60 protein-coding genes, 1 tRNA gene and 1 pseudogene (2 of these 62 running past the window's edge) are annotated in these 52,774 nt (G+C 66.8%); 32 read left to right on the top strand and 30 right to left on the bottom strand.

The window, feature by feature from the left end; translation table 11 throughout:
- A protein-coding gene (locus BMX43_RS02620; RefSeq protein WP_091296337.1) for a PAS-domain containing protein crosses the window boundary here: on the bottom strand, positions 1 to 673 show its 5' portion. Its footprint begins 1,244 nt before the window's first position; 673 of the gene's 1,917 nt are visible here — the first part of the coding sequence; it begins with the start codon at positions 671 to 673; its stop codon lies beyond the left edge, outside the window.
- 195 nt (positions 674 to 868) lie between these two features.
- On the opposite strand from BMX43_RS02620, the gene BMX43_RS02615 reads away from it, so the two are divergent.
- The 8 genes from BMX43_RS02615 to BMX43_RS02580 all read left to right on the top strand — a co-directional run bounded on the left by BMX43_RS02615 (position 869) and on the right by BMX43_RS02580 (position 9,728).
- A complete protein-coding gene (locus BMX43_RS02615) occupies positions 869 to 2,839 on the top strand; it encodes a long-chain fatty acid--CoA ligase (protein WP_091296335.1) in 1,971 nt (656 codons plus the stop codon).
- Positions 2,836 to 3,657 carry an ABC transporter ATP-binding protein gene (locus BMX43_RS02610; RefSeq protein WP_091296332.1) on the top strand — a complete coding sequence of 274 codons (822 nt, stop codon included), beginning with the start codon at positions 2,836 to 2,838 and terminating at the stop codon, positions 3,655 to 3,657. The genes BMX43_RS02615 and BMX43_RS02610 overlap by 4 nt, the downstream gene beginning before the upstream one ends.
- 89 nt (positions 3,658 to 3,746) lie before the next feature.
- The gene (locus BMX43_RS02605; protein WP_091296329.1) at positions 3,747 to 4,733 is read left to right on the top strand and encodes a branched-chain amino acid ABC transporter permease; all 987 of its coding nucleotides are present in this window, start codon (positions 3,747 to 3,749) and stop codon (positions 4,731 to 4,733) included.
- A gap of 133 nt (positions 4,734 to 4,866) precedes the next feature.
- On the top strand, positions 4,867 to 5,943 hold the full coding sequence (locus BMX43_RS02600) for a branched-chain amino acid ABC transporter permease (RefSeq protein ID WP_091296326.1): 1,077 nt from the start codon (positions 4,867 to 4,869) through the stop codon (positions 5,941 to 5,943).
- A gap of 79 nt (positions 5,944 to 6,022) precedes the next feature.
- Entirely contained in the window at positions 6,023 to 7,312 is a 1,290-nt protein-coding gene (locus tag BMX43_RS02595; RefSeq protein ID WP_091296323.1) for an ABC transporter substrate-binding protein, read from the top strand.
- A gap of 58 nt (positions 7,313 to 7,370) precedes the next feature.
- Positions 7,371 to 8,207, top strand: a complete 837-nt coding sequence (locus BMX43_RS02590; protein WP_091296320.1) for an ABC transporter ATP-binding protein — start codon at positions 7,371 to 7,373, stop codon at positions 8,205 to 8,207.
- 14 nt (positions 8,208 to 8,221) lie between these two features.
- The gene (locus BMX43_RS02585) at positions 8,222 to 9,436 is read left to right on the top strand and encodes a phenylacetate--CoA ligase family protein (protein ID WP_091296317.1); all 1,215 of its coding nucleotides are present in this window, start codon (positions 8,222 to 8,224) and stop codon (positions 9,434 to 9,436) included.
- 94 nt (positions 9,437 to 9,530) lie between these two features.
- A complete protein-coding gene (locus BMX43_RS02580; RefSeq protein ID WP_139201514.1) occupies positions 9,531 to 9,728 on the top strand; it encodes a hypothetical protein in 198 nt (65 codons plus the stop codon).
- 124 nt (positions 9,729 to 9,852) lie between these two features.
- Here the strand turns inward: BMX43_RS02580 and BMX43_RS02575 are convergent, their stop codons facing one another.
- Positions 9,853 to 11,793 (bottom strand): lytic transglycosylase domain-containing protein, encoded by a 1,941-nt coding sequence (locus BMX43_RS02575; RefSeq protein ID WP_091296311.1) that lies wholly within the window; start codon positions 11,791 to 11,793, stop codon positions 9,853 to 9,855.
- 152 nt (positions 11,794 to 11,945) lie between these two features.
- On the opposite strand from BMX43_RS02575, the gene dapA reads away from it, so the two are divergent.
- Complete coding sequence (gene dapA / locus BMX43_RS02570; protein WP_091296308.1) at positions 11,946 to 12,818, top strand: 4-hydroxy-tetrahydrodipicolinate synthase; 873 nt, start codon at positions 11,946 to 11,948, stop codon at positions 12,816 to 12,818.
- A gap of 116 nt (positions 12,819 to 12,934) precedes the next feature.
- Positions 12,935 to 13,822 carry a DMT family transporter gene (locus tag BMX43_RS02565; RefSeq protein ID WP_091297115.1) on the top strand — a complete coding sequence of 296 codons (888 nt, stop codon included), beginning with the start codon at positions 12,935 to 12,937 and terminating at the stop codon, positions 13,820 to 13,822.
- A 3-nt stretch (positions 13,823 to 13,825) separates the two neighbouring features.
- On the opposite strand, the gene BMX43_RS02560 is transcribed toward BMX43_RS02565, so the two are convergent.
- Positions 13,826 to 14,266: an ion channel gene (locus BMX43_RS02560; RefSeq protein ID WP_091296305.1), complete on the bottom strand. Its 441-nt coding sequence runs from the start codon at positions 14,264 to 14,266 to the stop codon at positions 13,826 to 13,828.
- Positions 14,267 to 14,363: 97 nt separating this feature from the next.
- On the opposite strand from BMX43_RS02560, the gene smpB reads away from it, so the two are divergent.
- The 3 genes from smpB (at position 14,364) to BMX43_RS02545 (ending at position 16,960) form a co-directional block, all read left to right on the top strand.
- Entirely contained in the window at positions 14,364 to 14,837 is a 474-nt protein-coding gene (smpB, locus tag BMX43_RS02555; RefSeq protein WP_091297111.1) for an SsrA-binding protein SmpB, read from the top strand.
- A gap of 80 nt (positions 14,838 to 14,917) precedes the next feature.
- Positions 14,918 to 15,775: a 3-mercaptopyruvate sulfurtransferase gene (gene sseA / locus BMX43_RS02550; RefSeq protein WP_091296302.1), complete on the top strand. Its 858-nt coding sequence runs from the start codon at positions 14,918 to 14,920 to the stop codon at positions 15,773 to 15,775.
- A 3-nt stretch (positions 15,776 to 15,778) separates the two neighbouring features.
- Positions 15,779 to 16,960 (top strand): amino acid aminotransferase, encoded by a 1,182-nt coding sequence (locus BMX43_RS02545; protein WP_091296299.1) that lies wholly within the window; start codon positions 15,779 to 15,781, stop codon positions 16,958 to 16,960.
- Between the two features lie 127 nt (positions 16,961 to 17,087).
- Here BMX43_RS02545 and BMX43_RS02540 read toward each other — a convergent pair whose 3' ends face one another.
- Positions 17,088 to 18,575: an ammonium transporter gene (locus BMX43_RS02540; RefSeq protein ID WP_091296297.1), complete on the bottom strand. Its 1,488-nt coding sequence runs from the start codon at positions 18,573 to 18,575 to the stop codon at positions 17,088 to 17,090.
- Positions 18,576 to 18,603: 28 nt separating this feature from the next.
- Positions 18,604 to 18,942: a P-II family nitrogen regulator gene (locus BMX43_RS02535; protein ID WP_091296293.1), complete on the bottom strand. Its 339-nt coding sequence runs from the start codon at positions 18,940 to 18,942 to the stop codon at positions 18,604 to 18,606.
- Positions 18,943 to 19,205: 263 nt separating this feature from the next.
- Between BMX43_RS02535 and BMX43_RS02530 the strand changes: the two genes are divergently transcribed.
- Entirely contained in the window at positions 19,206 to 21,491 is a 2,286-nt protein-coding gene (locus BMX43_RS02530; RefSeq protein WP_091296291.1) for a transglycosylase domain-containing protein, read from the top strand.
- Between the two features lie 4 nt (positions 21,492 to 21,495).
- On the opposite strand, the gene BMX43_RS02525 is transcribed toward BMX43_RS02530, so the two are convergent.
- The 4 genes and pseudogenes from BMX43_RS02525 to BMX43_RS20350 form a co-directional block, all read right to left on the bottom strand.
- A complete protein-coding gene (locus BMX43_RS02525; protein WP_091296288.1) occupies positions 21,496 to 22,212 on the bottom strand; it encodes an LrgB family protein in 717 nt (238 codons plus the stop codon).
- The gene (locus tag BMX43_RS02520; protein WP_091296284.1) at positions 22,209 to 22,568 is read right to left on the bottom strand and encodes a CidA/LrgA family protein; all 360 of its coding nucleotides are present in this window, start codon (positions 22,566 to 22,568) and stop codon (positions 22,209 to 22,211) included. The genes BMX43_RS02525 and BMX43_RS02520 overlap by 4 nt, the downstream gene beginning before the upstream one ends.
- Before the next feature lie 158 nt (positions 22,569 to 22,726).
- On the bottom strand, positions 22,727 to 23,113 hold the full coding sequence (locus BMX43_RS20110; protein WP_245749366.1) for a GNAT family N-acetyltransferase: 387 nt from the start codon (positions 23,111 to 23,113) through the stop codon (positions 22,727 to 22,729).
- Between the two features lie 117 nt (positions 23,114 to 23,230).
- A pseudogene (locus tag BMX43_RS20350) lies at positions 23,231 to 23,563 on the bottom strand (GFA family protein); the annotation flags it as partial.
- Positions 23,564 to 23,663: 100 nt separating this feature from the next.
- Here BMX43_RS20350 and smc point away from each other — a divergent pair.
- Both smc and BMX43_RS02505 read left to right on the top strand, forming a co-directional pair.
- The gene (gene smc / locus BMX43_RS02510; protein ID WP_091297105.1) at positions 23,664 to 27,119 is read left to right on the top strand and encodes a chromosome segregation protein SMC; all 3,456 of its coding nucleotides are present in this window, start codon (positions 23,664 to 23,666) and stop codon (positions 27,117 to 27,119) included.
- Positions 27,116 to 27,472, top strand: a complete 357-nt coding sequence (locus BMX43_RS02505) for a hypothetical protein (RefSeq protein ID WP_091296278.1) — start codon at positions 27,116 to 27,118, stop codon at positions 27,470 to 27,472. The genes smc and BMX43_RS02505 overlap by 4 nt, the downstream gene beginning before the upstream one ends.
- Positions 27,473 to 27,609: 137 nt before the next feature.
- Here BMX43_RS02505 and BMX43_RS19430 read toward each other — a convergent pair whose 3' ends face one another.
- The 4 genes from BMX43_RS19430 to BMX43_RS02490 all read right to left on the bottom strand — a co-directional run bounded on the left by BMX43_RS19430 (position 27,610) and on the right by BMX43_RS02490 (position 30,808).
- Positions 27,610 to 28,200, bottom strand: a complete 591-nt coding sequence (locus BMX43_RS19430; protein WP_139201513.1) for a hypothetical protein — start codon at positions 28,198 to 28,200, stop codon at positions 27,610 to 27,612.
- A gap of 189 nt (positions 28,201 to 28,389) precedes the next feature.
- A complete protein-coding gene (locus BMX43_RS02500) occupies positions 28,390 to 28,923 on the bottom strand; it encodes an MOSC domain-containing protein (protein ID WP_425431771.1) in 534 nt (177 codons plus the stop codon).
- An 11-nt stretch (positions 28,924 to 28,934) separates the two neighbouring features.
- The gene (gene cbiB, locus BMX43_RS02495; RefSeq protein ID WP_091296277.1) at positions 28,935 to 29,846 is read right to left on the bottom strand and encodes an adenosylcobinamide-phosphate synthase CbiB; all 912 of its coding nucleotides are present in this window, start codon (positions 29,844 to 29,846) and stop codon (positions 28,935 to 28,937) included.
- A complete protein-coding gene (locus BMX43_RS02490) occupies positions 29,843 to 30,808 on the bottom strand; it encodes an aminotransferase class I/II-fold pyridoxal phosphate-dependent enzyme (protein ID WP_091296274.1) in 966 nt (321 codons plus the stop codon). Before BMX43_RS02490 ends, cbiB begins: the two co-directional genes overlap by 4 nt.
- A gap of 188 nt (positions 30,809 to 30,996) precedes the next feature.
- Here BMX43_RS02490 and BMX43_RS02485 point away from each other — a divergent pair, with 188 nt between their 5' ends.
- Positions 30,997 to 31,344, top strand: coding sequence for a hypothetical protein (locus BMX43_RS02485; RefSeq protein ID WP_091296271.1), 348 nt, complete (start codon positions 30,997 to 30,999; stop codon positions 31,342 to 31,344).
- Here BMX43_RS02485 and BMX43_RS02480 read toward each other — a convergent pair.
- On the bottom strand, positions 31,341 to 31,889 hold the full coding sequence (locus BMX43_RS02480; RefSeq protein ID WP_091296268.1) for a L,D-transpeptidase family protein: 549 nt from the start codon (positions 31,887 to 31,889) through the stop codon (positions 31,341 to 31,343). The genes BMX43_RS02485 and BMX43_RS02480 overlap by 4 nt on opposite strands.
- 10 nt (positions 31,890 to 31,899) lie before the next feature.
- Positions 31,900 to 33,072 carry a MalY/PatB family protein gene (locus BMX43_RS02475; protein WP_091296265.1) on the bottom strand — a complete coding sequence of 391 codons (1,173 nt, stop codon included), beginning with the start codon at positions 33,070 to 33,072 and terminating at the stop codon, positions 31,900 to 31,902.
- Between the two features lie 275 nt (positions 33,073 to 33,347).
- Here BMX43_RS02475 and def (BMX43_RS02470) point away from each other — a divergent pair, with 275 nt between their 5' ends.
- From def (BMX43_RS02470) to BMX43_RS02450, 5 genes are read left to right on the top strand one after another with little or no spacing between them, the layout of a single operon-like run.
- The gene (gene def, locus BMX43_RS02470; RefSeq protein WP_091296262.1) at positions 33,348 to 33,866 is read left to right on the top strand and encodes a peptide deformylase; all 519 of its coding nucleotides are present in this window, start codon (positions 33,348 to 33,350) and stop codon (positions 33,864 to 33,866) included.
- On the top strand, positions 33,867 to 34,361 hold the full coding sequence (gene def, locus BMX43_RS02465; RefSeq protein ID WP_091296260.1) for a peptide deformylase: 495 nt from the start codon (positions 33,867 to 33,869) through the stop codon (positions 34,359 to 34,361).
- Positions 34,358 to 34,861 carry a peptide deformylase gene (def, locus tag BMX43_RS02460; protein ID WP_091296257.1) on the top strand — a complete coding sequence of 168 codons (504 nt, stop codon included), beginning with the start codon at positions 34,358 to 34,360 and terminating at the stop codon, positions 34,859 to 34,861. Before def (BMX43_RS02465) ends, def (BMX43_RS02460) begins: the two co-directional genes overlap by 4 nt.
- The gene (gene fmt / locus BMX43_RS02455) at positions 34,858 to 35,754 is read left to right on the top strand and encodes a methionyl-tRNA formyltransferase (protein WP_091296254.1); all 897 of its coding nucleotides are present in this window, start codon (positions 34,858 to 34,860) and stop codon (positions 35,752 to 35,754) included. The genes def (BMX43_RS02460) and fmt overlap by 4 nt, the downstream gene beginning before the upstream one ends.
- Before the next feature lie 42 nt (positions 35,755 to 35,796).
- Positions 35,797 to 36,036 (top strand): GlsB/YeaQ/YmgE family stress response membrane protein, encoded by a 240-nt coding sequence (locus tag BMX43_RS02450; protein ID WP_091296250.1) that lies wholly within the window; start codon positions 35,797 to 35,799, stop codon positions 36,034 to 36,036.
- On the opposite strand, the gene BMX43_RS02445 is transcribed toward BMX43_RS02450, so the two are convergent.
- Positions 36,026 to 36,550, bottom strand: coding sequence for a TetR/AcrR family transcriptional regulator (locus tag BMX43_RS02445; RefSeq protein ID WP_091296247.1), 525 nt, complete (start codon positions 36,548 to 36,550; stop codon positions 36,026 to 36,028). The genes BMX43_RS02450 and BMX43_RS02445 overlap by 11 nt on opposite strands.
- Before the next feature lie 41 nt (positions 36,551 to 36,591).
- On the opposite strand from BMX43_RS02445, the gene BMX43_RS02440 reads away from it, so the two are divergent.
- On the top strand, positions 36,592 to 37,107 hold the full coding sequence (locus BMX43_RS02440; RefSeq protein WP_091296244.1) for a dihydrofolate reductase family protein: 516 nt from the start codon (positions 36,592 to 36,594) through the stop codon (positions 37,105 to 37,107).
- A gap of 8 nt (positions 37,108 to 37,115) precedes the next feature.
- Here the strand turns inward: BMX43_RS02440 and BMX43_RS02435 are convergent, their stop codons facing one another.
- The 6 genes from BMX43_RS02435 to mobA all read right to left on the bottom strand — a co-directional run bounded on the left by BMX43_RS02435 (position 37,116) and on the right by mobA (position 40,990).
- The gene (locus BMX43_RS02435; protein ID WP_091296242.1) at positions 37,116 to 37,739 is read right to left on the bottom strand and encodes a trimeric intracellular cation channel family protein; all 624 of its coding nucleotides are present in this window, start codon (positions 37,737 to 37,739) and stop codon (positions 37,116 to 37,118) included.
- Positions 37,736 to 38,203 carry a ribonuclease HI gene (gene rnhA, locus BMX43_RS02430; RefSeq protein ID WP_091296239.1) on the bottom strand — a complete coding sequence of 156 codons (468 nt, stop codon included), beginning with the start codon at positions 38,201 to 38,203 and terminating at the stop codon, positions 37,736 to 37,738. Before rnhA ends, BMX43_RS02435 begins: the two co-directional genes overlap by 4 nt.
- 119 nt (positions 38,204 to 38,322) lie before the next feature.
- Entirely contained in the window at positions 38,323 to 38,931 is a 609-nt protein-coding gene (locus tag BMX43_RS02425; RefSeq protein WP_091296236.1) for a LysE family translocator, read from the bottom strand.
- A gap of 60 nt (positions 38,932 to 38,991) precedes the next feature.
- Positions 38,992 to 39,576 carry a GNAT family N-acetyltransferase gene (locus BMX43_RS02420; protein ID WP_091296233.1) on the bottom strand — a complete coding sequence of 195 codons (585 nt, stop codon included), beginning with the start codon at positions 39,574 to 39,576 and terminating at the stop codon, positions 38,992 to 38,994.
- On the bottom strand, positions 39,573 to 40,412 hold the full coding sequence (locus tag BMX43_RS19695; RefSeq protein WP_091296230.1) for a hypothetical protein: 840 nt from the start codon (positions 40,410 to 40,412) through the stop codon (positions 39,573 to 39,575). Before BMX43_RS19695 ends, BMX43_RS02420 begins: the two co-directional genes overlap by 4 nt.
- A complete protein-coding gene (gene mobA / locus BMX43_RS02410) occupies positions 40,409 to 40,990 on the bottom strand; it encodes a molybdenum cofactor guanylyltransferase MobA (protein ID WP_091296228.1) in 582 nt (193 codons plus the stop codon). The genes BMX43_RS19695 and mobA overlap by 4 nt, the downstream gene beginning before the upstream one ends.
- Positions 40,991 to 41,064: 74 nt before the next feature.
- Here mobA and BMX43_RS02405 point away from each other — a divergent pair, with 74 nt between their 5' ends.
- Complete coding sequence (locus tag BMX43_RS02405) at positions 41,065 to 41,799, top strand: AzlC family ABC transporter permease (protein ID WP_091296225.1); 735 nt, start codon at positions 41,065 to 41,067, stop codon at positions 41,797 to 41,799.
- A 3-nt stretch (positions 41,800 to 41,802) separates the two neighbouring features.
- Positions 41,803 to 42,153, top strand: coding sequence for an AzlD domain-containing protein (locus BMX43_RS02400; RefSeq protein ID WP_245749348.1), 351 nt, complete (start codon positions 41,803 to 41,805; stop codon positions 42,151 to 42,153).
- 3 nt (positions 42,154 to 42,156) lie between these two features.
- On the opposite strand, the gene BMX43_RS02395 is transcribed toward BMX43_RS02400, so the two are convergent.
- From BMX43_RS02395 to BMX43_RS02380, 4 genes are all read right to left on the bottom strand, one after another.
- Positions 42,157 to 42,801, bottom strand: coding sequence for a sortase family protein (locus BMX43_RS02395; RefSeq protein ID WP_091296222.1), 645 nt, complete (start codon positions 42,799 to 42,801; stop codon positions 42,157 to 42,159).
- Between the two features lie 27 nt (positions 42,802 to 42,828).
- Positions 42,829 to 42,963, bottom strand: coding sequence for an aa3-type cytochrome c oxidase subunit IV (locus BMX43_RS02390; RefSeq protein WP_091296220.1), 135 nt, complete (start codon positions 42,961 to 42,963; stop codon positions 42,829 to 42,831).
- A gap of 118 nt (positions 42,964 to 43,081) precedes the next feature.
- Positions 43,082 to 44,110 carry an MBL fold metallo-hydrolase gene (locus tag BMX43_RS02385; RefSeq protein ID WP_245749347.1) on the bottom strand — a complete coding sequence of 343 codons (1,029 nt, stop codon included), beginning with the start codon at positions 44,108 to 44,110 and terminating at the stop codon, positions 43,082 to 43,084.
- Positions 44,107 to 45,807: an acyl-CoA dehydrogenase gene (locus BMX43_RS02380; protein WP_091296218.1), complete on the bottom strand. Its 1,701-nt coding sequence runs from the start codon at positions 45,805 to 45,807 to the stop codon at positions 44,107 to 44,109. The genes BMX43_RS02385 and BMX43_RS02380 overlap by 4 nt, the downstream gene beginning before the upstream one ends.
- Positions 45,808 to 45,924: 117 nt before the next feature.
- On the opposite strand from BMX43_RS02380, the gene BMX43_RS02375 reads away from it, so the two are divergent.
- Complete coding sequence (locus BMX43_RS02375) at positions 45,925 to 46,872, top strand: L-threonylcarbamoyladenylate synthase (RefSeq protein WP_091296216.1); 948 nt, start codon at positions 45,925 to 45,927, stop codon at positions 46,870 to 46,872.
- A gap of 30 nt (positions 46,873 to 46,902) precedes the next feature.
- On the opposite strand, the gene yidD is transcribed toward BMX43_RS02375, so the two are convergent.
- From yidD to rpmH, 3 genes are read right to left on the bottom strand one after another with little or no spacing between them, the layout of a single operon-like run.
- Positions 46,903 to 47,151, bottom strand: coding sequence for a membrane protein insertion efficiency factor YidD (yidD, locus tag BMX43_RS02370; RefSeq protein ID WP_091296213.1), 249 nt, complete (start codon positions 47,149 to 47,151; stop codon positions 46,903 to 46,905).
- The gene (gene rnpA / locus BMX43_RS02365) at positions 47,148 to 47,582 is read right to left on the bottom strand and encodes a ribonuclease P protein component (RefSeq protein ID WP_091296210.1); all 435 of its coding nucleotides are present in this window, start codon (positions 47,580 to 47,582) and stop codon (positions 47,148 to 47,150) included. Before rnpA ends, yidD begins: the two co-directional genes overlap by 4 nt.
- 41 nt (positions 47,583 to 47,623) lie before the next feature.
- On the bottom strand, positions 47,624 to 47,758 hold the full coding sequence (gene rpmH, locus BMX43_RS02360) for a 50S ribosomal protein L34 (protein WP_091296207.1): 135 nt from the start codon (positions 47,756 to 47,758) through the stop codon (positions 47,624 to 47,626).
- A 291-nt stretch (positions 47,759 to 48,049) separates the two neighbouring features.
- On the opposite strand from rpmH, the gene BMX43_RS02355 reads away from it, so the two are divergent.
- The 6 genes from BMX43_RS02355 (at position 48,050) to BMX43_RS02330 (ending at position 52,616) form a co-directional block, all read left to right on the top strand.
- Positions 48,050 to 48,766, top strand: a complete 717-nt coding sequence (locus BMX43_RS02355) for a TVP38/TMEM64 family protein (protein ID WP_245749346.1) — start codon at positions 48,050 to 48,052, stop codon at positions 48,764 to 48,766.
- Complete coding sequence (locus tag BMX43_RS02350; protein WP_091296204.1) at positions 48,763 to 50,178, top strand: dihydrolipoyl dehydrogenase family protein; 1,416 nt, start codon at positions 48,763 to 48,765, stop codon at positions 50,176 to 50,178. The genes BMX43_RS02355 and BMX43_RS02350 overlap by 4 nt, the downstream gene beginning before the upstream one ends.
- A 167-nt stretch (positions 50,179 to 50,345) precedes the next feature.
- Positions 50,346 to 51,698 (top strand): sensor histidine kinase, encoded by a 1,353-nt coding sequence (locus tag BMX43_RS02345; protein WP_245749365.1) that lies wholly within the window; start codon positions 50,346 to 50,348, stop codon positions 51,696 to 51,698.
- Between the two features lie 145 nt (positions 51,699 to 51,843).
- Positions 51,844 to 51,920 (top strand) — tRNA-Arg (locus tag BMX43_RS02340).
- 146 nt (positions 51,921 to 52,066) lie between these two features.
- The gene (locus BMX43_RS02335) at positions 52,067 to 52,246 is read left to right on the top strand and encodes a hypothetical protein (RefSeq protein WP_139201512.1); all 180 of its coding nucleotides are present in this window, start codon (positions 52,067 to 52,069) and stop codon (positions 52,244 to 52,246) included.
- A 172-nt stretch (positions 52,247 to 52,418) separates the two neighbouring features.
- Complete coding sequence (locus BMX43_RS02330) at positions 52,419 to 52,616, top strand: hypothetical protein (RefSeq protein WP_091296198.1); 198 nt, start codon at positions 52,419 to 52,421, stop codon at positions 52,614 to 52,616.
- Positions 52,617 to 52,634: 18 nt separating this feature from the next.
- On the opposite strand, the gene BMX43_RS02325 is transcribed toward BMX43_RS02330, so the two are convergent.
- Positions 52,635 to 52,774, bottom strand: partial view of an LLM class flavin-dependent oxidoreductase gene (locus BMX43_RS02325; RefSeq protein ID WP_091296195.1) — the 3' end only. Its footprint extends 883 nt past the window's final position; only the last 140 of its 1,023 coding nucleotides appear in the window; the start codon falls outside the window, past its right edge; its stop codon occupies positions 52,635 to 52,637.

The following is a 52,774-nucleotide window of genomic DNA, read 5'->3' as shown; positions in this document are numbered from 1 at the left end:
GCGCCTCGCGTCCGGTCAAGCCAAGGATCGCCGTCGGCTTGCCCGGCATGACAGAGCCGAGGCGCCGGTTGGAATAGGTATAGCGCAGATCGCGCCCGACATGGGCGATATGGGCGGGCATCATCTCGGTGGTCAGCCGGGTGCGCGCCTCCATCTCGGTCAATTCGCGCTGCGTCTCTTCCAGGGCCGAGATGGTGGCGGCCAGCTTGCGGTTGGCCTGGGCCAGCCGTTCGGAATTATCCAGCACCTCGACCGACAGTTCGGCGGACCGGGCGCGCAGCATCCGTTCCTGCAGCTTCACCTCGGTGATGTCGGTATAGACGGTGACCCAGCCGCCCTGCGGCAGCGGTGCGCCTTCAACCGAAATCCAGTGGCCGCCGGGGCGTTCGCGCTCCATATAATGGGGCTGAAAGGCGCGGGCGGCCTGCACGCGGGCGGCGACAGCGGCTTCGGTATCTTCCACCACGCCATATTCGCCCCGTTCCACCAGATAGCGGATCGTGTCGTCAAAGCGGGCGCCGACCGTGGCCAGATGGTCGGGCAGGGCGAAGATCTCGACGAAGCGGCGGTTCCACAGGGCCAGTTTCAGATCGCTGTCATAGATCGACAGTGCCTGCTGAATCAGGTTCAGCCCGGCCCGCGTCAGCCCCGCCTGCATCTCTTCGCCTGTCATGCCTGTCCCCCCGACCCATCGCTAGCACCCTGTGGCGCCAGCGGGAAAGCGGAAAAGCGGGCGGTAACAATTCGCAAGGATTGGGCAAAAGTCGCGCAAGCATTGGGCGTCATCCCTAGGCGTGCAGATGATGGTCGTGGGGAGAATCGACCCCGTCTGCGCGACGCCCCGAAGTGGGTGCAGGGAGGAACACTGATGGCAGCAACCGACGGTGAGGTGGGGCATCCCACCTCTATTCCGGCGCTTTTGGCCCGCAATGCAAGGGTTTACGCCGCGCAGCCGGCTTGGCGCGAAAAGGAATTCGGCATCTGGCAGGTCTGGACCTGGGCCGAAGGTGCCGCGGAAATCCGCGCGATTGCCCTGGGCCTGATGGCGCTGGGGCTGGAGCGGGGCGACCATGTGGCGGTGATCGGCCGCAACCGGCCCGCGCTGTACTGGTCGATGATCGCGGCGCAGATGTGCGGCGCGGTGCCGGTGCCGCTGTATCAGGACGCGACCGGCGACGAGATGACCTATGTGCTGGATCATTGCGGCGCGCGCTTCGTGGTCTGCGGTGATCAGGAACAGGCCGACAAGGTGATCGAGGTGCAGGAGCGCCTGCATCACATCGACCAGGTGGTCTATGTGGACAAGCGCGGGATGCGCAAATACGACCATTCCCGCATGAACGCGCTGGCAGATGTTGTGGCCGAGGGCAAGGCTGCCCACAACCGCTTTGATGCCGAACTGGATGCGCGGATTGCCGAGCTGAATTACGACAGCACCTGCGTGATGCTGTATACATCGGGCACGACCGGCAAGCCGAAAGGCGTTGTGCTGTCGAACCGCAATATCATCGAAACCTCCAAAAGCTCTGCCGGCTTCGACAAGCTGCGCGCGGGCGATGACGTGCTGGCCTATCTGCCGATGGCCTGGGTGGGGGATTTCATCTTTTCGGTCGGGCAGGCGATCTGGACGGGGTTCTGCGTGAACTGCCCCGAAAGTGCTGCCACGATGATGACCGACCTGCGCGAGATCGGGCCGACCTATTTCTTCGCCCCGCCGCGGGTGTTTGAAGGGCAGTTGACCCAGGTGATGATCCGTATGGAGGATGCCGGGCGCGTCAAGAAGGCGATGTTCGATCATTACATGAAGGTTGCCCGCCGCGTGGGCCCTGACATTCTGGACGGCAAGCAGGTGAGCCTTGGCGACAGGCTGGCTTACTGGATCGGCGACAAGCTGGTTTACGGGCCGCTGAAGAACACGCTGGGGTTCAGCCGGGTGCGGGTGGGCTATACGGCGGGCGAAGCGATCGGGCCGGAAATCTTTGATTTCTATCGCTCTTTGGGCATCAACCTGAAACAGCTTTACGGCCAGACCGAGGCGAGCGTCTTTATCACCCAGCAGCCTGACGGGCAGGTGCGCAGCGATACCGTGGGCGTGCCAAGCCCGGGGGTGGAGGTGCGGATCGCCGAGAATGGCGAGGTGTTCTATCGTGGGCCGGGCACGTTCGTGGCCTATTACAAGAACGCCGAAAGCACCGCCTCGACCAAGGATGCCGAGGGCTGGGTGGCGACCGGCGATGCCGGGTTCTTTGAGGAAAAGACCGGGCATCTGCGCATCATCGACCGGGCCAAGGACGTGGGCAAGATGGCCGACGGGCGGCTGTTTGCGCCCAAGTATGTTGAAAACAAACTGAAATTCTACCCCTCGATCCTGGAGGCGGTGGTGTTTGGCAATGGCCGCGACCGCTGCACCGCCTTTATCAACATCGACCTGACGGCGGTGGGCAACTGGGCGGAGCGCAACAACATCGCCTATTCCAGCTATCAGGAACTGGCCGGGCATCCGCGCGTCTATGACATGATCAAGGCGCATGTGGAGGAGGTGAACCGCTCGGTCGCCGAAGACCCGATGCTCGCGGGCTGTCAGATCCACAGATTCCTTATTCTTCACAAGGAGTTGGATGCGGATGACGGCGAGATGACCCGCACCCGCAAGGTGCGCCGCAAGGTGATCGAGGACAAGTTCGCGGATCTGATTGCCGCGCTCTATGACGGGCGGGACAGCGTGTATACAGAAACCGAAGTGACCTATGAAGACGGCCGCAAGGGCGCGATCAAGGCGACGCTGAAGCTGATGGATGTGGCCGTGGCGCCGGATGCAAGCCGGAGGGTGGCAGCATGAATGCCATGAATTCAGAGGGTTACACCACCGCGGACGGTCGCAAGATCGGCGGCGTGATGATGGAGATGAAGAACATCACCCTGCGGTTCGGGGGGGTGAAGGCGATCACCGACATCTCGTTCGACATCCGCGAGGGGGAGATCCGGGCGATCATCGGGCCGAATGGCGCGGGAAAATCGTCGATGCTCAACGTGATCAGTGGCTTCTATGTGCCGCAGGAGGGCGAGGTCTGGTTTCACGGGCAGCGCCGGGCGCCGATGAAACCCTATGAGGTGGCGCAGCAGGGCATTGCCCGCACCTTCCAGAACATCGCGCTGTTCGAGGGCATGTCGGTGCTGGACAACATCATGACCGGGCGGCTGACGCTGATGAAAACCGGGCTTTTTCAGCAGGCGATGTGGTGGGGCCGGGCGCAGAAAGAAGAGACGGCGCACCGCGAGAAGGTTGAGAAAGTCATTGATTTTCTTGAGATTCAGGACATCCGCAAGACCCCGGTGGGGCGTCTGCCCTATGGGTTGAAAAAGCGGGTGGAGCTGGCGCGCGCGCTGGCCGCCGAGCCGAAGCTGCTGCTGCTGGACGAGCCGATGGCGGGGATGAACGTCGAGGAGAAAGAGGACATGTGCCGCTTCATCCTGGATGTGAACGACGAATTCGGAACCACGATTGCCCTGATCGAACATGACATGGGCGTGGTGATGGACCTGAGCGACCGGGTGGTGGTGATGGATTACGGCAAGAAGATCGGCGACGGCACGCCGGACGAGGTGCGCAACAATCAGGACGTGATCAACGCCTATCTGGGGGTGGCCCATGACTGATCTATGGCCAGAAATGCCCCGGTGCCAGACGTGCACCCCCCGTACACCCCCCGTACACCCCCTGTCGTGCAAATTCCGGGAGGCGGATCATGCCTGAACAACTGCTTTACGCGATGGAGGTCTCGCTCAACGGCCTCATGGCGGGGATCATGTATGCGCTGGTCGCGCTGGGTTTCGTGCTGATCTTCAAGGCGAGCGGCATCTTCAACTATGCGCAGGGCGTGCTGGCGCTGTTCGCCGCGCTGACGCTGGTCGGGCTGCAACAGGGGCAGGTGCCGTTTGCCCATGTGATCAACGCGATCTTCGGCACCGACCTGCACCACTTCGGCTGGCAACTGCCGGGGCTGGTGGCGATTGCGCTGACGGCGCTGGTGATGGTGGGGCTGGCGATCCTGATCGAGCGGCTGATCCTGAAACATCTGGTCAATCAGGCGCCGATCATCCTGTTCATGGCGACCATTGGTCTGGCCTATTTCCTGGAGGGTCTGGGCGATGTGATGTGGGGCGCCGACATCAAGAAGCTGGATGTCGGGCTGCCGCAGGGCATTTCGGAAATGATCGACACCTTCACCTTCAACCTGTTCGGCTATGGCTTCTTCATCGACCGGCTGGACATCGTGGCCGCCGTGGTGGCGACGGCGCTGGTGGCGGCCCTGACGGCCTTTTCGCAATATACCAAATACGGCCGGGCGCTGCGGGCGGTGGCGGATGACCATCAGGCGGCGCTGTCGGTCGGCATCTCGCTGCGCTTTGTCTGGGTGCTGGTCTGGTCGATTGCCGGGTTCGTGGCGCTGGTGGCCGGGATCATGTGGGGGTCGAAATCCGGCGTGCAGTTCAGCCTGAGCCTGATCGCGCTGAAGGCGCTGCCGGTGCTGATGCTGGGCGGCTTCACCTCGATCCCCGGCGCGATTGTCGGCGGGCTGATCATCGGCATGGGCGAGAAGCTGTTCGAGTTCTTCGCCGGCCCGATGATCGGCGGCGCGACCGAGAACTGGTTTGCCTATGTGCTGGCGCTGGTCTTCCTCGTCTTCCGGCCGCAGGGGCTGTTTGGCGAGCGCATCATCGAGAGGGTTTGAGGATGCGCGTGTGGCTGACAACGGATTGGGGGCCAGCCCCGTCGCCAATTGGGCTTGAACCAATGGCGCACAATTGGCGACCCCCGGGATATTTTTGCCAAGATGAAATGAAGAAGGCGGGAGGGCGAGGCTGATGTTTTATCGTGAGGCGGGGGAGTTCAAGACCTCCTATGTGGATGACAGCCAGACCTTTCCGATCAAGTTCGACCGGATGCGCTATTATGCGGTGCTGGTGATCGGCTTCGGGATCATCCCGTTTGTCATCAATGATTACTGGGCCAATGCGGTGTTCGTGCCCTTCCTGATCTATGCGATTGCGGCGATCGGGCTGAATATCCTGACGGGCTATTGCGGGCAGGTGTCATTGGGCACGGGCGGGTTCATGGCGGTGGGGGCCTATGCCTGCTACAAGCTGATGACCGCGTTTCCGGGGATGCCGATCCTGGTGGATGTGCTGCTGGCCGGGGCGGTGACGGCGGGGGTGGGCGTGCTGTTCGGCCTGCCCAGCCTGCGGATCAAGGGGTTCTATCTGGCGGTGGCAACGCTGGCCGCGCAGTTCTTCCTTGTCTGGCTGTTCAACAAGGTGCCGTGGTTTTACAACTATTCGGCCTCGGGGCAGATCACCGCGCCGGAGCGCACGATGTTCGGCATCGCGGTGACCGGGGCGAATACGCCGGCCTGGGCCAAGTATCTGTTCTGTGCGGTGGTGCTGTTCCTGCTGGCCTGGCTGGCGCGCAATCTGACGCGCGGCACGGTGGGGCGCAAATGGATGGCGATCCGCGACATGGACATCGCCGCCGAGATCATCGGGGTGAACCCGCTGACCACCAAACTGTCGGCCTTTGCGGTGAGTTCGTTCTTCATCGGGGTCGCGGGGGCGCTGTTCTTCGCCGTCTATCTGGGGGCTGCGGAGGTGGGCGAGGCTTTCGGCATCCAGAAAAGCTTTCTGATCCTGTTCATGGTGATCATCGGCGGCCTGGGCAGCCTGTTCGGCAGCTTTGCCGGGGCGGCGTTTCTGGTGCTGTTGCCGGTGCTGCTGAAGAACGTGCTGGTGGAGGGGATGGGCTGGCCCACCGATCTGGCGGCGCATGTGGAACTGATGATCGTCGGCGCGCTGATCATCGTCTTTCTGATCCTTGAACCGCATGGGCTGGCACAGCTTTGGCGGGTGGCGAAGGAGAAGCTGAGGCTCTGGCCCTTCCCGCATTGAGGTGGGGCCGGAGGACGGGAGATGGCTGCGCGGGCGGGAGGCGCGCGCGGCGCAACAAGACCAAACGGGAGGAACGAGAATGAAGAAGACCTTCACGATGCTGGCGGTGGCGGCCCTGACCGCAGCGGCGGCGGCGCCTGCGATGGCCGATCTGGTGGTGCCGAACCTGAGCTATCGCACCGGGCCTTTTGCGGCGGGGGGCATCCCCTATGCTGACGGGTTCAACGATTACTTCACCCTGCTGAACGAGCGCGACGGCGGCATCGGCGGCGAAAAGGTGCAGGTGCCGGAATGCGAGACCGCCTATAACACCGAGAAGGGCGTGGAGTGCTATGAGGCCACCAAGGGCACCGGCGCGCTGGTCTACAACCCGCTGTCCACCGGCATCACCTATCAGCTGATCCCCAAGGTTTCGGCCGATGGCATCCCGCTTTACACCCCCGGCTACGGGCGCACCTCGGCGGCCAATGGCAAGGTGTTTGAATGGGTGTTCAACTATCCGGCCAACTATTGGGATGGCGCCTCGGTGGCGGTGAAGCACCTGCTGGAGATGAATGGCGGCGATCTGAACGGCAAGAAGGTGGCACTGCTGTATCACAACTCGGCCTATGGCAAGGAACCGATCCGCACGCTGCAGGAACTGGCCAAGAAGCATGGTTTCACGCTGGCCGAACTGCCGATCGACAGCCCCGGCCAGGAGCAGAAGAGCCAGTGGTTGCAGGTGCGCCGCGACAAGCCGGATTATGTGCTGTTCTGGGGCTGGGGGGTGATGAACTCTGTCGCCATTCAGGAAGCCGCCAACATCCGTTTCCCGATGGAGAATTTCATCGGCATCTGGTGGTCGGGGTCTGAAAATGACGTGATGCCGGCGGGCGATGGCGCCAATGGCTACAAATCGCTGACCATGCACGGCGTGGGGATGGATTACCCGGTTTATGCCGACCTGAAGAAATATGTCTATGACGCGGGCAAGGCCAGCGGCGCGGGCGATCAGGAAGGCTCGGTCATCTATTCGCGCGGCATGTATGCGGCGATGGTGATCGCCGAGGCGATCCGCAAGGCGCAGGAAATCCACGGCACCGCGGCGGTGAATGCCAAGCAGGTGCGCGACGGGTTCGAGCAACTGGAAATCACCGAAGCGCGGATGGCCGAATTGGGCCTGCCGAATTTCGGCCAGCCCTTCGCGGCCTCTTGCGCCGATCACGGTGGGCCGGGGGCTGCGATGATCCAGCAATGGGATGCGGCGGCGAAGAAGTGGAACCTCGTGACGCCGTTCATCGCCCCGGATGACGAGGTGCTGGTGCCGCTGGTGATGGAGGATTCGGCTGCCTTCGCCGCCGAAAACAAGATCACCGAACGCTGCAACTGAGACGGACCGGAGGCCCCTTTCGGGGGGCCTCTCCCACACGCGCCCAGAGGCCAGAGCCATGCTTGATGCGACCCAATTTTCCGACCGCCCGGGCGAGACCCTGCTGGAGGTCAACAATATCGAGGTGATCTACAACCATGTGATCCTCGTGCTGAAAGGCGTGAGCCTGAGCGTGCCGAAAGGCGGCATCACCGCGCTGCTGGGCGGCAATGGTGCGGGCAAGACGACCACGCTGAAGGCGGTGTCGAACCTGCTGCATTCGGAACGCGGCGCGGTGACCAAAGGCTCGATCCTGTATCGCGGCGACCGGGTGCAGGATCTGAACCCGTCGGAGCTGGTGAAGCGCGGGGTGATTCAGGTGATGGAGGGGCGGCACTGCTTTGAACACCTGACGGTGGAGGACAACCTGCTGACCGGCGCCTATACGCGCACCGATGGCAAGGGCGCGATCGCGGCCGATCTGGAGATGGTCTACAATTACTTCCCGCGCCTGCGCGAGCGGCGCAAGAGCCAGGCCGGCTATACCTCGGGCGGCGAGCAGCAGATGGTTGCCATGGGGCGCGCGCTGATGTCGCGGCCGGAAATGATCCTGCTGGACGAGCCTTCGATGGGGCTGGCGCCGCAACTGGTGGAGCAGATCTTCGAGATCGTGCGCGCGGTGAATGCGGGCGAGGGCGTGACCTTCCTGCTGGCGGAACAGAACACCAATGTGGCGCTGCGCTATGCCCATACCGGCTATATTCTGGAAAGCGGCCGGGTGGTGATGGAGGGCAGCGCGCAGGAACTGCGCGAGAACCCGGATGTGAAGGAATTCTACCTCGGCATGTCGGACAAGGGGCGCAAGTCGTTCCGCGACGTGCGGTCCTATCGCCGCCGCAAGCGGTGGCTGGCATGAGGGAGGGCAGGGCCATGACGCATTTCGATGCTTTGGAAACCCGCTCTGCCGATCAGCGTGAGGCGGATCTGGCGCGCGATCTGCCGCGGCTGATCGCCCATGCGCAGACCAGCCCGGCGATGGCGGTCAGTCTGGCGGGGGTGGAGGCGGCGGCGATCACTTCGGCGGCGGCGCTGGCGGGGTTGCCGGTGATCCGCAAGGCCGATCTGAGTGCGGCGCAGAAGGCGCATCCGCCGCTGGGGGGCTTTCTGCCTGCGGGCGGGCGCTATGACCATGTGTTCCAGTCGCCGGGGCCGATCTACGAGATCGGCGGCATGGGGCAGGATTGGTGGCGGATGGGGCGGTTTCTGCATGCCTGCGGCGTGGGGCCGGGGGACATCGTGCAGAACTGCTTTGGCTATCACCTGACGCCTGCCGGGATGATCTTTGAATCCGGCGCGCGGGCGGTGGGGGCGGCGGTGCTGCCTGCGGGCACCGGGCAGACCGATCTGCAGGTGCGCGCCGCGGTGGATATCGGCACCACCGCCTATTGCGGCACACCGGATTACCTGAAGGTGATTCTGGATCGTGCGGATGAACTGGGCGAGCGGCTGCGCTTTACCCGCGCGGCGGTGGGCGGCGGCGCGCTGTTCCCCAGTCTGCGCCGCGAATATGCGGATCGCGGCATCCTGACGCTGCAATGCTATGCCACGGCGGATCTGGGCAATATCGCCTACGAATCCGAGGCGATGGAGGGGATGATCCTCGACGAGGGCGTGGTGGTGGAAATCGTGCGCCCCGGCACCGGGATTCCGGTGCCGATGGGCGAAGTGGGCGAGGTGGTGGTGACCACGCTGAACCGCGATTACCCGCTGGTGCGCTTTGCCACCGGCGATCTGTCGGCGCTGATGCCGGGGCAATCGCCCTGCGGGCGCACCAATCTGCGGATTCGCGGCTGGCTGGGCCGGGCGGATCAGACCACCAAGATCAAGGGCATGTTCGTGCGCCCCGAACAGGTGGCGGAATTCGTGGCGCGCCACGAAGAGGTTGCCCGCGCCCGCGTCATCGCCACGCGCGAGGGCGAGATGGATGCGATGACGGTGCAGGTGGAAAGCCGCGCGTCCAACCCGGCGCTCTATGAAGGCTCGGTGCTGGAGGTGCTGAAACTGCGCGGCAAGGTGGAGATCGTGACCCCCGGCACCCTGCCCAATGACGGCAAGGTGATCGAGGATCGCCGCACCTATGGCTGACGCCGGGTGCTGAGACAGAATGTCGCAGAATCCGCTGGATTGCTGCGACATTCTGCCCCATGCTGCAAAGGCGCGCGGTTTTGGGAGGAACCTCATGAACAAACTTGTGGCCATTCTGTGTGTCGTCAGCTGGTCGGGCTTCTGGGCCTTCGGCTATCTCGCCTTGTCGGCGGGCATTGCGGAGGACAGCCAGATGGTGATCGCCGCGCTGCTGGCCACGGTCGGCTTCTTCACCGGCATGGTGACCTGGCTGAAACTGGCCCGCGATCCGCATCCGCTGCCGCAAAGCTGATCCCCTGCGGCTTCATCCTGGCAAAAATACTCCCGCCGGAGGCGCCTGAGGCGATCCGGGCTTGCCCGGTCGCCGAGGCAAAAGTCGTGCGCGCCTGCAAGGCGCGCGCAGCTGGATTTCTGGCTTAGCCCTTCAACTCTTCGGTCAGGCGGATTGCGCCGGGGCTGCCGCGCAGTTTCGCGCGGTAGATCACCAGCGATTCCGCCACGCGCATCACATAGGTGCGGGTTTCGGTGAAGGGGATCATCTCTACCCAATCCACCACATCCACCTCGGGGCGGCGCGGGTCGCCGAATTCGGTGATCCAGCGGCGTGGGCGGCCGGGGCCTGCGTTATAGCCCGAGGCGACGAGTGCGACCGAGGGGCCGAATTCCGCAACCAGTTGCGCCAGATAGGCGCTGCCCAGACGGGCGTTGAAGGTGGGGTCGGTGGTCAGGCGCCCGACCTCGAACCCCAGCCCCTGATCGGTGGCCATGCGTTTGGCGGTTTCCGGCATCAGTTGCATCAGCCCGCGCGCCCCGGCGGGGCTGCGGGCGGCGGGATCGAATTCCGATTCGCGGCGCGAGATGGCAAGGGCGAGGGCGCGCGATACGGCCAGCCCGTCGCTGGGCACCAGATCGGGCAGGGGGAAATAGGCTTCGGGCAGGATCACCCCGCGTTCGGCCCCCTGTTTGGCCAGCAGCAGGGCGATATGCGGCTCGCGGATCTGCAGGGCAAGATCGGCGAGGCTGGCCAGATCCTCGGGTGGCAGCGGTTCGGCCAGATGCAGGAAGAACCGCTTGGCCAGCGTGCGATTGCCGGATTTCACCAGCAGCAGCCCGGCTTCCAGCACCGAGGAGCGGGCGAAGCCGCGTTTGCGCCAGTCGCGCGCATCCAGCGGGGCCAGCAGGGCGGCATCCAGCGGCTGGCCCAGCTTTTCGGCGGCAAGCTGGCCGTAATAGGCGGTCTGGTGGCGGGCGGCGGCGCGGTAGGCGGTCTGGGCGGCGGCGGCATCGCCTGCGGCCTCCAACGCGCGGGCCTGCCAGTATTTGGCGCGGCTGACCGAGATCGGCGTGGCGACGGCCTGTTCCAGATGGCGGAAATGGGTCAGCGCGGTCTGCGGATCGGACAGGCGGCGCAGGGCGATGAAACCGGCCAGAAACTCCAGATCGGCATAATCGCCGCCTTCGGTCAGTTGATGGCGGGCGGCGATGCGGTAGGCGAGTTTGGCATTGCCGTCGCGCAGCATCTGGCGGGCCAGTTGCGCGCGGCGTTTGGCCCAGGCCTCGGGCTGGCCCAGCAGATCGGCGCTGGCGGAGTGATCCAGCATCAGGGCCGCCGCATCGGGCCACAGATCCTTGGCGACGCGCCAATCCATCCGCGCCTGTGCCAGCAGCGGATGGCGCGCCAGCGCGCCGGGCACCGCCTCGACCAGCGCGGTGACGCCGGTGGTGCGATCCATCAGGGCGAGGCGGGCGCGGGCGAGGGCGGCCCAGTTTTCGGGCACGCGGGGCAGCAGGCGCTGCGCCTCGGCGGTTTCTCCGGCCCAGAGCAGGGCGGCGAGCCGGTCTTCGTTCAGCTCTTTCAGGCCGGGATAGAGCGCGAACAGCGCGGCCTCGTCTGCGGCGGAGAAGGGCAGGGCGGTCCAGGCGCGGCGGGCCTCGGCCTCGGCTTCGGCCAGGCGGCCCTTGGCGCGCAGGGCGCGGATCACCGCCAGTGACCCGGTGCCGGTCTGCGGCAGGGTGGGGCCGAAATAGGCCAGCACCCGGTCGGGCGTGGTGGAGCGGGCGGCGGCGGCTTCGCCCTTTTCGCGCAGATAGGGCAGGCCGGGCCAATCAGGGTGGCGGGACAGGAACCCTTCATAGTCCGTCAGGGTGCCGACCCCGGCGCGCAGGCGTTGCCATTGGATGATGTCGGCGCCGACGGCGCTGGAGCTTTGGGCGAGGGTGAGCGCCGCGTCCCAGTCGCCGCGATTGGCTTGTGCCTGCGCCTGTCGCAGCGCGGTTGCGGGATCGGCGGCGGCGGGCGGGGCCGCCAGCAGCAGGATCGGGACGAGGGCGAGGGCAAGGCGGCGCAGCAGGGACATGGGCGTGAGGGTGCCGGAATGTGGCGGCGCTGGCAACTCACATGGATGATAGATCCGCAAGGCGATGGCGGAACTTGGCAAGCGACCGCTGGCCCGTTAGAGAGGCCGGGGTTCAACGGGCGAGTCTGCCCCAGCTTCAGGAGATGCGTGTCATGTTCAAAGGGTCCATGCCTGCCCTTGTCACGCCGTTCAAGAACGGCGCTGTGGATGTGGAGACGCTGAAGAAGCTGGTGGAATGGCATATTGCCGAAGGCAGCAGCGCGATTGTGCCGGTGGGCACCACGGGCGAAAGCCCGACGCTGAGCCATGAGGAACATGGCCGGGTGATCGAGATCGTGGTGCAGACCGTGGCGGGCCGGGTGCCAGTGATCGCGGGCGCCGGATCGAACGCCACCGCCGAGGGCATCGGGCTGGTGCAGCACGCCGAGAAGGTGGGCGCCGATGCCGCGCTGGTGGTGACGCCCTATTACAACAAGCCGACGCAGGCCGGGATGATCGCGCATTACACCGCGCTGCACGAGGCGAGCAGCCTGCCGATCATCATCTACAACATTCCGGGCCGGTCGGTCGTGGACATGACGCCGGACACCATGGGGCAGTTGGCCAAGCTGCCGCGCATCATCGGCGTGAAGGATGCCACCGGCAAGATCGAGCGCGTGTCGATGCAGCGCGCCACCTGCGGCGCCGATTTCATCCAGCTTTCGGGCGAGGATGCCACCGCGCTGGGCTTCAACGCGCATGGCGGTGTGGGCTGCATTTCGGTGACGGCGAACGTGGCGCCCCGGCTGTGTGCCGAGTTCCAGGCGGCGACGCTGGCGGGCGATTATGCCAAGGCGCTGGACTATCAGGACCGGCTGATGCCGCTGCATGAGGCGATCTTCATCGAGCCGGGGCTGGTGGGCGCGAAATACGGCTTGTCGCTGCTGGGGCTGTGTTCCGAGGAGGTGCGGCTGCCGCTGGTCGGGTTGACCGACGGGACCAAGGCGCGCATCAAGGCGGCGATGGAGTTCGCGGGGATCTTGTGAAAGAGGGGGGCTGTCTGCCCCCCACGGTGCCTGCGGCACCTCCCCCCGAGGATATTTGGGCCAAGATGAAAGGGGGCACGGGCGATCCGGGCCCCCGCTTTCTGCCGGAGGATGCGATGACCGACAATCTGCGCGGCAGTCTGTTCATGGTGCTGGCCATGCTGGGCTTTGCCGTCGAGGACGTGCTGTTGAAGCGGGTCGCGGCGGGCGGCGTGCCGGTGGGCGAGATTCTGATCTTTTTCGGCGGCGGCGGGATGCTGTTGTTTGCCGCGCTGACAAAGGCGCAGGGGCAGGCCTTGTGGCATCCGGCAGTGCTGGCGCCGCGGATGCTGATGAAGGCCGGGTTCGAGGTGTTGGGGCGGCTGTTCTACACGCTGGCCATTGCCTATACCGCGCTGTCGAGCGCCAGTGCGATCTTGCAGGCCACGCCTTTGGTGGTGGTGGCGGGGGCGGCGCTGATCTTTGGCGAGAAGGTCGGCTGGCGGCGCTGGGCGGCGATTCTGATCGGGTTGGCCGGGGTGCTGGTGATTCTGCGGCCGGGGCTGGAGGGGTTTACTGCCGCCTCGTTGCTGGCGGTGGCGGGGCTGATCGGCTTTGCGGGCCGCGATCTGGCGACGCGGGCGGCGCCGCGGGTGTTGAGCAATTTCCAGCTGGGGATTTACGGCTTTGCCGCCATGGTGCCGACCGGCATCGGCTTGCTGATGTGGCAGGGCGGCGCGGTGATGCCGGGGGCGGCGGCCTTTGCGATGCTGGCAGGGGCGGTGGTTGTGGGGGTGGCGGCCTATTGGGCGCTGACCGTGGCGATGCGCACCGGCGAGGTGAGCGTGGTGACGCCGTTCCGCTATACAAGGCTGGTATTCGCGCTGGTGCTGGGCGTGCTGGTGTTTGGCGAGCGGCCCGATGCGATGACGCTGATCGGGTCGGCCATCGTGGTGGGGGCGGGGATCTACACCTTGCTGCGCACGCGGAATGTGCAGCGGGGGCGGGTGCAGCCGCGCGGCTGAGCCTCAGGGCAGGGTGCGGGAGCGGACCTGCCCGAGACGGACATGGCGCAGCGCCTCGACCAGCAGGGCGGTGAACAGGCCGAAATTCAGCAGGCCATTGGCGGCGGCCATGCCAGCCAGCAGCCGCCATTGATGCGGCAGCAGCACATCGCCGAAGCCCAGCGTGGTGAAGGTGACCAGCGAGAAATAGACCGATTCCTCCAGCGTGGGAAAGACACCGAGGCCGAGGAAGGCGAAGGCCCAGAGCCAGACACCCGCCGTGATGGAGCCCAGCACCCAGAGCGAGACGCCGGTGATGACCAGCATCAGTTTCGGCCGGTGCGGTTCGGTGACAAGCCAGCGGTGCAGGCGGGTCAGCGCCAGTTCGATCATCAGCGCCGAAAAGGCACCGATCAGGATCGAGACCAGCAGAAGGGCGGTGCCGAGGGCGATCTGCGTGAACATGTGGCCTCCTCCGGTTCGAGTGATGCCACGGCGGGCGGGGGGCGGGAAAGAGGCTGATCTGGACTTTCGCGCGCGGCTCGCCTATCTCGGTCCGATCATGGCCAAGAAATCCGATCCCAATTCCAAGCTGATTGCCGAAAACCGCCGCGCGCGTTTCGACTACCATATCGAAAGCGATCTGGAGGCGGGAATCATGCTGTATGGATCGGAGGTCAAATCGCTGCGGCAGGGCGGATCCAACCTGGGCGAAAGCTATGCCAGTGTGGAGGGCGGCGAGCTGTGGCTGATCAACAGCTATATCGCGCCTTACCGCGAGGCCAAGACCTTTGGCCATGAGGAGCGGCGGCGGCGCAAGCTGCTGGTGTCACGCAAGGAGCTGAGCCGGTTGTGGAATGCCACGGCGCGCGAGGGCATGACCATCGTGCCGATGAGCTGGTATTTCAACGATCGCGGGCTGGTGAAGATCAAGCTGGGCGTGGCCAAGGGCAAGAAGCTGGCCGACAAGCGGGCGACCGAGGCCAAGCGCGACTGGGATCGCCAGAAGCAGCGGCTGCTGAAACAGAACGGTTGAGCGGTTCGCAGGGCGGCTGGGCCTTGCTTGCGGCGGCGTGTCTGGGGTAAGCCGGGCGAAGCCTCGCAGGAGCCTTTGCCATGACCGTCTTCCCGGATGATCCGAAAACGCTGGTGTCCACCGACTGGCTTGCTGCCCATCTGAAGGACCCCGATCTGCGGGTTCTGGATGCCAGCTGGCACATGCCCGATGCCGGGCGCGATGCGCAGGCGGACTATGCGGCGGGGCATATCCCCGGCGCGCGCTTCTTTGACATTGACGAGATCAGCGACCTGCGGTCGGACCTGCCGCATATGGCGCCGCCGGTGGAGAAATTCATCAGCCGGATGCGGGCGATGGGCGTGGGCGACGGGCATCAGGTGGTGGTCTATGACACGGCGGGGCTGTTTTCGGCGGCGCGGGTGTGGTGGCTGTTCCGGCTGATGGGCAAGACCGATGTCGCGGTGCTGGATGGCGGCTTGCCGAAATGGCGGGCCGAGGGGCGCGAGATCGAGGACATGCCGCCGATGGTACGCGACCGCCACATCACCGTCAGCCGTCAGGCCGGGCTGGTGAAGGATGTGACGCAGGTCGCCCATGCCAGCAAGCTGGGGCAGGCGGAGATCATCGACGCGCGGTCGGCCCCGCGGTTCAAGGGCGAGGTGGCCGAGCCGCGGCCGGGCCTGCGGTCGGGGCATATTCCGGGGTCGAAGAACGTGCCGTTCGGCGAGGTGCTGAACGCGGATGGCACGATGAAAGACGTGGCCGGGCTGCGCGCCACCTTTGCGGCGGCGGGCGTCGATCTGGGCAAGCCTGCGATCACCACCTGCGGGTCGGGGATCACGGCGGCGGTGCTGGCGCTGGCGCTGGAGCGGATCGGGCACCGGAACTGGGCACTTTATGACGGATCGTGGGCCGAGTGGGGCATGTATGACGATCTGAAGGTCGCGAAAGGGTAAGCGATGCTGGAAGCACTGAAGGCGCAGCCGCAGGACAAGATTCTGCAGCTGATTGCGATGTTCCGCGAGGATGCGCGCACGGGCAAGATCGACCTCGGGGTGGGGGTCTACAAGGATGCGACGGGGCTGACGCCGGTGATGCGGGCGGTGAAGGCGGCCGAGAAGAAGCTGTGGGAGGTGGAGACCACCAAGACCTATACCGCGCTGGCGGGCGAACCTGCCTATAACGCGGCGATGCAGGGGCTGATTCTGGATGGCGCGGTCGATGCCGCGCGGCTGTCTTCGGTGTCGACCCCCGGCGGGACCGGCGCGATCCGGCAGGCGCTGGAACTGGTGAAGCTGGCCGCCCCGGCGGCAAAGGTGTGGATTTCGCTGCCGACCTGGCCGAACCATCCGTCGATCATCAAGTATCTGGGCATCCCGATGGCGGAATACCGCTATTTCGACGCGGTGTCGGGCGGGGTGGATTTCGACGGGCTGATGGAGGATCTGGGCCGGGTGATGGCGGGCGATGTGGTGTTGCTGCATGGCTGCTGCCACAACCCGACGGGCGCCAATCTGAACGCCGATCAATGGGGCAAGGTCTGCGATTTGCTGGCCGAACGTGGCGCGGTGCCGCTGGTCGATCTGGCCTATCAGGGCTTTGGCGACGGGCTGGAGGCGGATGCGCAGGCGACGCGGCTGGTGGCCTCGGGCTTCCCCGAGGTGCTGATCGCGGCGTCGTGCAGCAAGAATTTCGGGATTTATCGTGAGCGGACCGGGATTCTGATCGCCATTTCCAAGGATGCCGAGGCGGCGGTGATCACGCAGCAGAACCTCGCCTTCCTGAACCGGCAGAATTACAGCTTTCCGCCAGATCACGGCGCGCGGCTGGTGACGATGATTCTGGGCGACGCGGCGCTGCGGGCCGACTGGATGGCGGAGCTGGAGGAGGTGCGGCAGAACATGCTGGGCCTGCGTCAGGCGCTGGCCGAGGCGCTGCGGGCCGAGACGAACAGCGACCGGTTCGATTTCGTGGCGCAGCATCGCGGCATGTTCTCGCGCCTTGGGCTGAGCGAGGCGCAGGTGGTGCGGCTGCGTGAGGACTACGGTATCTACATGGTGGGCGACAGCCGCATCAACATTGCCGGGCTGAATGCGCAGACGGTGCCGGTGCTGGCGCGGGCGGTGGCTTCGGTCCTGTAAGCGCCGTCTTTCGGTGGAATGAAAAAGGCCCGGACCGCAAGGTCCGGGCCTTCTGGTTTGCACTGCCCGGGGGAGGACGCCGGGAGGCGCAAGGGGCGGATCGGCGCGAACCGATCCGCCGGGAGGCTTACATGTAGTAGGCGCGTTCGCCGTGTTCCGCGATGTCGAGACCTTCGCGTTCCACTTCGGCCTTCACGCGCAGGCCGATCGTCATGTCCACCAGCTTGTAGAGGATGAACGAGCCGACGCCCGAGAAGATCACCGTGAAGATCACGGCCTTGATCTGCGCCATGACCGCGGTCGAGAACACATAGTCGGCCACCAGCAGCGAGCCCGGCTGGGTCAGGTAATCCGGGATACCGGCGCCGCCGAGGGCGGGGTTCACCAGAATGCCGGTGGCGATGGCGCCGATGATGCCGCCGATGCCGTGGACACCGAACACGTCGAGGCTGTCATCCAGTTTGAAGGCGTTCTTGGCATAGGCCACGAACAGGAAGCAGAGCACACCCGCGACGAGGCCGAGCACGATCGAACCCATCGGGCCAGCGAAGCCAGCGGCGGGGGTGATCGCGACCAGACCGGCCACCACACCCGACACGAGGCCGAGCAGCGAGGGTTTGCCCTTCATCGCCCATTCGATGAACATCCACGCCACGCCGCCAGCGCAGGCTGCGACGAAGGTGTTCACGATGGCCAGCGAGGTGATCGCGTTGGATTCGAGGTTGGAACCGGCATTGAAGCCGAACCAGCCGACGAACAGCAGCGAGGCGCCGATCATCGTCATGGTCAGCGAGTGCGGCGCCATGGATTCCTTGCCATAGCCGATCCGCTTGCCCATCACGATGCAGCCGATCAGGCCGGCAACACCGGCGTTGATATGCACCACGGTGCCGCCCGCGAAGTCCAGCGCGCCCCAGTTCCACAGCAGGCCATTGGCGCCCAGATTGGCGGCAGCGGCTTCGGCAGCGGCGGTATCACCCGCAGCTTCGGCGATGAGCTTGGCGGTCTGTTCCTGTGCGAGGAAGTCCGGGCCGCCCCACCACCAGACCATGTGGGCCATCGGGAAGTAGATCAGCGTGACCCAGAGGATGCAGAACACCAGCAGGGCCGAGAATTTCACACGCTCGGCAAAGGCGCCGACGATCAGCGCCGGGGTGATGCAGGCGAAGGTCATCTGGAAGGCGATGAAGGTGAATTCCGGCAGGTAGACGCCGTTGGTGAAGGTGGCGACCTTGGAGTTGATGTCCACACCGGCGAGGAACATCTTCGAGAAGCCGCCGACATAGGCGTCAAGGCTGCCGCCATAGGTGAAGGCCATCGAGTAGCCATAGGTCACCCAGATGATGGCGACGACGGCGCAGATCGCGAAGACCTGGGTCAGCACCGAAAGCATGTTCTTCGTGCGCACCAGACCGCCGTAGAACAGCGCAAGGCCCGGCACGGTCATCAGCAGGACGAGGACGGTCGAGATCGACATCCAGGCCACGTCGCCGTTGTTCACGCTCTGCTCGAAAGTATAGGGGGCGAGCGGTGCGGCTGCCTCCTGACCCCAGGCGGGCAGGGCGGCAAGAGCGCCAAGCGCCCCGAGCCCAGAGAGTTTCGTCAGTGATTTCATGGTTTTCTGTTCCCCTTCCAGCCTTTTCTCAGAGCGCGTCGTCGTTGGTTTCGCCGGTGCGGACCCGCACGGCCTGTTCCACGTCGAGCACGAAGATCTTGCCGTCGCCGATCTTGTCCGTGCGAGCCGTGCTGCGGATGGTTTCGACAACCTGATCCGCGAGGCTGTCGGGCACGACGACCTCGAGCCGGACTTTCGGCACGAAGTTCACGGCATATTCGGCACCGCGATAGATTTCGGTATGGCCGGACTGCGAGCCGAACCCCTTGATTTCGGTCACCATCATGCCGCGCACGCCGATGGTGGTCAGCGCCTCGCGGACCTCCTCCAGCTTGAACGGCTTGATTGCTGCGATGATCAGTTTCACGTGCGTCCCCTTCTTCTGGCAGACGGCCCACTACGGGGCCTTGCGTCGTCAAGAAGGCGGGCAATGCGCGATCAGCACAAGTTTTCAGCATGTGCCCGGCGGCACCGCTTTGCCGCAACTGCATGGTGAGGGTAAAATTTATGCGATACGATTAAATATTGTGCGACATGCGATTGCGAATCGCGGGAGTGAAGGCTCCACTTTCGGTGCAAGGCGCGGTAGGATTCCGGCAAAACAATGACCAGAGAACGGGCGTATCGGGCATGAGCGGAACTGGAAAGCGGTCTGCACCGCTGACGGCAGACAGGCGATATCCGGCTTCGGGCGGACGTGGCGGCAGTGGCGGCGGCAGTGGCGGCGGGAAGGGCGGCGGCGGTGTGCCGCCCAGAAAGCCCACGCCGACGAAAAAACCGGCATCCGCGCGCAAAGCCCCTGCGAAAGCCGCAAGCGGCACGGCGCGGCCGGGGCTGATCCGCGGGTTCCTGTTCGGCATGGTGTTCGGGCTGGTGGCGCTGGTGTGGCGAATCGTCTGGGGCATTGGCTGGCGGGTGGCGGCGGTGCTGGGGCTGGTGGTGTTCGGCGCCACATTCTTTTTCATGCAGCAATTGCCGCCGGTGTCGGATCTGGTGGATGCGCGGGCGCGCGGATCGGTCACGCTGCTGGACCGCGACGGGCAGGTTTACGCCTGGCGGGGCGAAACCTTCGGCGGCATGATCACCTCGGACACGGTATCCGAGCATCTGCGCAATGCGGTGGTGGCGACCGAGGACAAGCGGTTCTACGGCCATTTCGGCATCTCGCCGCGCGGCATTGCCAGCGCGGTGCGCATCAACCTTGCTGAAGGGCGTGGCCCGCTGGAAGGCAACGGCGGATCGACCATCACGCAGCAGGTGGCGAAACTGCTGTGTCTGGGGGTCGCCTATGACCCCAAGGTCTGGAAGAGCGAATCGGAGTATGAGGAGGATTGCCGCGGCGGCGGCGTGTGGCGGAAGGTGAAGGAGATCCCGTTCTCTTTCGCGATGGAATGGAAATATACCAAGGCCGAAATCCTGACGATCTATTTCAACCGGGCCTATCTGGGTGCAGGCGCGCGCGGGTTCGAGGCGGCGGCGCAGCGCTATTTCGGCAAATCGGCCAAGGACGTGAACCCGGCCGAGGCGGCGATGCTGGCGGGGTTGCTGAAGGCACCGTCGCGCTATGCCCCGACCAACAACCTCAAACGCGCGCAGGACCGGGCGAATGTGATCATCGGGCTGATGGAGGAGCAGGGCTTTCTGACCGCAGCGCAGGCCGAGGATGCGCGCGCCCATCCGGCGCAACTGTCGGAAGCGGCGTCGAAGAACGCGGGCGGGTTCTTTGCCGACTGGGTGATGGAGGCGGGCCCGGCCTTCCTGACCAGCGAGACGACCGAGGATGTGACCATCCGCACCACGCTGGACCAGCAGATCCAGCGGCAGGCGGAAGAGGCGCTGCAATATGTGTTCGATACCAAGCTGAAAGAGGGCAGTCAGGCGCAGGCGGCGATTGTGGTGATGAGCGCGGACGGCGCCGTGCGCGCCATGGTCGGCGGGCGGCGGATCGCGGCAGCGGGCAGTTTCAACCGCGCGACGCAGGCGCTGCGCCAGACCGGATCGGTGTTCAAACCCTTCGTCTATGCGGCGGCGCTGGATCTGGGCTACAGCCCGGCGGATTATGTGGAAGACAAGCCGCTGACCTTGAACATCAAGGGCTCCGGCCCCTGGACTCCGGTGAACTATGACAAGGAGTTCAAGGGGCTGGTGACGCTGACCCAGGCCTTGCAGGAAAGCCGCAACATCCCGGCGGTGCGGATCTCCGAGGCGGTGGGGCGCAAGGTGGTGCGGCAGGTTGCGGCGGATTTCGGGGTGAAAAGCGATCTGGCCGCGGGGCCGGCGCTGGCCTTGGGCGCCAGCGAAAGCACGCTGCTGGAGATGACCGGAGCCTATGCCGGGATCCTGAATGGCGGCTCGTCGGTGAAACCCTATGGGCTGGTCAGCCTGAAGCTGCAGGGCGACGAGACCGAACTGATCGGGCAAAGCGGCGGCATCGGCGAGCGGGTGATCAGCCAGGATGCGGCAGAGCTGCTGACCTATATGCTCAGCCAGGTGGTGGAGCGTGGCACCGGGCGCCGGGCGCGGCTGGACGGGCGCGAGGTGGCGGGCAAGACCGGCACCACCAATGCGGCGCGGGATGCCTGGTTCATCGGCTTTTCGGCGCAATATGTGGTGGGGGTCTGGATGGGCTATGACGACAACCGCCCGCTGGCCGGGGTGACGGGGGGCGGCCTGCCCGCCGATATCTGGCGCGAGGTCATGGTGCGGGTGCACAAGGGCGTGCCGCCCGAGCCGCTGCCGATGATCGTGCCGCAATGGCGCGCGCCGCCGGTGATGGGCGGCGGGGCGGCGGCCTCGTCGGCCAATGTGCCGGTGGCTCCGGCTGCGGCAGGAGCGCCCGCGCCCAAGCCCGCGCCGAAACCGTCCGCCTCGGGCGATCCGTTGCAGGATGCGCTGAAAGAGGCGCTGGGCGGCTGACGCGCTACTGGAAGAAGCGCAGCACCAGCGGCGCGAGGAAGGCGGTCAGCACGGCGTTCAACCCCATGCCGAGGCCCGCAAAGGCCCCGGCCTTGGGATGCACCTGAAAGGCGCGCGCCGTGCCGATGCCATGCGCCGCAACGCCGGTGGCAAAGCCGCGCGCCCGCCAGTCGCGGATGCGCAGCAGGTTCAGCAGCGGCGTGGTGCAGATCGCGCCGATGATCCCGGTCAGGATCACCAGCACGGCGGTCAGCGTGGGCGAGCCGCCCAGCCGGTCGGAAATCCCCAGCGCCACCGGCGCCGTGGCCGATTTCGGCGCCAGCGAGGCCAGCACCGCGCCGCGCACCCCCAGCGCATGGGCAATGGCCAGCGCCGAGATGACGGCGGTCGCCGATCCGGCCAGCAGGGCGGCCAGCAGCGGCAGCGCCGCGCGCTTCACCTGCGGCAGGTTGTCCCACAGCGGCAAGGCCAGCGCCACGGTGGCGGGGCCCAGCAGGAAATGCACGAATTGCGCACCCTCGAAATAGGTCGCATAGGCGGTGCTGGTGGCCTGCAACAGCAGCGCCAGCAGCAGAACCGCGATCAGCACCGCATTGACATAGGGCTTGCGCCCCGAGGCGCGGAAACAGGCGTCGCCGATGGCATAGGCGACCAGCGTCGCGGTCAGCCACAGCAGCGGGCCTTCGGCCAGATAGGACCAGATCTCGGCGAAATCCCTCATGCTTCCGGCTCCTCGCTGCCCATCAGCCGGGCGACGGCGGTGAAGGCCAGCGCCCCTGCCGCGATGGCCAGCAGGGTGGAAAAGACCAGCGCCAGCAGGATCGCCACGCCCTGTGCCGCGATCTTGTCCAGATGCCCGATCACCCCGGTGCCCGCGGGCACGAACAGCAGCGACAGATGCCCCAGCAGCCCCTGCGCCAAGGGCCGCACCACATCGACCAGCCGGGGCACCAGCGCGAAGCCAAGGATCAGCAACAGCATCCCCAGCACCGGGCCGGGCAAAGGCAGCCCCAGCGCGCGGCTGAGGGTTTCGCCCGCGAGTTGCGACAGAAGCAGGGTCAGAAGGGCAGGGATCATGGCAGTCTCCGGGGTTTGCTGCCGCCAACCTGCGCCAAAGCCCGCGCCTTGCAAAGCCCGCTTCCCTCAAAGCCTGCTGCTCTTGGCCCTTGCCGCTTCATCCTGGCAAAAATACTCCGGGGGAGTCGCGCAAGGCGCGACGGGGGCAGCGCCCCCGCTTACGTCACCGCCTTGCGGAAGGTGAAACTGGTGGGCCGGTCAAAGCCCGGATGCGCCGTCTCGCCCGTCTTGATGAAACCCAGCGCCGCGAAGGTCGCGTGGTTTTCGACCAGCTCCACCCGCACCTGCAATTCCAGCGCCGCCAGCCCCATCTGCCGGGCGCGCAAGTCCGCCAGCGCCACCAGCCGCCGCGCCAGTCCGCGCCGCTGCTGCCCGGCTGCCGTGGCCAGCTTGCCCAGATACAGCGCATCCGCCTTGCGGGTCAGGAACAGGCAGGCCTCGGGGGTCTCGCCGATCAGCCAGACCTCGCCCTCTGTCGCCTGTTGGCGGATGTCGTCTTCGGTCAGCCGCAGCATCGACGAGGGCGGGTCGATCCGCCCCTCCATATAGGCAAAGGCGCTGCGGATCAGCGCCAGCACCGGGGCGGGGTCGTCCTGCGCGCGCAACTGATGGGGGGGCGGGTCGGCCAGATGCAGCCAGGGCAGGCGCTCGTCGGTATGGACCTGCATGTCGGGGCGGTAATCTTCGGGCCGGTCCAGCGTGGCGACATGCAGGTGAATCTCGCCGGGATAGCGGGTGGCGCGGAAGGCCAGCGGGCTGCCGCAATGGCCGCAGCGATCCCAGAAGGTGCCGGGGCTGGTGGAATGCGACAGGCGCGGCGGGCCTTCCCATGTGGTGGCGGTGACATCGGCGCCCAGATAGCTGGCCATCGGCGCGCCGGTGGCGCGGCGGCAACTGTCGCAATGGCAAAAGGCACACCACAGCAGCGGGGCGGTGATGCGGTAGCGGGTGGCGCCGCACAGGCAGCGACCAGTGATCGGCAGCGAGAGGCTCATGGCGCGAGTGTTGCGCGCGGCGGAGCAACGCGTCAATGGTGGGGCGGTTGACTCGGGCGCCGCAATTCCCGACGATAGCCGCCCTTGGGGGATGGCCTGCTTGCGGTTTACACGGCTCAGACTGAACGGTTTCAAAAGTTTCGTCGATCCGACGGAACTGGCGATCCATGACGGGTTGACCGGCGTGGTGGGGCCGAACGGCTGTGGCAAATCCAACCTGCTGGAAGCGTTGCGCTGGGTGATGGGCGAGAATCGCCCGACCGCGATGCGCGGCGGCGGGATGGAGGATGTGATCTTCGCCGGGGCCGCCAGCCGGGGCGCCCGCCACTTTGCCGAGGTGGCGCTGGTCATCGACAACAGCGAAAGGTTGGCGCCGTCCGGGTTCAACGATCAGGACCAGTTGGAAATCACCCGCCGGATCACCCGCGATGCCGGATCGGCCTACAAGGCGAACCAGCGTGATGTACGGGCGCGCGATGTGCAGATGCTGTTCGCCGATGCCTCTACCGGGTCGCAATCGCCCGCGCTGGTGCGGCAGGGGCAGATTTCGGAACTGATCAACGCCAAGCCCAAGGCGCGGCGGCGGATTCTGGAAGAGGCGGCGGGGATCTCGGGCCTGTATCAGCGGCGGCACGAGGCCGAATTGCGGCTGAGTGCGACCGAAGCGAACCTGCTGCGCGTCGATGATGTGCTGGAAGGGTTGGCGGGGCAGTTGGCCACGCTGGCGCGGCAGGCGCGGCAGGCGGCGCGCTATCGCGAGATCGGCGAGGAATTGCGCCGGGCCGAGGGGATGTTGCTGTATCGGCGCTGGCGCGAAGCCGATCAGGCGCGGGCCGAGGCGGAGGAAACCCTGCGCGCCCGGCTGCTGGTCGCGGCGGCGGCGGAACGCGCGGCGCGCGAGGCCGGGCAGGGGCGCGAGGCGGCAGAGGCCGCCTTGCCGCCCAAGCGCGAGGAAGAGGCGATTGCCGGGGCGGTGTTGCAGCGCCTGGCGGTGCAGCGCGACGCGCTGACCGATCAGGAGGCGCGGGCGCGGCAGGTGATCGACACGCTGCATGGCCGTATCGCGCAACTGACCCGCGATCTGGAGCGGGAGGCCGGGCTGAACCGCGACGCGGGCGAGACGATTGCCCGGCTGGATTGGGAACTGGCGCAACTGGTCAAGGCACATGAGGGCCATGACGACCGGCTGGCCGAGGCGCAAGAGCTGGCCCGGGCCGCAGCGGCGGAACTGAGCGCCGCCGAGGCACAGTTGAGCGAGTGCACCGAAGATGTGGCGCGGCTGGCGGCGCGGCACCAGTCGGCGCAGCGTCTGCTGGGCGATACGCGGGCGGTGCTGGAGCGGGCGGAGGCCGAATCCTCACGTGCCCGCGATATGGTGGAGGGGGCGGGCGAAGCGCTGGAGCGCGCCGCCGAGGCGCAAGAGGGCGCGCAAGAGGCGCAGGAGGCGGCGCTGGCGCTGGCCGAGGCGGCGGAAGAGGCGCTGGCGATGGCCGAGGAGGCCCGCGCCGAGGTGCAGAGCCGCGAGGCCGAGGCGCGCGCCGCGCGATCTGCCGCCGAGGGCGAGGCCAATGCGCTGCGCGCCGAGGTGCAGGCCCTCGCCCGGCTGGTGGCGCGCGAGGCGCTGGCCGGGGCGCAACTGCTGGACCGTTTGACGGTGCAGCCGGGCTATGAGGCGGCCTTGGGCGCGGCGCTGGCCGATGATCTGCGCGCGCCGGAACTGGCCGAAGGCGCGCGCTCGGGCTGGGCCTTGCTGCCCCTCTATGCCGAAGATCAACCCTTGCCGGAAGGGGTGCAGCCTTTGGCCGGGTTTGTCACGGCGCCTGCGGTGTTGCAGCGGCGGATCGCGCAGATCGGGCTGGTGGAACCGGCGCAGGGCCGCGCCTTGCAGGCGGCGCTGCGGCCCGGCCAGCGGCTGGTCAGCCTTGCGGGCGATCTGTGGCGCTGGGACGGGTTCTGCGCCGGGGCGGAGGATGCGCCCTCGGCTGCCGCGCTGCGGTTGGTGCAGTTGAACCGGCTGGTGCAGGTGAAGCGCGATCTGGAGGAGGTGGCGGCGCGGGCCGAAGGGGCGCGGCAGGCGCATGAGGCCCTGCAGGCGCGGCTGGCCGATCTGGCGCGGGCCGATCAGATGGCGCGCGAGGCGCGGCGTGCGGCGGATGCGCGGGTGACCGAGGCCGGGCGGGCCCTGGCGCGGGCCGAGGCGGATCGTTCCATCGCCGGGGGCAAGCTGGAGGCGGCGCGGCTGGCCGTGGCGCGGTTCGAGGACGAGGCGCAGGCGGCGCGGCTGCGGCTGGCCGAGGCGGCGGCGGGGGCCGAGGGCTTGGGCGATCTGGAGGCCGCACGCACCGGGGTCGAGGGGTTGCGGCAGGCGGTGGAGGGCGCGCGGGGCGCCATGATGACCCGCCGGTCGGCGCAGGATGAGGTGCGGCGCGAGGGCGAGGCGCGGGTGCGGCGGCGGCAAGAGGTGGTGAAAGAGCTGTCAGGCTGGCGCCACCGGCTGGACACCGCCGAAAAGCGCAGCGCCGAACTGGCGGACCGCAAGGCGGAAACCGAGGAAGAACTGGTCGAGGCCAGCGCCGTGCCGGAAGAGATCGCCATCCAGCGCGAAGATCTGGCCGAGGCGATGGACGCCGCCGAGGACCGCCGCGCCCGCGCTGCCGAGGCGCTGGCCGGGGCAGAGGGCGTGCTGCGTGCTGCGCAGGCGGCAGAGCGCGAGGCGGAACGCGCGGCGGGCGAAGCGCGCGAGGCGCGGGCGCGGGCCGAGGCGCGGGCGGATGCCGCGCGCGAGATGGTCGCCGCCGCTGCCGAGCGTATTCGGGAAGACACCGAACTGGCGCCGGGCCAGTTGCTGGACCGGCTGAAGGCCGATCCTGCGGCCATGCCCTCGGTCGATCAGCTTGACGCCGATGTGACCCGCCTGAAGCGCCAGCGCGAGGCGCTGGGCGCGGTGAACCTGCGGGCCGAGGAAGACGCCAAGACGGTGCAGACCGAACATGACACGCTGTTGCAGGAAAAGCTGGATCTGGAGGAGGCGGTGAAACGCCTGCGCGCCGGGATTGCGGGCCTGAACCGCGAGGGGCGCGAGCGGTTGCTGACGGCGTTCGAGCAGGTCAACGGATCGTTCGGGACGCTGTTCACCCATCTGTTCGGTGGCGGCGAGGCGCGGCTGGTGCTGGTGGAATCCGACGATCCGCTGGAGGCCGGGCTGGAAATCATGTGCCAGCCGCCGGGCAAGAAACTGGCGGTGCTGAGCCTGCTGTCGGGCGGCGAACAGACGCTGACCGCGCTGGCGCTGATCTTCGCGGTGTTCCTCGCCAACCCCGCGCCGATCTGCGTGCTGGACGAGGTGGATGCGCCGCTGGACGATGCCAACGTGACCCGGTTCTGCGACCTGCTGGACGAGATGACCCGACGCACCGAGACCCGCTTTCTGATCATCACCCACCATGCGGTGACCATGGCGCGGATGGACCGGCTGTTCGGCGTGACGATGCAGGAACAGGGGGTCAGCCAGTTGGTGAGCGTGGATCTGAAAAAGGCCGAGGCTTTGGTGGCATGACGGCAGAGGACGTGGCGCAGGCGCTGAAGACCGCCGGATTTTGCGGCATCGAGGCCGATCAGGGCACCGTCTACGCCCGCGTCGTGCCGCAGGCGCCCGAGTTCCGGGTAGAACCCGGCGACGGCGGCTGGTGGCTGGTGCTGCCCTGGAACGTCACCCCCCCGCCCGAGGCGCTGGCGCTGTGGAACGCCCGGATGGGCGCGGCGCGAATGGCGGTGCAGCAAGGCGAGGCCCGGCTGGTGATGCCCTTCGCCGGGCCGGAGGTGCTGCCGCGCTGGGCGGCGCTGGCCGGGGAAGCGGAGGCGCTGTTCGTGGCGTGGCGGCGGGGGAGACGGGATGTGGAGGGGATGTGAGGGGGCGGTCCATCCGTTGCAGCCTATGGGTGCAATGTGGTGATGACCGTGTGCAAATTTTGGCGAGGCACTAGGCTTTTCTCATCAATAAGAAGCCAGCCTTCAAGGTGGAAGCTCTAAGCTGAACTTTTGTTAGCCTAAATGAGGGTTTGCTTGAACGGGTATTTTCGGTAGACACCAAATATGTCAAGTGCCATTTCTTCACAGTCAGCGAGAAGGCAGTTTGTAACTATTTCGAACTGTTCTCCAGAGAAATCCACAACGTTACCAACATCAAAAAAATCAAATACTTCTAGTTGCTTCCGAAGTTTCCTATCCCCATGGGCACATGCATTTCGAAGATTTCGAAGGTCTCCCCAAACTGGTCGAGTAATTTTGGTTCTCTCGCGATTCATATATTTGGCTATGGCGTTTCTCGCCACATGCTCCCAACTCTCAAAAATGCAGATAATCGCAGCGCTTCGAGCCCAAACAATATTCGGGCCTTCGCGAGAGATGTTGAAAACGTATTGAGACTTTGTGATGTGATGGCTGGTTACAGATTCACCAACTGTCGGATCTCCAGTACCAAAAAATACAAGCCCGTTAGGGTCATAGGGAATATTTTTCGTTTCAAGATCGTTGCGCGCGATGACTAGTAGGCTATCGAACTCGACTACCTTCCCATAATGATACCGGATACTATCTACTAGATTATCAATTATTGTTACTTCCCGTGGAAAGCTCATCCTTCAGCCATCTCCTTAATTTTCGTTTGAGGTAATGAAATAAATGACTCCGTTGAGGGCGGCGTGCGGCTCTTGGCGGAGTTGATGAGCGCGGCCTAGCATAATATACTTCAATGTACATTTTGTGTCCGCCGTATCAATGTAGTGCAGTGCATAGTTTCTAGCATAGAAAGTGTCCACCTTCCCGCCTCACACCCGCTTCAACCGATCCCCCACCCGCATCACCCCGTCCTGCTCCACCGAGCACAAGATCCCGCGCAGGCGGAGTTCCGGGTGGCCGGGCAGGGTGACCCAGTCCTTGGCCTCGGTGCCGTAGCGGACCTTCCATTTCACGCAGGCGTCGTTGAACAGGTCGCTGACGCGCAGCAGGGCGGTGCCGGCTTGCAGCAGGGTGCCGACGGGCAGGTTTTCTTCGGTGGTGTTCAGGTCGGCGATGATCGTGTCGCCGGGGTGCGGGGTGGCCGCGCGGTCGCGCCAGACCAGATCCATCACCCGCAGCGGCAGGATCGAGATCTGGATGCGCGGGTCGCCCGATCCGTCGGGCAGGCGGGCCCAAGGGGCGGTTTCGAACCGTTCGCCGGGGATGCCGCGGGCGCGGGTGGCGGTCAGGCTGTCGGGGAAGCTGCGCTGGTTATAGCCGGGGCGGAAGCAGAGTTGCAGGATGGGCGTATCGTCGCGCGGGGCGGCGAGGACATGGGGCAGGGCGGCCATCAGCTCGGCCATCGAAACATGCGTCACAGGATCACCATCAGCAGGGTCAGGGCCAGCATCAGCCCCCATGTGCGCCAAAGCGCGGTGCAGGCGGCCTCGATCGTGGCGGGGCCGGGGGTGCGGGTGCCCTCGGGGTAAACCCAGGGGAAGGGGCGCAGTTCGCCGTTGTAGCTGCGCGGGCCGGACAGGGCGGTGCCCAGCACCACGGCCATGGCCGCTTCGGGCCAGCCAGCATTGGGCGAGCGGTGCAGCGGCGCATCGCGCAGGATCGGGCGCCACGCATCGGGGCGCCAGTGGCTGAGCGCGATCAGCAGGGCGGTAAGGCGGGCGGGGGCGAGGTTCAGCAGGTCGTCGAACCGGGCGGCGGCCCAGCCGAATTGCTCGTACCGCGGGGTGCGGTGGCCGATCATGCTGTCGGCGGTGTTGGTGATCTTGTAGAGCAGCAGGCCGGGCAGCCCGCCGATCAGATACCAGAACAGCGGCGCCACCACCCCGTCTGACAGGTTTTCGGCGGCGCTTTCGATGGCGGCGCGGGCGACGGCGGGTTCGTCCATATCGGCGGTGTCGCGGCCGACGATGCGGGCAACCATGCGGCGGCCTTCGGGCAGCGACATGCGCAGGGCCTGCGCCACGGCGGCGACATGCTGGACGAGGCTTTTTTGCGCCAGCAGGATCGCGGTCAGCAGGATTTCCAGCAGGCCGCCGTCAGGGATCGCATGGATCGCCCAGCCCAGCGCAAGGGCGGCAAGGCCGAGGCCGGTCATCGCCAGCGCCCCTTTGGCGCGGCGGGCGGTGCCCCGGTTCAGCCGGGTTTCCACGGCGGCGATGGCACGGCCCATCAGCACGGCGGGGTGGGGCAGGCGATCCCACAGCCATTTCGGTTCGCCCAGTGCCGCATCCAGCAGCATGGCGGGGAGGAGGAGGGCCGCGCTCATGCGAGGGTTCCCAGGGCGGTGGTCAGGCGGTCCCAGCCCTGCGCGGGCGGCAGGCCAAGGCGCAGCCAGCGGGTGGAATAGGGGAAGGTGCGGCTCCAGATCCGGTGGCGGGCGAGGGCGTCTTGCCAAAGGGCGGCGTCGCCCACGTCATAAAGGCGGAACAGGGTTGTGCCGCCGACAAGGGTTGCGCCCTGCGCGGTGACCAGCGCGTCCAGCCGGGCGGCATCGCGGGCAAGGCGGCTGCGGGTGGCGTCGGCCCAGCCGGGATCGGACAGGGCGGCGGTGCCGGTGACAAGCGCGGGGCCAGAGACGGACCACGGCCCCAGCAGATCGGACAGGTGGCCGGTCGGGCCGGTCAGCGTGGCGCGGGTGCCCATGGCAAAACCCAGCCGCAACCCGGCAAGGCCCCAGAACTTGCCGAAGCTTTTCAGCACGATCACGCCATCGGTGGCGCTGCGGGCGATCTGGCTCGCTTCGGGTGTCACATCACAGAAGCTTTCGTCGATTATGGTCAGCCGTTCGCCCGCTGTGGTGTGGGGCCACAGGCGGCCATCGGGATTGTTGGGATGCACGATCACGCGCACGGGGGCGGGGCCTTCGGTCTGCACCGCAAGGCCCGCATGGCGGAAGGCGCGGGCATGTTCGTTATAGGTCGGGCCTTCGATCAGGGCCGGGGCGGGGCACAGGGCAGGCAGACGGGCGATCAGGGCCGAAGCCCCGGCGGCGGGCACGATCTCGGCCCCGTCGGGCACCTGCCAGAAGCGGCGCGCGGCGGTCAGCAGGGCGTCGCGGGCGGCGGCATCGGGCAGCGCGGCCCAGCAGTCGGGCGGCAGCGGCGGCAGGGGGTAGGGGTCTGGGTTGATGCCGGTCGAAAGATCGATCCAGGCGCCGCGCGGGCCACCCCAGCGGGCGGCGGCGGCGTCGATCCCGCCGCCATGATCGGGAGTGTTGTCTGCGGTCATCGGCCCCTCTTGCGCTGTGGGTCAGAGATTGCCGATTTGCCGGGCGAAGGCAACAGAGCGGGGCGCGCGGCCTTGGTGCAACAGGGGGGCGCCCTTTGCGCAACAATGGCGGTTTTGCACGGAATCTGTCGGCTGTTGCCTTGAAATAACCTGCACTTGGGCGAGACTGAAACGGGGAGGATACGGATATGCTGGAATTTCTGCCGAAGGAATTGCGCGAGGGGTTCGACCTTGCGCGGGCGCGCAAGGCGCGGCGCAGCCGGTTGCGGGTGCAGGTCGGCGAGGCGGTGTTTCCGGTGCTGCGGCTGACCGAGAATGAGATCCTGCTGGAGGCCGGAATGGCGCCGCGCCTGCGGGGGCTTGTCGATGTCTATGATGGCGCGCGGCATATCCTGCAGGCGCTGATCATCGCCACGACCGAGGAAAACGGGCGGCTGGTCTGCAGCTTCAAACGCTCGAACACGGTGCGCGATTCGGCACCGCTGGATTATGAGCGCGACGAGGATGCGCCGGTGGGCTATCTGCCCAAAGCCTAGGGGCGGATCTCGACCGTGGTGCCCAGCGCCACGGCGGACCAGAGTTCCTCGATTTCGGGGTTGCTGACGGCGATGCAGCCTGCCGTCCAGTCATGGCGCAGCGGGGCTTTGCCGAACAGGACATTGGGCTGGCCGTGGATGAAGATGTCGCCGCCGGGGCTGTAGCCGCCGGCGCGGGCGCGGGTGATGTGGGTAGGCTGCGGGTAATCGAGGCCCAGCGACAGGTGATAGGCGCTGCTGTCATTGCGCCGGTCGATGCGGAAGCGGCCCTCGGGGGTGCGCCCGTCGCCCTGGCGCTGCTTGTCACCCTGCGGCGCGAAGCCCAGCGCGATGCGATAGGTTTTCAGCGCGGTGCCGTCACGGAACACGGTCATGCGACGGGCGGCTTTTTCGACAAGGATGTGGTCCACCGGGCCGATCAGGGCGGTGATCGGCGGCGGGCTGGGCGGTAGGGCAGGCTGTGGGCGCGGCCAGATCAGCACCGCCACCGCCGCCAGCAAGGCCAGCAGGGTAAGGGCTGAAAAGAGCCGCGCCAGTCTTCTCATCGCAGCGTTTTCATTGCAGGTCGGCGAAGGCTTTCTGCAGCCGCGCCACCGCCTCGACCACCAGCGCGCGCGGGGTGGCGAGGTTGAAGCGCAGATACATCTCGCCGCCCGAACCGAAGCTGATGCCATGATTGGCGGCGATCTGCGCCTGTTGTTCGACGCGGGCGATGAATTCGGCAGGCTCCATCCCGGTGCCCGAGAAATCGACCCAGGCCAGATAGGTCGCCTCCAGCGGCATGGAACGCAGGCCGGGGATGGCGTTCACGCCCGCATCGAAAACCTGCCGGTTGCCATCCAGATAGGTCATCAGCACGTCCACCCAGGCGGCGCCTTCGGGCGAATAGGCGGCGGTCGCCATGAACAGGCCAAAGGAATTGGCCGAGATGCCCATCGCGTTCATCCGGGCGGCAAAGCGGGCGCGCAAAGCCGCGTCCGGGATGATGACATTGCCGGAGTGGCTGCCCGCGATGTTGAAGGTCTTGGTGGTGGCGGTCATCATCACCAGCCGGTCGAGGATCTCGGGCGCGGCCAGCGGCATGACGGTGTGCTTGGCGCCGGGATAGACCAGATCATGGTGAATCTCGTCCGAGACAAGGATCAGGTCGTGGCGGCGGCAGAAATCGGCCACGGCGCGCAGTTCCTCCACCGTCCAGACCCGGCCACCGGGGTTGTGGGGCGAACACAGGATCATCATCCGCTCCGCCCCGGTCATCCGGGCCTCCCATGCGGCGAGATCCAGCGTGTAGCGGCCATTCTCGACGGCAAGCGGACATTCGACGACATTGCGCCCGGCGGCTTTGATGACGCGGGCGAAGGCGTGATAGACCGGGGTCATCAGCACCACGCCGTCGCCGGGCTGGGTGAAGGTATCGACGCACATGGCGGTGCCGTTGACAAGGCCATGGGTGGTGAAGATCGCCTCGCGCGGCACGTCCCAGCCGTGACGGGTGGCCATCCACCAGCGGATCGCGTCAAGATAGGCGGTATCGTCGCCGTAATAGCCATAAAGGCCATGGGCGGCCATGCCCTCCACCGCCTGTTGCACGCAGGCCGGCGGGCGGAAATCCATGTCGGCCACCCACATGGCGATGCCGGTCTGGGCGGGCACGCCATAGGTTTTCTCCATCATGTCCCATTTCACCGAATGGGTGCCGAAACGGTTGATCTGTTCGTCGAAATTCATGGCTCTGATCCCTGTTCGCGGCGAGCCTAGCGCATGGGCGCGTGGCTGCAAGTGAGGGCGGCAGGGTAGGGGGAGGACGGGGAATTGCCAAGAATGGGCGGTATGTCGGGATAATGTGAGCGTTCAACTGTTGCATGGTGGGATAAATTCTTTTTATTTATGAAATTACTGTGAATTAATCCCGAATGTCTGCCATCGGCGGGCCGCAGCCTTGGCAGCTGTCTTGCCCGCGGGCAAGGATTGCGCCACGGGCCGGCTTTCAGTAAATCAGGCGCATGATACGCCCGATCCTGATCCATCCCGACCCGCGCCTGCGCAAAGCCTGCGAGCCGATTGCCTCGATCTCGACCGAGATGGGCAAGCTGGCCGAGGATATGCTGGAAACCATGTATGACGCGCCGGGCGTGGGCCTTGCCGCGCCGCAGATCGGCATCACCAAACGGCTGATCGTGCTGGATTGCGAAAAGGCGCCCCATGCGCCGCGCCCGCTGGTGATGTTCAACCCGGAGATCACCTGGTCTTCCGAGGATCTGTCGATCTACGAGGAAGGCTGCCTGTCGATCCCCGATCAATATGCCGAGGTCGAACGCCCCGCCGAAGTGCGCGCGCGCTGGATCGGGCTGGACGGGAAAGTGCAGGAGGAGCAGTTTTCCGGCCTTTGGGCGACCTGCGTGCAGCACGAGATCGACCACCTGAACGGCAAGCTGTTCATTGATTTTCTGGGCCCGCTGAAGCGGCAGATGATCACCCGGAAGATGGAAAAGCTGAAGCGCGAACGCGCGCGGCAGGGCTGAATGGCACTTTTGCCGATTCTCACCTGGCCGGACGGGCGGCTGTCGCAGCGCTGTGCCGAGGTGGGCGAGATCACCGAGGCGGTGGGCGTGCTGGCTGCCGACCTGCTGGAGACGATGTATGACGCGCCGGGCCGGGGGCTGGCAGCACCACAGGTGGGCGTGTTGCTGCGCCTGTTCGTGATGGATACGACCTGGAAGGACGGGCCGCGCAGCCCGCGCGTGGTGATCAACCCGGATATCCTGTGGATGTCGGACGACCGGGTGGAGGGGCCGGAGGGCTGTCTGTCGCTGCCCGGCATCGTGCCGCAGATCCGCCGCGCCGCCGCGATCCGGCTGCGCTATACCGGGCTGGACGGGGTGGAACGCGAGGAGGATCTGGAAGGGTTCGCCGCGATCTGCGCCCAGCATGAATTCGATCACCTTGACGGGATCGTGACCCTGAACCGCCTGACGCCCGAAGCGCGGGCCATTGCCGAAAAGCAGTATTACCTGTGACCGTCCGCCGCTGCCTGCCCTGGCCCGACAAGCGCCTGAAAACCCCCGCCGCCCCGGTGGAAGCGATCACCGACGAAATCCGCGCGATCTGGGCCGATATGGTGGACACCATGGATGCGATGCCGGGCTATGGCCTTGGCGCGCCGCAGATCGGGGTGATGTTGCGGCTGGCGGTGGTCGATTGTTCCGATGAGCGCGGCAAGGCGGTGCTGATGGCCAACCCCGAGGTGCTGCACGCCTCGGTGCAGTTCCGCGAGCATGAGGAGGCGAGCCCCAACCTGCCCGGCGTTTCTGCCGTGATTTCGCGCCCGCGCGCGGTGACGGTGCGGTTTCTGAATGCCGATGGCGAGATGGAGGAGCGGGATTTCGTAAACCTCTGGGCGACCTCGGTGCAGCACCAGATCGACCATCTGAACGGCAAGCTGTTTTTCGACCATCTGCGGCCGGTCAAGCGCAAGATGCTGATCGCCAAGGCGGAAAAGCTGAAGGCGCGCGGATGAAAGTGATCTTCATGGGCACGCCGGACTTCTCGGTTCCGGTGCTGGAGGCTTTGGTGCAAGCCCATGAGGTGGTCTGCGTCTATGCACAGCCGCCGCGCCCGGCGGGGCGGGGCAAGAAAGACCGCCCCTCGCCAGTGCAGGCGCGGGCCGAGGCGCTGGGCATCCCGGTGCGCCATCCGGTCAGCCTGAAGGGCGCCGAGGCGCAGGCGGAATTTGCAGCACTGGGCGCGGATGTGGCGGTGGTGGTGGCTTACGGGCTGATCCTGCCGCAGGCGGTGCTGGATGCGCCGCGTCTGGGCTGCCTGAACATCCACGCCTCGCTGTTGCCGCGCTGGCGCGGGGCGGCGCCGATCCATCGGGCGATTCTGGCGGGCGATGCGCAGACCGGCATCTGCATCATGCAGATGGAAGCGGGGCTGGATACCGGCCCGGTGCTGCTGCGCGAAGCGGTGACGATCGGCACGGAAGAAACCACCGGGCAGTTGCATGACCGGCTGAGCGTGCTGGGCGCACGGATGATCGGCGAAGCGCTGGCGCGGTTGCCCGATCTGGTGCCCGACGTGCAGGCAGCCGAGGGCGTGACCTATGCCGCCAAGATCGACAAGGCCGAGGCGCGGGTCGATTGGGCGCGCCCGGCGGTCGAGGTGGATCGGCTGATCCGCGGGCTGTCGCCCTTTCCCGGGGCGTGGTGCAGCGTGGCGGGCGAGCGGGTGAAGCTGCTGGCCTCACGCCTTGCCGATGGCGCCGGCGCGCCGGGGCAGGTGCTGGGCGGGCTGGTGGTGGCCTGTGGCAGCGGCGCGGTGGAGATCACGCTGGCGCAGCGCGAAGGCAAACGCGCCATGGCGCCTGCGGATTTCCTGCGCGGTTTTTCCCTGCCGCCGCAACTGGACTGATCGCCCCGCGCCCCCCATATTGGGCAGAACAGTGGAGGCGACATGACCCGGTTCCTGCTTATCCTGATCATCGGCGCGATTGCGGGGTTTCTGGCCACGCGGTTCATGCGGGTGCAGACCAGTGTCGGGGTGACGGTGCTGATCGGTATGGCCGGGGCGTCCATCGCGTGGTTCGTGCTGCGCTTCGTGATGCTGCTGACGCGATCCGGCTTTTTGCTGGTGGGGGCGGTGCTGGGGGCGATGGCCTTGATCTGGCTGTGGAAAACCTTCCTCAATCGCTAAGCCGCTTGACCGCATCCTTCAGGCGGAACCCCTTGCCACCCGCGATCTGCCACAGCATCTGCCCTTGCCAGACGGCAAACAGCAGCGCCGCCGTCTCGCGCCCCTTGCTGCCGCCGCCCAGTCGGATTGCCAGCGCGGTTTCCACCCGATCGCGCCAGGCGGCGGCCCGGGCGCGCAGGGTGGGGTTGCGGAAATCGATGGCCAGCAGCGTCAGATCCGCGGTTTCCGGCGCATCGGCGCCCAAGGCTTTCAGCAGCGCCTGCGCGCCTTTGCTGTTCAGGGGGGCATCGGCCTCGGCGCGCTCGGTCATCGCGTCCAGCGCATCCCATGCCGCCTCCAGCGCCGCCTGCACCATGTCGTCGCGGCTGCCATAGCGCTGCACCAGCGAAGGCGGCGCAAGGCCCGTGGCCTTCGCAACGGTCGAAAAGGACACGTTCTTGTCGCCACCCTGCGCCAGAAGCAGGCGCACCGTGGCGAAAACGTCGAGATCCGGGATGATTTTCTTGCGGGCCATATGTTAATAATAAACGAACATTCGGTTATGAAAAGGCAAATATGGGCGCGATTCGCGGCATGATGGCGACAAGCCTTGACGGCTTCGCGGCGGATGCTTCCGGCGGGGTCGGCTGGCTGGCCCCGTTTGAGGCGGTCGATTGGGGCTATGGCGATTTCATCGCCGAAATCGGCACGGTGGTTCTGGGGCGGCGCACCTATGAACAACTGCCGTCCCTTGCGCCAGAATGGCCCTATCCGGGGCAGGCGGGCATCGTGGTCGGGCAGGTCAGCCCGCCGCTGTGGGGTGGGGCGTCACGGTGGGAGGGCGATCTTCCGGCGCTGGCGCAGGTGCTGCGGGCGCAGCCGAAGGATGCCTGGATCGTGGGCGGGCCGATGCTGCAAGGCGCCTTCCTGACGCTGGGCCTGATGGACCGGCTGCAGCTTTGCGTGGTGCCGCATCTGTTGGGGCAGGGGGTGCGGCTGTTCCCCGAAACGCCCCCCGCCCGCGTCCCGCAACTGACCGGGGTGCAGACGCTGCCGATGGGCATGGTGATGCTGGATTACCGCTTTACCTGAGCCAGTCTTTACCTGAGGCCATCGCGCGGCGGGCGTGGGCGATAGACCGGCAACCGCCAGCCAAAGGCGATGGAGCCTGCGCGCAGCACGAAGGTCACCACGGCGCAGGCGATCAGCGCGCCGTCGCGGCCCAGCCCGGCCAGCACAACGGCGGCCAGCGCCCCGGCAAAGGCGGCGGTGACATAGATCTCGCCCTGTTTCAGCACCAGCGGCACCTCGTTGCAGACGACATCGCGCATCAGCCCGCCCATGCAGCCGGTGATCATCCCCATGACCAGCACCACCGGCCAGCCAACCTCGGCCCCCAGCGCCACGCCCACACCGGCTGGCACCGCCACCGCCAGCGCGCAGGCATCCAGCCACAGCAGCGCGCGATAGCGGCTTTCCAGCCGGTGCGCGGCAAAGAACACCAGCACCGCCGCCGCCGCCGCCACCGCGATCACCACCGGATCGGTCACCCAGAACGGCGCGCGGTCCAGCATCACATCGCGCAGCGTGCCGCCGCCCACGGCGGTCAGGCAGGCGATGAAGATGAAGCCCACCAGATCCAGTTGCGCCCGGCTGGCCACCAGCGCGCCGGTCAGCGCAAACACCGCGACCGAGGCATAGTCGAGCGCGGAAAGCAGCGTCATGCCGGGCTCTTTTTCGGCTTGAACGGCGCCATGCCCGCCCGGGCCAGTTCGTCGGCGCGTTCGTTCTCGGCATGGCCGGCATGGCCCTTGATCCATTTCCACGTCACCTTGTGACGCGCCTGCGCTTCGTCCAGGCGCTGCCACAGATCGACATTCTTCACCGGTTTGCGGTCGGCGGTTTTCCAGCCATTGCGCTTCCAGCCGAAGATCCAGCTTGTGACGCCGTTCTTCACATAGGCGCTGTCGGTGACGATGGTCAGCTCGGACGGGCGGTTCAGCGCTTCCAGCGCGGAAATCGCCGCCAGCAATTCCATGCGGTTGTTGGTGGTATCGGCCTCGCCACCGTTCAGCGTGCGTTCCTTCACCACCGCACCGGCCTCGCGCGCCAGCATCAGCACGCCCCAGCCACCCGGCCCCGGATTGCCGGAACAGGCCCCATCGGTATACGCGAAAAGCTCTGCCATATTCACCCTGGTCCAAATACTCTCGGGGGGAGTCGCCGTCAGGCGACGGGGGGCAGACAGCCCCCCTACATCGGCCCCCATTAGCGTGCCCCGCGGGCCGATGCCAGCACCCGCAGCGCTCAGGCCGCGCGCTCCATTGCCAACCGCAGCCCCAGCGCCGCGAAAGAGGCGGCGAAGGCCCGGCGCATCCAGCGCATCACCGAGGGGCTGTCGAGCAGCATCTGCCGCCCCGAGGCGGCAAGCCCGGCATAGAACAGGAAGGTCAGCAGCGTCATCGCCGAAAACCCGGCGCCGAGTTCGGCCATCTGCGCCAGCGTCGCGCCTTCGGCGGGCAGGAATTGCGGCAGGAAGGCCACGAAGAACAGTGGCAGCTTGGGGTTGAGGATGTTGAGCAGGATGCCGCGCCAGATCACCCGCAGCGCCGGGGCGGGGGCGGCAGGCGCGATGTCCATCCCGCCCGACCCTTGCAGCACGGCCCAGGCCATCCACAAAAGATAGGCGACCCCGGCGAATTTCACCGCCTGAAACAGCAATGCGCTGGTCAGCAGCAGCGCCGCCAGCCCGGCCAGCGCCACCGCCAGATGCAGCACCGTGGCCAATGTGCAGCCGATCGCGGCCCAGACCCCGGCGCGCCAGCCGCCGCCCAGCGTCATCGACAGGGTATAGATCACGCCGATTCCGGGCGTGATGCAGACAATAAACGCGGTCAGCAGGAATTCGGGCGACATGGCACCTCCATCAGGTTGCGGACAGATTAGACGGCCCGCGCGATCCGGCAAGCCCCGCTGTCAGGCCAGATCGCAGATCATCGTCGTGGTGGCGGCAAAGCCGAAGGCGTGGCGCAGCACGCCCATCTCGTCGCGCCGGGTCACGCGAAAGCCCTGGCGTTCATACAGCGCACGGGCGCGCAGATTGGTGTCGACCACCTCCAGCCGCACCGCGCCATAGCCGCGCGCCCGGGCCACATCGCACAGCCCGCCCAGCAGCGCCGCGCCGACGCCTTGCCCGCGATGGGGGCGGGCGACGCAGATCCCGTCCACCAGAAAGCGCAGATTGTCCACCTCGCGGGTCAGCGCCATCAGCAGCGCCAGCCGCCAGACCGCGCCCGGCGTGCCATAGACCGCGCGCATGTCGTGCCAGCCGCCATCGGCAAAGCCGCCCAGCGGTGATTTGAACCCGGCCAGCCCGATCAACTGGCCATCTTGCAGCGCCGCCACCGCATGATCGCAGCGGATCACGCGGTTGAGGTAAGCCAGCGCTTTTGCCTCTGGTCCCATCACTCGGCCCAGCTTGCTGCCGAACGCCTCCCAATACAGCCGGGCGGCGGTGTCGCGCTGACGCTCGTCGATGCCAAGCTGGAGGGTGAAGGTCATGCGGCGGCCTCGCAGAGCAGGGCGCCATGGCCTGCGCCAAGGATCCAGCCTTCTTCGGCCTGCGCTTCGGGCGGCACATCGGCCAGCAGCGGGGCCAGCCGCCCGGCCTGCGCCAGCCGCCACAGTGCCCGCGCCAGCAGCCGCACCTGTGCGGCGTCCTTGATGCCGGGGGCGGCGCGCACCAGCGGGTCGAGCAGCGAGGGATAGACCTCGGCCAGCACCACCCGCGCGGGCGGCTGGAACGGCCAGACGCTGACCCCCGGCAGGGCGGCCAGCCTTGCGATGCGCGGCAGCCCCATCAGCGCCTGCGAGCCGACCGAGCCGGTGGTGTAAAGCTTCCAGACCGGCTGGGCGCGCGGCACGCGCTGTTCGATCAGGCGGCGTTCGGTCAGGCCAAGCGCGGGGTAGTTCACCGTTTTACGGGCGGGCAGATCGGGCAGCGCCAATGCGGCGGGGCGGCCCCAGAACGGCCCAGCCCCGAACTGGCGGTTGATCGCGGCGGCGACCGTGAAGCGGTTGTTGCGGTTGTCGGGCGCATCGGTGATCCGGTCTGCCAGCCAGTGCCAGATCGCAGGCGCACCGCTGTGTCCGGTCAGCCGGGCGGCAAAGCCCTGCGGATAGCCCATCGGGAAATCGAAGCCGATCAGCCAGCGCCCCGGCTGCGCGATCAGGGCGCGCAGCGCAGCCTCGGCACTGTCGCGGCTGCGGTGGTAGTATTCCGCCGCGCCCTCTGGTCCGCAGAGGCCGATCCAGATTGCATCAGGCGAAGGCCGCGCGGGCGACAGGGTTGAGGCGGCGGACCAATCGACCACCGCCACGCGGTCAAAGCTGGTCATCGCGCGAGCGCGGCTTCGGCGCGCGCCAGATCTTCGGGGGTGTTGAGGTTCAGGAACGGGTCGGGATCGCCGCCCGGAAACGGCGCTTCGGCGGCGGCATGGGTGGCGGCAAAGGCCATCACCTTGAACGCGCCCGCCGCCAGCGCGCTGCGCAGCGCCTCGCGCAGCGCCACGGGCCAGAGCGCGCAGGTCGGGTGCAGCCGGTCGCCACAGCGCGCCACCGCCAGCCCGCCATCGCCCGCCAGCCACAGGCGCGGCACCAGATCGCCGGGCAGGAAGGGCGTATCGACCGGAACCGACACCACCGCATCCGCCCCCAGCGGTGCCGCCCAATCCAGCGCGGCCAGCACACCGGCCAGCGGCCCGGCGCCCAGCGGATCGGCCAGCACCGGCAGGCCGGTGAAGCCCAGCCGCGCCGGATCGCCATTTGCCGACAGGGCCAGCCGTTCGACCTGCGGTTCCAGCCGGTCTTGCGCATGGGTGACCAGCGGTTGCCCCGCCAGACGCAGCAGCGCCTTGTCGACGCCGCCCATCCGCCGCCCCGCCCCGCCGCATAGCACCGTTCCGAATATCCGCACGCGGCCTCTCCGATTGCATCGCCCGAGGCAAAGGCCTAAGCCGTGTCATCCTCTCCGTAAAGCCGGAACCCGGAATGACCGCCCCCCCGCCTTCGCCAACGCCTTCGCTGCTGCGCGCTGCACTTTTGCGCGGTGTCTTCGTTTCTTTGCCGTTCCTGATCATCGTGGTGCCTTTCGGCGTTGTATTCGGTGTGGCTGCCGCTGCGGCGGGCATGGGATTGATCGAGACGATGGGCTTTTCTGTCATCGTCATCGCGGGGGCCGCGCAGTTCGCGGCGCTGCAACTGATCCAAGACGGGGCGCCGCTGTTCATCGTCATCCTGACCGCGCTGGCGGTCAATCTGCGCTTGGCGATGTATTCTGCCGCGCTGACGCCGCATCTGGGCGCAACACCGCCCACGGTGCGGGCCTGTCTGGCCTATTGTCTGATGGATCAGTCATTCGTGGCCAGCATGGTGGAGTATCAGCGCCGCCCCGCCAGCCCCCCGGCCGAGAAGGCTGCCTTCTTTTTCGGCGTGGCGCTGCCGCTCTGCCCGTTCTGGTATGTGGCGACCTGGCTGGGGGTGACCTTCGGCAAGGCGATTCCGCCGGAATACGCGCTGGATTTCGCGGTACCGATCTGTTTTCTGGCCACTGTCGCGCCGATGCTGCGCGGGCGGGCCAATCTGGCCGCCGCAGCCGTTTCGGTGGGGGTGACGCTGGCGCTGTGGTGGATGCCCTATTCCAGTGGCCTGCTTGTGGCGGGTGTGGCCGCGATGATGACCGGCGCCGCCGTGGAAACCCTGACCGAAAAGCGCAAGGTGGCGTGACAGATGACGCAGACCCTTTCCCCGATCATCGCCGACAAATGGCAGTTGTGGACCGTCATCCTGGTGCTGGGGGCTGGCACCTTTCTGCTGCGCTTCTCGTTTCTGGGACTTATCGGGGATCGTACGCTGCCACCGCTGGTGCAGCGCCTGCTGCGCTATACGCCGGTTGCGGTGATTCCGGGGCTGGTGGCACCTGCGGTGCTTTGGCCTGCGGCCACGGCGGGTGCGACCGATCCGGCACGGCTGGCCGCCGCCTGCGCCACGGTGCTGGCGGGGGTGCTGAGCCGGAATGTCTTGCTGGGGATCCTCACCGGGGCGGCGGTGCTTTACCTGACCCCGGTGTTGATCGGCTGAGCCTTACGGCGCGGCAGGGGCCGCCGCCGTCGGGTCGAGCAGGCGCGGATCGCCCGCCTGCACCAGCAGGATGCCGTGATTGTCGTCGGCATCGTCATCGGTGATGGTACGTGAGGTCACGCCCGGCAATTCGCCGAAGCGGCGCATCAGTTTCTTGGGCATCATTGTGCTGCCGATGCTCTCGAATCCGGGCACGCCATGCAGGATTTCGGTGATCGAATTGGTGCAATGTGCCTTGGCAACGGCACCATGTGCCATGGCGCGCTGCATCACCAGTTCGGCCACCTGCGGCGAGACGATCTTGGTCTGCTCGACAACGTAGTAAGTTTCGCGGGCGTGGTAGTCGATGTAGAAATTGACCATCTTGTCGGTCATGCCGAAATGCACGTCGTTCCGTTCGGCCAGACGCGGCAATTGCCAGCTGCCCGCCGGATCGAACATGATCCGCTGCGACCCGTTGACCATCAGCCCGGAATGGGCACCAGACCCGTTGCTGGTGCTGATCACGGTGAACAGGGTCACCGCTGGCGGCCCGTCATGGACATAGCGCGCGGCGGCGACAGCCTGATCGGGGGCCCATTTCGGCTCCGCCGCGCCACAGGCAGACAGAGCGGCCAAAAGGCCGAGGGCCAGCAGATGACGGCGCATCGCGCGCTCCTGTTCAGAAAGGGTGGATCAGGAATTCGCCAGAGCGAGGAAGATCAGCACGGCGATCGAGATGCCCGCACCCCAGATCGTGAAGCGGATAAAGCCCGCAAAGGTCTTTTCCTGTGCGCGGATGTCCATGCTGCCCTGCTTGTGGTCGCCCATCGCTGCGTCTCCTGAAATGATCGCGTTTCCAGCCCAATAGCCGATTCACGCCGCCCTGTCACGCCCCGGAAGCCGCCACTTTCGTGCTGCGGTGCGGCGGCCACAGTTGGCGCGGCGATCAGGCCTGTTCCCACAGCCAGTGCCCTTCGGGGGCCATGCTGCGCTGCGCCAGCCCCTTGTTCAGCAGGTGGTTCAGATGCGCCACCGATTCGACCAGCGCCAGCCCGTATTCGGCAGGGCCGATCTCGCGTTTGAACAGGGCGGGGAAGCAGCCGGTGGCCGTGCGCGGGCTGGCAAGGTGATCATGCAGCCGGATCAGCGCGCTGTCGTGGTTTTCGATCATCTGGCGCAGGCGGGTGGGCAGACCGGTGAAGGGCAGCTTGTGGCCGGGCAGCACCAGATGGCGCGGTTCTGCCAGCGGCAGGAAGCGGGTGCAGGCAGCAATCCAGTCGGCCAGCGGATCGGCCTCCGGCTCGGTCGGGTAGACGCCGATATTGGCGGAAATCGAGGGCAGAAGCTGGTCGCCGCCCAGCACCAGATCGTCGTCCAGGCTCCAGAACGTGGCATGTTCGGGGGCGTGGCCGTCGCCCATATGCACCTGCCAGCGCCGCCCGCCCATGGTGATCTGCCCGCCTTCCACCAGCCGGGTAAAGCCCGGCGGCAGCGGGTGAACGACATCGCAGAAGTTGAAGGGCCGTTCGGCGCTGCGCTGGGCCAGCATGTCCGGGTCCATCCCGGCGGCCCGCCAGAAGGCGATCTGTTGTGGTGTGGCCTTTTCCTGCGCGTCCAGCGTCAGCATCCGGGCATAAAGCCAGGCGGTTCGGGTGGTGACCAGCTCTGCGCCCCGGGCCTGAAACCAGCCCGCAAGGCCGATGTGATCGGGGTGGTGATGGGTGACGACGACGCGCCGCACCGGGCGGCCCTGCAAGGGGCCTGCCAACAGGGCCTCCCAGATCGCGCGGGTCTTGCGGCTGTCAAAGCCGGTATCGACAATGGTCCAGCCGTCGCCATCCTCCAGCGCGAAGACGTTGACATGATCCAGCGCCATGGGCAGCGGCAGGCGCAGCCACAGCACGCCTTCGGCCACGGCGACCGAGGCGCCGGGGTCCGGCGCCTCGAACGGATAGCGGATGGGCGCGCCGCTCACGAGGCGAGCGCTTCGGGGGTCAGGTCGTAAAGCCCCGCCGCGCCTGCGCGCACCTGCGCCAGCGCCGCCGCGTGTTCCGGCAGCAGCCGCTTGATCGCCACGCGGGCCAGCGGCAGGCGGGCGGCATCGGCCAGCGCGGCCTTCAGGTGGTAATGCGCGCCCAGCACCCGCGCAAAGGCGCGCAGATAGGGCACCGCCCCGGCGTTGCGGTCATCGGCGCCCTGCGCCACCAGCCATTCAGTGGCCTCGCGCAGCGCCTCGGCCGCATTCCAGACATCGGTGGCCAGATCGGGCTGCACATCGCGGCTTTTCTTGGCGTGATCTTCCACCTCTTGCAGCAGGCGATAGGCGGCATCGCCCCCATCCATCAGCTTGCGCCCGACCAGATCCATCGCCTGAATGCCGTTGGTGCCCTCGTAAATCGCGGTGATCCGCGCATCGCGGGCGAATTGCGCGGCGCCGGTTTCCTCGATGTAGCCCATGCCACCATGCACCTGCACGCCCAGTTGCGCCACCTCGTTGCCGCTGTCGGTGCCATAGGCCTTGATGATCGGGGTCAGCAGCGCGGCGCGGGCCTGCCATTCGGCGCTGCCGGTGGCGCGGGCCATGTCGATCGCCACGGCGCAGGCCAGACCGATGGCGCGGGCGCTGAACAGTTCGGCCTTCATCTGCGCCAGCATCCGGCGCACATCGACATGATCGACAATGGCGGTGGCGCCCAGCGGTGTCTTGCCCTGCTTGCGATCCATCGCATAGGTCAGCGCCTGCTGATAGGCCGCTTCGGCCACCGCGACGCCCTGCATCCCCACGCCAAGGCGCGCATTGTTCATCATGGTGAACATCGCCGCCATGCCCTTGTGTTCCTCGCCGATCAACCAGCCGGTCGCACCGTCATACTGCATCACGGCGGTCGGAGAGCCGTGGATGCCCAGCTTGTGTTCCAGGCTGACAACGCCAAGGCTGTTGCGGGCGCCAAGGCTGCCATCGGGTTTGGGCAGGAATTTCGGCACCATGAACAGGCTGATACCCCTTGTGCCCGGCGCGCCGTCGGGCAGACGGGCCAGCACCAGATGGCAGATGTTCTCGGCGAAATCATTGTCGCCCCAGGTGATGAAGATCTTCTGCCCGGTCACGCTGTAGGTGCCGTCTGCATTGCGTTCGGCCTTGGTGCGCAGCGCGCCGACATCGGACCCGGCGCCGCTTTCGGTCAGGTTCATCGTGCCGCACCAGTCGCCCGCGATCAGCTTCGGGATATACAGCGCCTTGATCTCGTCGCTGGCGTGATGTTCCAGCGCCTCGATCTGGCCCTGCGTCATCAGGGGGTTGAGCTGCAGGGCAAGGCAGGCAGACCCGATCATCTCGTTCACCGCCGTGGTCAGCGCCATCGGCAGGCCCATCCCCCCATGTTCCGGGTCCGCCGCCATGCCGACCCAGCCACCGTCGGCAATCGCGCGAAAACCTTCGGCAAAACCGGGCGAGGTGCGCACGACGCCGTTTTCCAGCCGGGCCGGGGTCTTGTCGCCGGCGCGGTTCAGCGGCGCGATGACGGTTTCACACAGCTTTCCGGCCTCGGCCAGAATCGCCTCTACCGTTTCGGGGGTGGCTTCGGCGAAAAGTTCGGTCGCGGCCACCTGATCCATGCCGACGACATGATCGAAGACGAAACGGTATTCGGATACCGGGGCGCGATAGGGCATGAAACCTCCTTTGCCGCGCTTGGCAACGAGGCGGCGCGGGCGTATGCAAGCTGCGGAACTGGCGGGCAGAGTAACGCAAGGTCAGGCAGGCTCAAGATCAACGCTGCGTCACGAGACATGGAAACCCGACTGCTTTCCCCCACGCCCGAGGGCCTTGCCGAAGCCGCCGCGATCCTGTCGCAAGGCGGGCTGGTGGCCATGCCGACCGAGACGGTTTACGGGCTGGCAGGCGATGCGCGCAGCGACCTTGCGGTGGCGCGGATCTATGCGGCGAAGAACCGGCCGCAGTTCAACCCCTTGATCGTGCATCTGCCGGATCTGGCGGCGGTGGCGCGCTATGCGGTGATGACGGAGGCGGCGGAAAAGCTGGCGGCGGCGTTCTGGCCGGGGCCGCTGACCATGGTGCTGCCGCTGCGCGCCGAGGCCGGGCTGTCGCCGCTGGTGACGGCGGGGCTGGATACGGTGGCGATCCGCCTGCCGGCGCATCCGCTGGCGCGGGCTTTGCTGCGGGCGTTTGACGGGCCGCTGGCGGCGCCTTCGGCCAACCCTTCGGGCCGGGTGTCACCGACGCGGGCCGAACATGTGATGGCCGGGCTGGCGGGGCGGATCGAAGCAGTACTGGACGGCGGCGCCTGCGCGGTGGGGGTGGAAAGCACCATTCTGGCGCTGGACGGCCCGCCCGCGCTGCTGCGCCCCGGCGGCGTGTCGGTCGAGGCGATCGAGGCGGTGCTGGGCGTGCCCCTGGCGTTGCCGGGCGATCCGGCGCGGCCCAAGGCGCCGGGGCAGTTGGCGTCCCATTACGCGCCCGAGGCGCGGGTGCGGCTGAACGTGACGGCGCCCGCGCCGGGCGAAACCTTTGTGGGGTTCGGAGGCGGGGAGGCGGGGCTGAGCCTGTCACCGCAGGGCGATCTGGTGGAGGCAGCGGCCAATCTGTTCCACATCCTGCGCGAAGCGGATGCGCAGGCCGGGCCGCAGGGCAGCATCGCCTTTGCACCGGTCCCGGAAACCGGGCTGGGCCGCGCGATCAATGACCGGCTGCGCCGTGCCGCCGCCCCACGCGGGTAGCGATTTTTCTGCGAAAAATCGGGCGCGGCGTCAGCGTTGCGCGTCATGCGCCGGGTCGGCGCCCGGCACGGGGTCATAGCCCGATCCGCCCCAAGGGTGGCAACGGCACAGCCGATGCGCTGTCAGATAGCTGCCCTTCACCGCGCCATGCCGGTCCAGCGCCTCCAGCGCATAGGCGGAACAGGTGGGTTGAAAGCGGCAGCCATGGCCGACCCAGGGCGACAGGATCAGCCGGTAGGCCCGCACCGGCAGCGCGGCGATATGGGCCAGCGGGGTCATTTCGCCGCCTTGGGCGGGCGCGGGCTGTGGACCTGCCGCAATGCGGTGGCGAGATCGGCCTTCAGCGCCACGAAATCGCGGTCGATGGTCACGCCGGGCTTGCCGATCACCACATAATCCCAGCCGGGCTGGGCGAGGGCGGGCAGCACCGCGCGCACCACCTCGCGCAGTCGCCGCTTGGTGCGGTTGCGCGCCACGGCATTGCCGATCTTCTTGGAACAGGTGAAGCCGACGCGGACGGCCTCGCTGCCATCGTCGCGGCGGCGGGCCTGCAGCAGAAATCCCTGTGTGCCCTGACGGCGTGCCTGAGCCGCGCGCAGAAAATCGGCGCGCTTGGCAAGGATCGTGTAGGGCAGGCATGACGAAACCGCCGCAAGGCTTTCGGAAGCCTCCGCGATGCGGTCTGCCTCCTCAGCCAGCGGCGGTGTCATCACACGTCACTCCGTTGGCCTGCGAACAGGCCAGACAAAGATCAGGCCGACAGCTTTTGACGGCCCACGCGGCGGCGGGCAGCCAGAACCAGACGGCCGCCTTTGGTGGCCATACGGGCGCGGAACCCGTGGCGACGCTTGCGGACCAGGTTGGACGGTTGGTATGTGCGCTTCATTGCGGCTCTCCATCAATCAGACGTGCAGCCCAAACCCCACGGATTCGAAGGCCGCTGCAACTTGAAGCCCGTCCTTTAGGGGCGGCGCGGCAGCAAGTCAATTCACCGACCGCGCTTTTCCTGCAACATTTCCGGCCCATGGCGCGGAAATCCGGGCGGCGCGTCGGCTTTTGTTACAGAAAGCGCGCCAAGGCCCGCGAAAACCCGGCCACGCATCAACCCGGCGTGAGGCGGCTTTCCTATTGCCCGGCGCATGGCACATCCTGACACAGCCCCAGACAGGAACATGCCGTGCCCGAAGCCCCGAAAAGCGGCCTTGCCGCCAAACTGCCCATCCTGCTGATTCTGTTGGTGGCCGTGCTGGGCGCGGTGCTGCTGCGCGACCGGCTGAGCTTTGCGGCGCTGGCGGCACATCGCGAAACGCTGCTGGGCTGGCGCGATGCGCATTTCGGGCTGACGGCGCTGGGCTTCGTGGCGGCCTATAGCGCGATTGTCGGCCTGTCGCTGCCCGGCGCCACGGTGGCCACGCTGACCGGGGGCTTTCTGTTCGGGCTGTTTCCCGGCGTTTTGTTCAATGTGACGGGGGCGACGCTGGGGGCGATCTGCATCTTCCTGGCCGCCCGCAGCGGTTTTGGCGCGCGATTCGCGGCACAGATGGAGGCGCGGGGCGGGCAGGTGGCCAAACTACAGGCGGGGCTGCGTGACAATGAACTGTCGGTGCTGTTCCTGATGCGGCTGGTGCCGGTGCTGCCCTTCGTGCTGGCCAATCTGATTCCGGCCTTTCTGGGCGTGCGGCTGTCGCGCTTTGCGATCACCACGTTTTTCGGCATCATGCCCGGCGCGCTGGTCTTCACTTCCATCGGGTCGGGTCTGTCGGGCGTGTTCGCGCGGGGCGAGACGCCGGACCTTTCGATCATTTTCTCGCCGCAGATCCTTGGCCCCTTGCTGGGGCTGGCCGCCCTGGCAGCGCTGCCGATGATCCTCAAACACTATCGGAGACTGCCATGATCGAGACGGATCTTTGCATCATCGGCGCGGGCTCGGGCGGGTTGTCGCTGGCCGCCGGGGCGGCGCAGATGGGCGCGCGGGTGGTGCTGATCGAGGGGGCCGAAATGGGGGGCGATTGCCTCAACACCGGCTGCGTGCCGTCAAAGGCGCTGCTGGCGGCGGCGAAACAGGCCCATGCGATGACCACCGGCGCGCGGTTCGGCATCACGCCCGTGGTGCCGCAGGTGGATTTCGCAGCGGTGAAGGATCATGTGGCGCGCACCATCGCCGCGATTGCCCCGATGGACAGTCAGGAACGGTTCGAGGGGTTCGGGGTGCAGGTGATCCGCGGCTGGGCGCGCTTCACCTCCACCGACGAGGTGGAGGTCGGGGGCCAGCGCATCCGCGCACGACGTTTCGTGATCGCCACCGGATCGGTCGCGGCGATCCCGCCGATTGCCGGCATTGAAACGGTGCCGTTCCTGACCAACGAGACGATCTTCGCGCTGCATGTGGCGCCGTCGCATCTGATCATCCTCGGCGGTGGCCCGATCGGGATGGAGATGGCGCAGGCGCATCGGCGGCTGGGCGTGCCGGTGACGGTGATCGAGGCGGCGCGGGCACTGGGGCGCGAAGACCCGGAACTGGCGGCGCTGGTGCTGGCCAACCTGCGGGCCGAGGGGGTGGTGGTGCTGGAAGACGCACCCGCGGTGCAGATCGCGGGCGAGGCCGGGGCGATTGCGGTCACGCTGAAAGAGGGCCGGGTGATCCACGGCTCGCATCTGCTGGTGGCCACCGGGCGGCGCGTGGCGCTGGAGCGGCTGGATCTGGCGGCGGCGGGGGTGGAAGCCACCCCGCGCGGCGTGACGGTGGGGGCCGATCTGCGGTCCGTCAGCAACCGGCGCGTCTATGCCATTGGCGATGCGGCGGGCGGGGCACAGTTCACCCATCTGGCGGGCTACCATGCGGGGGTGGTGATCCGGTCGATCCTGCTGGGCCTGCCCGCCAAGGCGGCAACCCATCACATCCCGCGCGTCACCTATACCGACCCGGAACTGGCGCAGGTCGGGCTGACCGAGGCCGAGGCGCGGGCGACGCATGGCGCGGCGCTGCAGGTGCTGCGCGCGGAGTTCACGCATAACGACCGCGCGCTGGCCGAGGGCCGGGCCGAGGGGCTGATCAAGCTGATGGTGGTGAAGGGGCGGCCCGTCGGCGTCTCGATCTGCGGGCCGCAGGCGGGCGAACTGATCGGCGTCTGGGCGCTGGCGATTGCGGCACGGCTGAAGCTGGGCGCGGTGGCGGGCATGGTGCTGCCCTACCCGACGCTGGGCGAAGTGTCGAAACGCGCGGCGGGAGCCTATTTTTCTCCGAAACTCTTTGATAATCCTTGGGTGAAACGGGCTGTGCGGCTGGTGCAGCGCTTCCTTCCCTGATCTGCCCTTGTGGCAGGGGGCGGGGTCTGCCGCGCATGGCGTGCCTTGGGCACTTTCCCGTGGGGATTTGGGCAAGGAAGAAGGCGGGAAGCAGCGTGGCACGGCTGGGATCGCGGATCCTCAACACCCTTTCGGGGCGCTTTCTGTTGCTGACGGTGGCCTTTGTCATGCTGGCCGAGGTGCTGATCTTCGTGCCCTCGATTGCGCGGTTCCGGGTGGATTACCTGCAATTGCGGCTGGAAAAGGCGCAGATCGCCTCGCTGGCGCTGCTGGCCGGGGATGGCATGGTCACGCCAGAGCTGGAGGCGGAACTGCTGGCCAATGCCGGCGTGTTCAACGTAGTGCTGCGGCGCGACGAGGTGCGCCAGCTTGTGCTGTCGTCTGAAATCCCCGAGCCGATTTCCGCCACCTATGACCTGCGGATGGATGGGCCCTTCGATCTGATCCGCGAGGCGATGGCGGTGCTGGTCGATCCGCAGGAACGCATCATCCGGGTGATCGGCAATCCGGTGCAACAGGCCGGGTTGCTGATCGAGATCACGCTGCGGCAGGGGCCGATGCGGCTGGAGATGCTGGAATACGGTTTGCGGATTCTGGTGTTGTCGGCGCTGATTTCGGTGATCACCGCGGCGCTGTTGTTCTTTGCGGTGCGCCGCCTTCTGGTGCTGCCGATCCGCCGCGTGGTGCGCAACATGCAGGCCTATGCCGGGGCGCCCGAGGATGCGCGGCTGGTGTTCACCCCTACCGCGCGGGTGGCCGAACTGCGCGATGCCGAAGAGGCGCTGCAACAGATGCAGACCGAGCTGATCGGTGCGCTGCGGCAGAAGGAACGGTTGGCGCAACTGGGCGGGGCGGTGGCGAAGATCGCCCATGACCTGCGCAACATCCTCACCTCGGCGCAACTGTTCGCCGACCGGATCGAGCAAAGCCCCGATCCCGGCGTGGCGCGGGCGGTGCCAAAACTGGTCGGCTCGATCAGCCGGGCGGTCAATCTGTGCGAATCGACCCTGGCCTTCGGCAAGGCCGAAGAACATCCGCCGCGTCTGGCGCGATTCGCGCTGCGCCCGATGCTGGAGGATGTGGCCGAGGGCGAGGGGCTTTCGCCCACGACCGAGCCCGCCTGCCTGATCGACGCCGCGCCGGGGCTGGTGATCCGCGCCGATGCCGAACAGGTGCAGCGTGTGCTGTCGAACCTTGTGCGCAATGCCCGGCAGGCGCTGGATGCCACGGGCCGGGCGGGCACCATCGAGCTGTCGGCAGGCGAGGACGAGCAGGACTGGTGGATCCGCGTCGGCGATACCGGGCCGGGCCTGCCACCCAAGGCGCGCGAGCATCTGTTTCAGGCGTTCCAAGGCTCGGTCCGCAAGGGCGGCATGGGGCTGGGGCTGGCTATTTCCGCCGAGCTGGTGCGTGGCCATGGCGGCCGGCTGGAACTGCTGCGCAGTGACGAAGAGGGGACGGAGTTCATCATCCGCCTGCCCAAGCTGGGCGCCGAAGGGGATGCGGGGCTGGCGGGTTGAACGTCAGGGCCGGGTGGGTTCCGGCTGGCCTGACGGCAAGCACCCCGTCTGAGGTCGAACCTGAAGCCCCGTCAGAAAGTTTTTGAACTTGTTGATTTTCGCCCTTGCACCCCCCCGACGCTCTCGCTAAATACCGCCTCACAACGGACCCGTAGCTCAGCTGGATAGAGCATCAGACTACGAATCTGAGGGTCGGGCGTTCGAATCGCTCCGGGTCCACCATTTCCCCTCTTGTGTTAAAACAAATATATAGCCTTCGGGCGCGGTCGCATTATGCGGTTTGGCACGTTCACTGCCGGATGCCTGTAGCATTTTCCCCTGCCATCCCCCATATGTACATGAGCCGCGGGCATATCCCGAGCGGCGCCATGGAGGACCCTTTCATGGGTGCCGACACGATAAAGTCTGGCAATGGCCAGAAGCGCGGGTTCCCGCAGAACGCCCTGCCTGTTCCGGCCAATCTGCCCGATGCCGCCCCTCGCCCGCGTGTCGCGGACGTGGTGCCGGTCATCGACGTGCCGCCGACGGCGGAGCAGCGGCCCAGCTGAGCTTGCGCCAGCCCTGAATTTTCTGATTCCGGCGAAAGGCAGGACAAGGCGGCTCAACGGGGCGGCTGGCACCTGTCACCTCATCTCGCCGGGATGCGAGGCGGCGGGCCATATGCCCGCCGGTTTGCCCCGCTTTTCGCCGTGACCTGCCAGATGCAGAAGGGATTGCACCATGGGCTATTCGACCCCCAAGAAACCATTCGACATGAGCGACTTCCTCAGCGGCACCAGCCGTCCGCAACGGCCCCGCTTCGGGCGGCGTTATGCGGCAAAGCCGGGTGTCGGCAGCACGGTGGACGAGACGCAGCAAGACGATACCGAGCAGGAAGAGGCGGCTCAGGCGGATCTGGGCGTGTCGAAGGCCGATTGAGCCGCCACCCCGCCGGTTTCACGCCGCCAGCAATTCCCGCACCCGCGGAATGACCTGCGTGCCGTAAAGCTCGACCGAGCGCATCAGCACCGGATGGCCGGTGGTGCCCGCCGAATACTTCATGTTGAAGCGTTGCAGGCCCAGCGCCTTCACCGTGG

The sequence above is a fragment of the Gemmobacter aquatilis genome (assembly GCF_900110025.1).
Lineage (GTDB): Bacteria > Pseudomonadota > Alphaproteobacteria > Rhodobacterales > Rhodobacteraceae > Gemmobacter > Gemmobacter aquatilis.
Note: the sequence above shows the minus strand (reverse complement) of the source record. Positions and strands in the feature narration are given on the sequence as shown.

What these genes read in the sequence shown, in the direction of transcription:
- BMX43_RS02345 (WP_245749365.1), top strand. Translation starts at nt 50,346, where the DNA reads ATGCTGGCCGAGGTGCTGATCTTCGTGCCCTCGATTGCGCGGTTCCGG.
- BMX43_RS02605 (WP_091296329.1), top strand. Translation starts at nt 3,747, where the DNA reads ATGCCTGAACAACTGCTTTACGCGATGGAGGTCTCGCTCAACGGCCTC.
- BMX43_RS02350 (WP_091296204.1), top strand. Translation starts at nt 48,763, where the DNA reads ATGATCGAGACGGATCTTTGCATCATCGGCGCGGGCTCGGGCGGGTTG.
- BMX43_RS02490 (WP_091296274.1), bottom strand. Translation starts at nt 30,808, where the DNA reads ATGACCGCAGACAACACTCCCGATCATGGCGGCGGGATCGACGCCGCC.
- yidD (WP_091296213.1), bottom strand. Translation starts at nt 47,151, where the DNA reads ATGACCCCGCTGGCCCATATCGCCGCGCTGCCGGTGCGGGCCTACCGG.
- BMX43_RS02375 (WP_091296216.1), top strand. Translation starts at nt 45,925, where the DNA reads ATGGAAACCCGACTGCTTTCCCCCACGCCCGAGGGCCTTGCCGAAGCC.
- rnpA (WP_091296210.1), bottom strand. Translation starts at nt 47,582, where the DNA reads ATGACACCGCCGCTGGCTGAGGAGGCAGACCGCATCGCGGAGGCTTCC.
- BMX43_RS02405 (WP_091296225.1), top strand. Translation starts at nt 41,065, where the DNA reads ATGACCGCCCCCCCGCCTTCGCCAACGCCTTCGCTGCTGCGCGCTGCA.
- BMX43_RS20110 (WP_245749366.1), bottom strand. Translation starts at nt 23,113, where the DNA reads ATGGAGGGGCGGATCGACCCGCCCTCGTCGATGCTGCGGCTGACCGAA.
- BMX43_RS19695 (WP_091296230.1), bottom strand. Translation starts at nt 40,412, where the DNA reads ATGACCAGCTTTGACCGCGTGGCGGTGGTCGATTGGTCCGCCGCCTCA.
- cbiB (WP_091296277.1), bottom strand. Translation starts at nt 29,846, where the DNA reads ATGAGCGCGGCCCTCCTCCTCCCCGCCATGCTGCTGGATGCGGCACTG.
- BMX43_RS02450 (WP_091296250.1), top strand. Translation starts at nt 35,797, where the DNA reads ATGACCCGGTTCCTGCTTATCCTGATCATCGGCGCGATTGCGGGGTTT.
- BMX43_RS19430 (WP_139201513.1), bottom strand. Translation starts at nt 28,200, where the DNA reads ATGAGCTTTCCACGGGAAGTAACAATAATTGATAATCTAGTAGATAGT.
- BMX43_RS02380 (WP_091296218.1), bottom strand. Translation starts at nt 45,807, where the DNA reads ATGCCCTATCGCGCCCCGGTATCCGAATACCGTTTCGTCTTCGATCAT.
- BMX43_RS02575 (WP_091296311.1), bottom strand. Translation starts at nt 11,793, where the DNA reads ATGTCCCTGCTGCGCCGCCTTGCCCTCGCCCTCGTCCCGATCCTGCTG.
- BMX43_RS02330 (WP_091296198.1), top strand. Translation starts at nt 52,419, where the DNA reads ATGGGCTATTCGACCCCCAAGAAACCATTCGACATGAGCGACTTCCTC.
- BMX43_RS02560 (WP_091296305.1), bottom strand. Translation starts at nt 14,266, where the DNA reads ATGTTCACGCAGATCGCCCTCGGCACCGCCCTTCTGCTGGTCTCGATC.
- fmt (WP_091296254.1), top strand. Translation starts at nt 34,858, where the DNA reads ATGAAAGTGATCTTCATGGGCACGCCGGACTTCTCGGTTCCGGTGCTG.
- BMX43_RS02395 (WP_091296222.1), bottom strand. Translation starts at nt 42,801, where the DNA reads ATGCGCCGTCATCTGCTGGCCCTCGGCCTTTTGGCCGCTCTGTCTGCC.
- BMX43_RS02520 (WP_091296284.1), bottom strand. Translation starts at nt 22,568, where the DNA reads ATGATCCCTGCCCTTCTGACCCTGCTTCTGTCGCAACTCGCGGGCGAA.
- BMX43_RS02400 (WP_245749348.1), top strand. Translation starts at nt 41,803, where the DNA reads ATGACGCAGACCCTTTCCCCGATCATCGCCGACAAATGGCAGTTGTGG.
- BMX43_RS02390 (WP_091296220.1), bottom strand. Translation starts at nt 42,963, where the DNA reads ATGGGCGACCACAAGCAGGGCAGCATGGACATCCGCGCACAGGAAAAG.
- BMX43_RS02585 (WP_091296317.1), top strand. Translation starts at nt 8,222, where the DNA reads ATGACGCATTTCGATGCTTTGGAAACCCGCTCTGCCGATCAGCGTGAG.
- def (WP_091296262.1), top strand. Translation starts at nt 33,348, where the DNA reads ATGATACGCCCGATCCTGATCCATCCCGACCCGCGCCTGCGCAAAGCC.
- BMX43_RS02335 (WP_139201512.1), top strand. Translation starts at nt 52,067, where the DNA reads ATGGAGGACCCTTTCATGGGTGCCGACACGATAAAGTCTGGCAATGGC.
- BMX43_RS02435 (WP_091296242.1), bottom strand. Translation starts at nt 37,739, where the DNA reads ATGACGCTGCTTTCCGCGCTCGACTATGCCTCGGTCGCGGTGTTTGCG.
- BMX43_RS02610 (WP_091296332.1), top strand. Translation starts at nt 2,836, where the DNA reads ATGAATGCCATGAATTCAGAGGGTTACACCACCGCGGACGGTCGCAAG.
- rnhA (WP_091296239.1), bottom strand. Translation starts at nt 38,203, where the DNA reads ATGGCAGAGCTTTTCGCGTATACCGATGGGGCCTGTTCCGGCAATCCG.
- BMX43_RS02420 (WP_091296233.1), bottom strand. Translation starts at nt 39,576, where the DNA reads ATGACCTTCACCCTCCAGCTTGGCATCGACGAGCGTCAGCGCGACACC.
- BMX43_RS02525 (WP_091296288.1), bottom strand. Translation starts at nt 22,212, where the DNA reads ATGAGGGATTTCGCCGAGATCTGGTCCTATCTGGCCGAAGGCCCGCTG.
- BMX43_RS02565 (WP_091297115.1), top strand. Translation starts at nt 12,935, where the DNA reads ATGACCGACAATCTGCGCGGCAGTCTGTTCATGGTGCTGGCCATGCTG.
- BMX43_RS02530 (WP_091296291.1), top strand. Translation starts at nt 19,206, where the DNA reads ATGAGCGGAACTGGAAAGCGGTCTGCACCGCTGACGGCAGACAGGCGA.
- BMX43_RS02615 (WP_091296335.1), top strand. Translation starts at nt 869, where the DNA reads ATGGCAGCAACCGACGGTGAGGTGGGGCATCCCACCTCTATTCCGGCG.
- BMX43_RS02505 (WP_091296278.1), top strand. Translation starts at nt 27,116, where the DNA reads ATGACGGCAGAGGACGTGGCGCAGGCGCTGAAGACCGCCGGATTTTGC.
- BMX43_RS02425 (WP_091296236.1), bottom strand. Translation starts at nt 38,931, where the DNA reads ATGTCGCCCGAATTCCTGCTGACCGCGTTTATTGTCTGCATCACGCCC.
- BMX43_RS02595 (WP_091296323.1), top strand. Translation starts at nt 6,023, where the DNA reads ATGAAGAAGACCTTCACGATGCTGGCGGTGGCGGCCCTGACCGCAGCG.
- rpmH (WP_091296207.1), bottom strand. Translation starts at nt 47,758, where the DNA reads ATGAAGCGCACATACCAACCGTCCAACCTGGTCCGCAAGCGTCGCCAC.
- BMX43_RS02440 (WP_091296244.1), top strand. Translation starts at nt 36,592, where the DNA reads ATGGGCGCGATTCGCGGCATGATGGCGACAAGCCTTGACGGCTTCGCG.
- BMX43_RS02480 (WP_091296268.1), bottom strand. Translation starts at nt 31,889, where the DNA reads ATGAGAAGACTGGCGCGGCTCTTTTCAGCCCTTACCCTGCTGGCCTTG.
- BMX43_RS02590 (WP_091296320.1), top strand. Translation starts at nt 7,371, where the DNA reads ATGCTTGATGCGACCCAATTTTCCGACCGCCCGGGCGAGACCCTGCTG.
- sseA (WP_091296302.1), top strand. Translation starts at nt 14,918, where the DNA reads ATGACCGTCTTCCCGGATGATCCGAAAACGCTGGTGTCCACCGACTGG.
- smpB (WP_091297111.1), top strand. Translation starts at nt 14,364, where the DNA reads ATGGCCAAGAAATCCGATCCCAATTCCAAGCTGATTGCCGAAAACCGC.
- BMX43_RS02580 (WP_139201514.1), top strand. Translation starts at nt 9,531, where the DNA reads ATGAACAAACTTGTGGCCATTCTGTGTGTCGTCAGCTGGTCGGGCTTC.
- dapA (WP_091296308.1), top strand. Translation starts at nt 11,946, where the DNA reads ATGTTCAAAGGGTCCATGCCTGCCCTTGTCACGCCGTTCAAGAACGGC.
- def (WP_091296260.1), top strand. Translation starts at nt 33,867, where the DNA reads ATGGCACTTTTGCCGATTCTCACCTGGCCGGACGGGCGGCTGTCGCAG.
- BMX43_RS02485 (WP_091296271.1), top strand. Translation starts at nt 30,997, where the DNA reads ATGCTGGAATTTCTGCCGAAGGAATTGCGCGAGGGGTTCGACCTTGCG.
- BMX43_RS02540 (WP_091296297.1), bottom strand. Translation starts at nt 18,575, where the DNA reads ATGAAATCACTGACGAAACTCTCTGGGCTCGGGGCGCTTGGCGCTCTT.
- BMX43_RS02445 (WP_091296247.1), bottom strand. Translation starts at nt 36,550, where the DNA reads ATGGCCCGCAAGAAAATCATCCCGGATCTCGACGTTTTCGCCACGGTG.
- BMX43_RS02545 (WP_091296299.1), top strand. Translation starts at nt 15,779, where the DNA reads ATGCTGGAAGCACTGAAGGCGCAGCCGCAGGACAAGATTCTGCAGCTG.
- BMX43_RS02500 (WP_425431771.1), bottom strand. Translation starts at nt 28,923, where the DNA reads ATGGCCGAGCTGATGGCCGCCCTGCCCCATGTCCTCGCCGCCCCGCGC.
- BMX43_RS02475 (WP_091296265.1), bottom strand. Translation starts at nt 33,072, where the DNA reads ATGAATTTCGACGAACAGATCAACCGTTTCGGCACCCATTCGGTGAAA.
- BMX43_RS02600 (WP_091296326.1), top strand. Translation starts at nt 4,867, where the DNA reads ATGTTTTATCGTGAGGCGGGGGAGTTCAAGACCTCCTATGTGGATGAC.